Genomic DNA, 54,930 nt, shown 5'->3' with positions numbered 1-54,930 from the left:
CGCGCAGCGCCCGCGCCCGCAACGGCGTGCCCGAGGGGGCCGCCGTACGGGACGAGACCGGTCGCACGTACGTGGCGGGGACCGTGGAGCTGGAGTCGCTCAAGCTGAGCGCCCTGCGGACCGCGGTCGCGATGGCGGTGGCGAGCGGCGCCCAGTCCCTGGAGGCGGCGGCCGTCGTGTCGAGCGCCGCGTCCGCGTCGGACGAGGACCGCGCGGCGGTACGGGACCTCGGCGGCCCGGAGACCCCGGTTCTGCTGGCCGGCCCGGACGGACAGCTGCGCGTGGCGGTCACGGCGGGCTGAGCGCACGCGCTCGCCCCTCGGGCGAGCGGCGGGAACGGGACATCGAGGGCCCGGCGTACGCGCGCCGGGCCCTTGCGCTTCAGCGGGTTTGTGTCCTTGTGAAGGATCACCGCATCTTCTCTTGCCTTCCCATGCGGTCTGCGTCTCAATGAACACCGGTCCGCCCGACGGACCGTCAGATCTCCACCATTCACGCAGTGTCCGCACCCCTGCGTTCGCCATCGGAAGGGGTTCGAACTCGCCATGAGAAGCAGAAGCACCTTAGGTACCGTCGCGGTCATCGCCGGAGGACTCGCCGCCGCCTCGCTCGCCTTCGCGCCGACGGCCGCCGCCGTCTCGCCGGGCTCGGCCACGGCGACGTACGACTGCGGATCGTGGGGCGGCGGCAGCGCCACCCTCGTCGCGACGCAGAGCGGCACCGCCGCCACCATCACCCTCACCTCGTCCGTGACGACCCCGATCCCGGTCGGCGCCAACCAGATCAACGCCACGCTGACGCTGGCCAAGGCCGGCGGCGGCACACGGGTCTTCAGCGGCAAGAAGAACCCGGCGCTCCCCGTGGGGCCGGTGACCATCGGACCCCTCAGCGGGACCGTGGCCTCGGGCGACAGCCTCAACTCGTACTTCGCGGGTGTCGCCCTCAAGATGGTGATCTTCGGGGTCACGGTGAACTGCGACGCGCTGACCTCGCAGTCGCCGGGCCCGTTCGTCTTCAGCTGAGCCTCCGTACCCACCGGACCGGTGTCGCCCTGGGCGGCACCGGTCTCCGTCGTGTTCCGGCACCTGGAAGGCGCTGCTGACCTGGGGAAACGACCTCAGGCCGGGGATCTTGACATGATCTGATGGGTCATCAGTCGATGTCTTTCGCTTGCATTGACTTCTCTCCGCCCGCAGCCGTCAATGGCGCCCACTCATCCCTCAGGAGGGGGCACACCCATGGCACTCACCCGATCCCGGGCGGCGGCCCGAAGACGGCGCTGGACAGCCGTCCTCGGCGCCACCGCCCTCGCGGTCGCAGGAGGCGCGTTCGCGGCCCCGGCCGGCGCGACGACCACCTCCCAGCCGGTGGAATTCCAGACCCGCTGCGTCCCGCCGCCGATCGCCGGCATCCCGCCCATCACGGGCGCGACCACCGCGGAGATCACCGTCGACAAGGCCAGCCCCAAGGTCGGAGAGACGGTCACGGTGACGTACACGATCACCAAGCCCGCCGCGTCCAACCCGGTCGACCTCGCGCTGCCGGCCGACATCATGACGCCCAGCGGCAAGGTCGTCCTCGGCGGCGCCCAGAGCGGCGCGGTCACCGTCAACGGCCCCAAGAAGAACCCGCCGGTCCCCGGCAAGGGCTCCTTCCCCGCCTTCTCGATGACCGGCACCTTCACCGTCACCCAGGCCGGGTCGATCACCCTCTCGCCCGGCGACTACAACATCCACACCAGCTACCTCATGGAGCTGGACACCCCCTGTACGGTGCTCAACCCGCCCGCCCCGGTCTCCGAGACGGTCGTCGCGAGCCCCGTGACCAGCCCCAACACCCGAGCGCTGGCCCTCGATACCGCGTCCGGCGACCCGGGCGTCCGGGTGACCGTCAACGGCTCCAAGTTCACCCCGCTCACCGAGGTCACCGTCGTCGGCCGGGCCGGCGCGGCGGAGACCGCGGACAAGATGACCGTCACGACCGACAGCGAGGGCTCCTTCGCCGCGCGCCTGAAGGTCAACGACGTGGCGACCACCGGGATCGTGGCCTACGAGGGCGCGGCCTGGGACCCCGAGAAGGGCGCAGGACCCGCCGCGTACAAGGTCGTCGTACCGGCGCCGCCGAACAGCCAGACCATCACCGCGGCCGTCACCGCCGGTGAGCTGTCCATGACCCAGGCCGGGGACGCCGTCGAGCTGTCGTCCGTCGACTTCGGTCAGGGCGGCGCGGCGACCGGCGACCTCAGGACGGTGACGGTGAAGGACTTCCGCGGCGGCCCCGCGGGCTGGTCCCTCACCGGCAAGGTCACCGACTTCACCGGCCCCGGCGGCTCCATCGGCGCCGGCAGCCTCAGCTGGACCCCGGCCTGCACCGCCAAGGCCGGCAGCCCCAGCGCCTGCGCGGCCGGCTCGTCCGGTCCGGTCGGCAGCGGCGGCGCGACCCTCGCCTCCACGCCGAACGGCGCCCTCACGGGCGGCGAGTTCACGATCGACGCGGGGCTCTCCCTCGACGTCCCGGCCTTCACGGCGCCGGGCTCGTACGCGGGCGTGCTGACGCTCACCCTGTCCTGACCACCGTGCGGGCCGGGCGCGCACCCGGCCGGCCCGCTCCGCACCCCGGGGGTTTCCGACTCGTGCGCACCCTGTACGTCCTCCTCCTGAGCGTCCTGCTCCTCCTGCTGGGCCCCGCACCGCACGCGCGGGCCGCCGAGAACGGCGAGTGGGCCGTCTACCCGGCCGCCGCCCGGCTGGGCAGCCGCCCCTACTTCTTCCTCACCGCCGATCCGGGCGCCACGCTCACCGACCGGGTCACCGTCGCCAACAAGACGGCCGCCCCGCTGACCTTCCGGCTCTACGGCGCCGACGCCTACAACACCGACCGGGACGGCGGCTTCGCCGTCCGCACCCAGCGGGAGAAGCAGACCGGCGCCGGCGCCTGGATCAAGCCCGAGCGGACCCGGATCACCGTCCCGCCCGGGTCCGCCGTCACCGTCCGGTACACGCTGACCGTCCCCGCCGACGCCGACCCCGGCGACCACCCCGGGGCGCTCGTCGCGCTCGACGAGCGGATCAGCCCCGGCGGGAAGGGCAACGTCGCCGTCGGCGTCCAGCGCGCCGTCGCCGCCCGTCTCTACCTGCGGGTCAACGGGCCGACCGTGCCCGCCCTCGGCGTCGAGGACGTCACCGTCGACCAGGACCGGCCGCTGGTCCCCGGCGCCGGCACGAGCAGCGCGGTCGTCTCGTACACGCTGCACAACCGGGGCAACGTCACCCTCAACCCCAAGGTCGCCCTCAGGGCGCAGGGCCTCTTCGGACGCACCCTCCTCGACCGCGACCTCGCCGAGGTGCCGTCCGAGCTGCTGCCCCGGCAGAAGATCCGGCTCACCGAGCGGTGGACCGGCTCCCCGCAGCTCGACTGGGGTGACATCACCCTCACCGCGACCGCGAAGGACGTCAGGGAGACCGGCACCGTCTCCTTCCTCGCCCTGCCCTGGCTCGCCGCCGCGACCCTGCTCGCCGGGGGCGCCGCGGGCCTCTTCGGGCTGCGGATCCGGCGGCACAGGGCGGCCCGCGCGGAGCCGAGTGCGCACGTGAGTACGTGAGGCGGCCGCTCATCGGGGACAATGGCCCCCATGAGCGCTCGCAACCAAGAAACCGAAGCCGTCCACCGGGCCGGCTTCGCCTGCTTCGTCGGCCGCCCCAACGCGGGCAAGTCCACCCTCACGAACGCTCTGGTCGGCCAGAAGGTGGCCATCACCTCGAACCGGCCGCAGACCACCCGGCACACCGTCCGCGGCATCGTGCACCGCCCCGAGGCGCAGCTGATCCTGGTGGACACCCCCGGCCTCCACAAGCCGCGCACCCTCCTCGGCGAGCGGCTCAACGACGTCGTGCGCACGACCTGGGCCGAGGTCGACGTGATCGGCTTCTGTCTGCCCGCCGACCAGAAGCTCGGCCCCGGCGACAAGTTCATCGCCAAGGAACTCGCCGGGATCAAGAAGACCCCCAAGGTCGCGATCATCACCAAGACCGACCTGGTCGACTCCAAGACCCTCGCCGAGCAGCTGATCGCCGTCGACCAGCTCGGCAAGGAGCTGGGCTTCGAGTGGGCGCAGATCGTGCCGGTCTCGGCCGTCGGCAACAAGCAGGTCCAGCTCGTCGCCGACCTGCTGATCCCGCTGCTCCCCGAGTCCCCGCCGCTCTACCCGGAGGGCGACCTCACGGACGAGCCGGAGCAGGTCATGGTCGCGGAGCTGATCCGCGAGGCCGCGCTCGAAGGCGTACGGGACGAGCTGCCGCACTCGATCGCGGTGGTCGTCGAGGAGATGATCCCCCGCGAGAACCGCCCGGCGGACCGGCCGCTGCTCGACATCCACGCCAACGTCTACATCGAGCGTCCCAGCCAGAAGGGCATCATCATCGGCCCGAAGGGCAGCCGCCTCAAGGAGGTCGGCATGAAGTCCCGCAAGCACATCGAGGCCCTCCTCGGCACCCCGGTCTTCCTGGACCTCCACGTCAAGGTCGCGAAGGACTGGCAGCGCGACCCGAAGCAGCTGCGCAAGCTGGGGTTCTAGCCCCGGCGACGTGGCTCGTGGCCCCGGAAGCGGGCTTCCAGGGGCCTTTCCCCTACGCGCCTTCCTTGAGGACCCTCGTCACGAGGGTCCTCTGCGCGTCGGTGAGGCGCGGGTCGTGGCAGCGGACCGTGCGCGCGCCGACGGTGATCTCGTACGAGAACCCGTCCGGCACGCCCCGGCGCTCGTCGTCGCCGTCCGCGAGGACGGCGGTGGTCAGGGACTCCCACTCGGGGCCCGAGACCTCCACCTCCGCCGACCGCTCGATGCCCGCGAAACCGCCCGTGCGCCGCACTCGAATCCGCATGGGACCTGTGTACCAGCCGGATCAGTCGGTCGGTACGCCCACGGCCGACCAGGCCTTCAGGACGGCCTGGATCTCCTCCCCGTCGCCGTACCGCGCCCGGGCCGCCGCCACCGTGGCCGCGGCGAACTCGGAGAACCGGGCCTCGGGGGTGAGGGTCCCGCCGGTCATCACGTCGTACCAGATCTGTCCGGCCCGCTCCCAGGAGTTGCCGCCCAGCTCGGTCGCCGCCAGGTAGAAGGCGTGGTTGGGGATGCCGGAGTTGATGTGGACGCCGCCGTTGTCGCGGCCGGTGCGGACGTAGTCGTCCATGTGACCGGGCTGCGGGTCCTTGCCGAGGATGTCGTCGTCGTACGCGGTGCCCGGGGCCTTCATGGAGCGCAGTGCCGTCCCCTCCACGTTCGGGTGGAAGAGGCCCTCGCCGATGAGCCAGTCGGCGGTGTCGGCGGACTGGCCGAGCGCGTACTGCTTCACGAGGGAGCCGAAGACGTCGGAGACGGACTCGTTGAGGGCGCCGGACTGGCTGAAGTACTCCAGGTTCGCCGAGTACTGGGTGAAGCCGTGGGCGAGCTCGTGGCCGATGACGTCCACGGGGAGGGTGAAGTCGAGGAAGATCTCGTCGTCGCCGTCGCCGAACACCATCTGCTCGCCGTTCCAGAAGGCGTTGCCGTACTTCTCGTCGTAGTGGACGGAGGCGAGCAGCGGGAGCCCGGCGCCGTCGATGGAGTCGTGCCCGAAGGCGTCGAGGAAGAGGTCGAAGGTGGCGCCCAGGCCGGCGTACGCCCGGTTCACGGTGGCGTCCCCGGTCGCCGCGTCGCCCTCGCCGCGGACCTTCGCCCCCGGCAGGTCGGTGCCGCGCTCGCAGTCGTAGATCGTGCGGTGCGGCCTGCCGGCCTCGGCGGGGGCGAGCGTGGGCGCGGTGCCGGGCAGCGGCAGGATCCGGAACGTACGGGCCGAGGCGTCCGCGATGAGCGTGCGGCGCGCGGCCGCGGCGACGGCCGGGTTCGAGGAGTGCGCCAGGTGCTCCAGGAGGTGCGGGGGGACGATCGAGCAGAAGACAGGCGTCTGGGGAGTCATGCTCGCAATGTGGCACTGCGTGAGCTCTCTGTCACGGGCTGAGACGAGGATTGGCGAAATGGAGTGATGCGTCACTGTTCGCCCTTGACGCGAGTGCCGTCCCGCATACTGATACAGGACGTCCGTCTCCGACGTCCCTGGGCTAGGCTGCGGCACATCATGCGTTTCGGGCTGCTTCTCCTTAGCTGCCGCGGCGAGGGCCTGTAGTCGTAGGCCGACCCCCTCCCCGCGGGACCTGGTGTTGCGTTCGACAGTCGGCCGTCCTTCTTGCTGGACCCGAGGAGCCCAACGCACATGACCCAGTCCCCGTTCGTCAGCCGCCCCACGCCGATCACCAACGCGACGCAGCTGCAGAAGCCGTCCGGGATGCCGATCCACAAGTACGGCCGGTACGAGCAGGTACGGATCCCCGACCGCACCTGGCCCGAGCAGCGGATCACCAAGGCCCCGCGCTGGCTGTCCACCGACCTGCGCGACGGCAACCAGGCCCTGATCGACCCGATGTCCCCGGCCCGCAAGCGCGAGATGTTCGACCTGCTCGTGCGCATGGGCTACAAGGAGATCGAGGTCGGCTTCCCGTCCTCCGGCGAGACCGACTTCGCGTTCGTGCGCTCCATCATCGAAGAGGGCGCGATCCCGGACGACGTCACCATCTCCGTACTGACCCAGGCCCGCGAGGACCTGATCGAGCGGACCGTGGAGTCCCTGGTCGGCGCGAAGCGCGCCACCGTCCACCTGTACAACGCCACCGCGCCCACCTTCCGCCGGGTCGTCTTCCGCGGCTCGAAGGAGCAGATCAAGCAGATCGCCGTGGACGGCACCCGCCTGGTCATGGAGTACGCGGAGAAGCTGCTCGACGAGCGCACGATCTTCGGCTACCAGTACAGCCCCGAGATCTTCACCGACACCGAGCTGGACTTCGCCCTGGAGGTCTGCGAGGCGGTCTGCGACGTCTGGCAGCCGGGCCCGGGCCGCGAGATCATCCTGAACCTGCCCGCCACCGTGGAGCGTTCGACGCCGTCCACGCACGCGGACCGCTTCGAGTGGATGTCCCGGAACCTGACCCGCCGCGAGCACATCTGCGTCTCGGTCCACCCGCACAACGACCGCGGTACGGCCGTGGCGGCCGCCGAGCTGGCGATCATGGCCGGCGCCGACCGCATCGAGGGCTGCCTGTTCGGCCAGGGCGAGCGCACCGGCAACGTCGACCTGGTGACCCTGGGCATGAACCTGTTCAGCCAGGGCGTCGACCCGCAGATCGACTTCTCGCAGATCGACGAGATCCGTCGCACCTCCGAGTACTGCAACCAGATGGAGGTCCACCCGCGCCACCCCTACGCGGGCGACCTGGTCTACACCGCCTTCTCCGGCTCCCACCAGGACGCCATCAAGAAGGGCTTCGACGCCATGGAGGCCGACGCGGCCGCCCAGGGCAAGACCGTCGACGACATCGAGTGGGCGGTGCCGTACCTGCCGATCGACCCGAAGGACGTCGGCCGCTCCTACGAGGCCGTCATCCGGGTCAACTCGCAGTCCGGCAAGGGCGGCATCGCGTACGTCCTGAAGAACGACCACAAGCTGGACCTGCCCCGCCGGATGCAGATCGAGTTCTCGAAGATCATCCAGCAGAAGACGGACACCGAGGGCGGCGAGGTCACGCCGGCCGCGATCTGGTCCGTCTTCCAGGACGAGTACCTGCCCAACCCGGACAACGCCGGTGCTCGCTGGGGGCGCATCCAGCTGCGCTCCGGCCAGACCACCTCCGACACGGACGGCACGGACACGCTGACCGTCGAGGCGGTCGTCGACGGCGTCGAGACCGTCCTGTCCGGCTCCGGCAACGGCCCGATCTCCGCCTTCTTCGCGGCCCTGCAGGCGATCGGCGTGGACGCCCGCCTGCTGGACTACCAGGAGCACACCATGAGCGAGGGCGCCTCCGCGCAGGCAGCCTCGTACATCGAGTGCGCCATCGACGGTCAGGTCCTGTGGGGCATCGGCATCGACGCCAACACGACCCGCGCCTCCCTGAAGGCGGTCATCTCGGCGGTCAACCGCTCCGCCCGCTGACCCGGTCCTCAGGAGACGGCCCCCGCACCCTCCCGAGGGGGCGGGGGCCGTCACGTTTCCGGTCGGGGTCATGTTTCCGGGGGCCGGTGCCACCCCGGAGGGTGATCTCGCGACGACCGCTTCGGCCATCGAATCCGGGGCGATCGGCCCGGCGGAGGCGGCAGGCCGGGCCGGCGGAGGCTTTCTGGCCTTCGCAAAGCACCGTCGCCGCCCTCCGCGGGCGGTGACGTGTCTCGGCCAACTCCGCGGTGAAGTCCTGACGGGGTGCTGACGCCACATCAAGGATGTGGCTAACATCACGCCAACGCCGGCAGTGCAGCCGGGCCGTCGAGGAGGTGCGTGTGCGGTCTGCCCGGAATTCACGTGGTGGGAAAGTGGGCGTCTGCGGAATCCGCACCTCCTGGAACACGGTCGGGGACGGCGAGTTCTTCTGCGAGGAGTGCGGGGGCGACCGCAACTACCGGCGCCGCACCGGCCGCCGCAGGTTCGCCGTCCTGGGGGTCCCGGTCCTGCCCCGGGGCTGTACGGGCCCCGTCGTCGAGTGCGCGGCCTGTCACACGCACTTCGGTACGGAGGTGCTCGACCACCCCACGACCACCCGCTTCTCCGCGATGCTGCGGGACGCCGTGCACACCGTCGCCCTCGCCGTGCTCGCCGCCGGCGGCACCGACTCGCGGGCCGTCCTCGACCGGGCCGTGAGCGCCGTCAGGTCCGCCGGCTTCGCCGAGTGCACCGCCGTCCAGCTCGTCGACCTCGTCGAGGCCCTGGAGGCCGACACCGGGCGCTTCATGCCCGAGGTGAACCCCGAGGGCGCGCTCCTCGCGATCGAGCTGCACGAGGCCCTGGAGCCGCTCACCCCGCACCTCGCGCCCTCCGGCCGGGAGTCGATCCTGCTCCAGGCCGCCGGGATCGCCCTCGCCGACGGGGTCTACAGCCCGTCCGAGCGAGAGGTCCTGGGGACGGTCGGCAACGCGCTGGCGCTCGCCCCGGACGACGTCGTGCGGCTGCTCGCCTCGGCCCGGACGGTCTCGTAGCGGCGGACGCCCGTCACGGTCCCGGACGCGCGGCTATCGAGGACGCACTCTCGTCGGCAGTCCCTTGGTTCCGGTGGTGACCGCTCCCTCGAAGCTCGTGCCGGTGAGGTTCGCGCCCGTCAGGCCGGCGCCCGACAGATCGGCGCCGTCGAGGACGGCCTCCGACAGGTCCACCTCGCGCAGGTCCGCTCCCCTCAGATCGGCCGACGTCAGGTTCGCCTCGCTCAGCCGCGCGCAGCCGACCGTCTCCGCCTCCTCCTGCTCCGGCGCCCGGATGAAGTGCTCGCGGTCGCAGAGGTGAGCCTTCCGCAGATCGGCGTGGAAGAGGGAGGGCGGCGACGGCCGCCAGTCCCGGCAGGCTGAGCAGGATCGGTGTGAGCCGCGAGGAGGGGGCCGTGGCGCCGCCGCCCGCCCCGGTCGCCCGGCGGCGTGCCGCCAGACGGCGCCGGGCCGCCCGCCGTCGCCGACTCCGGTGGATCCGTTCGGGGAACGTGGACCGGTTCACCCGGCCATTGCCCCACGCCGGAGCGTGTGGGCCCGCGGTGCCACACCGCCGTTCCCCCATTTCGAGGGTGCTACGGCGCGATGTTCTGGTTCAGCCGGAACACGTTGTCGGGGTCGTACCGGCGCTTGACCGTCCTCAGCCGGTCGTAGTTCTGGCGGTAGTTGACCCGGACCCGGTCCTGGTCGTCGGTGTCCATGAAGTTGACGTAGCCGCCCTCCTGGGTGTGCGGGCGCAGGGCCGTGTCGTAGGCCCGGGTCCAGGAGATGTTGCGGTCCGAGTCCGCCGGGTCGGTCCAGGTGCCGCCGAAGGAGTGCGAGAAGACGGCGTCCCGGTACGCGAACGCGGTCTCCTCCGGGCCCACCCGGTGGCAGGCGCCGTCGATCGGGAAGATCGCCGTGTCCGATTCGAGGGACGGCATCGTCGCGCCGTACTCGGTGTGCACCGCGATCGCGCCGTCCGACAGCTCGCGGCTGAAGTTGCCCTTCCAGTAGTGGTGGAGCCCGGCCGGCAGCTGCTCGTCGAAGAGGGTGTTGATCACCGGGTACGGCATCCGCTCCATGAACCGGCCGATCACCGGTCCGAGTCCGTCCAGGCGGGCGAGGACCTTCTCGTCCTCCGCCTCCGGGCCGCTGAAGCAGGTGAACGCGGCGCAGATCGGCCGGCCGTGCCAGCGCTCCGGGAGGAACGGTTCCTCCGGGCCGAGCGCCAGGACCAGGATCGAGTTCAGCTCCTCCGGGGAGTCCGCGATCAGCTCGCGCCAGGCGCGTGCCACGTCCCCGTCGAGCGGGTAGCAGCTCAGACCGCCGAAGACGTCCGCGACCGGGTGCAGCCGGTACGCGAGGGAGACGGCGACGCCGAAGTTGCCGCCGCCGCCCCGCAGCGCCCAGAACAGGTCCGGGTTCCGCTCGGCGTCGCAGGACACCAGGGTGCCTTCGGCGGTCACCACGTCCGCCGCGATCAGGTTGTCGCAGCTCAGGCCGTAGCGGCGGGCCAGATGGCCCATGCCGCCGCCGAGCGTGAGACCGCCGACGCCGGTCGAGGAGACCACCCCGCCGGTGGTCGCGAGCCCGAAGGCATGGGTGGCGTGGTTGAAGTCGCCCCAGGTGGCACCGCCCTCGGCCCGTGCCGTACGGGCCTCCGGGTCGACCCGGACGCCCCGCATCCGGGACAGGTCGACGACGAGGCCGTCGTCCACGGTGCCGAAGCCGGCGACCGAGTGGGAGCCGCCGCGCACGGCCAGCGGGAGCCCGTGCTCCCGGGCGTGGAGCACCGCCGCGATCACGTCGCCGGCGTCCACGGCGTGGACGACGACGGCCGGGCGGCGGTCGTGCTGGGCGTTGTAGACCCGGCGGGCCTCGTCGTACGACGGGTCGCCGCGGGTCACGACGGTGCCGCGTACGGCACCGCGGAGCGTGTCGGCAGTGGTCTGGGAGTAGGTCGTGGTGGTCATGTCTCCGGTGTAGCCCGGCGGGCTACGTCCCCGCATCGCCCGGACCGCCCATGCGCGGACACCGGTCCGCATGGGCCGTTCAGACCAGGTCGTGCGCGTACGCGTAGGCCGTGGCGGAGGCGCGGGAGCCGACGCCCAGCTTGGCGAAGATGTTGTTCAGGTGCCGGGCGACGGTGTGCTCGCTGATCACCAGCGCCCGGGCGATGTCCTTGTTCGTGCCGCCCGAGGCGACCAGCCGCAGCACCTCCGCCTCCCGTGCGGTGAGCCCTCCGGGGAGCCGCCGCCGTGACCCGCCGCTGAGCAGGGCGGCGGCGCGCCGGGCGTCCGGTACGGCCCCGAGCCGCTCGAAGACCGCCCGCGCGGTGCCGAGCTCCAGACGGGCCGCCTCCTCGTCGCCCGCGGCCCGGCAGGCGGCCGCGAGCAGCATCCGTACCTGCGCGGCCTCGTACGGCACCCGAAGCTCCAGCCAGCCGGCGAGCGCCCGGCGCAGCGGGAGCAGCGCCGGGCGCTTCTCGGCGAGGGCCACCGAGCCGAGGGCCGTGTCGGCCAGGGCACGCAGCAGGGGTACGTCTCCGTCGGCGGCGCCCGCGAGGGCGTCGAGGTCCGCCGCGGCCTTCGCCGCTCCGGGGACGTCACGGACGGCGAGCGCCACCTCCGCGCGGGCGGCGAGCAGCCGGGACCGGCCCAGGACGTCGTGGTCGGGGTCGCTCCGGCAGGCGAGGGCCAGGTCGACGCCCGCCACGGCCGCCTCGGCCCGGCCCTGCGCGAGGCGCAGCAGCGCGAGGCCCGGCTGCGGGATCCGGCCCAGCTCGTGGGCGTGGCCGTACGACACGGCGGCCGCTTCGAGGCGGCCCTGGCGCCGCTGGACGTCCCCGGCGGCGTAGTACGCGGCGGCGGCCGACTCCAGGCAGTCCACCGGCACCTCGCGGCAGGCCTGCCGGGCCTCGGCCTCGGCGAGCGCCCAGGCCCCGAGGAGGTCGAGGACCTCGACCCGGTGGGCCCGGCAGACGCCCCGGAAGGGGTTCTCGCCGGAGGGGACGGTCACGGGGAGCGGGGCCGTGGGCGTGGGGGAGTCCTCCGGGGCCGTGGCCCCGGCGGCGTCCTCGTCCGGCGGGCGGCCCGTCCACGGCGGGGCGCACCACTCCATCGCCGCGTTCGTCCACTCCACCGCCCGCGCGAAGTCCGCGGCCTCCATGCACTGGGTCAGGGCCAGGCAGTACAGCCAGCCCGTGACCATGCCGCTCAGTTCGCCGGCCGACACCGCGCACATCGCGTCGTCGAGGAGGGCGAGGCCCTCGGTCCTGCGGCCTGCCGCGAGGAGCACGCGGGACTCGGCCTGGCGGCTGAGGGCGAGGAGGTCGGGGCTGCCGCAGGCGAGGGCCAGGGCGGTCATGCGGCGGGTCGCGGCGAGCGCGGTCTCGTGGTCGCCGTGCGCCGACGCCTCCTCGGCGGCCGTCATCTCCAGGAAGCACTGCTCCGGGCAGTCCGGCAGGTCCTCCAGGTGGTGCCGGGCCCGGTGGAGCCAGCCGGCGGCCGCCGCGGGCCGCCCGAGGCCGGCGTACTCGTAGTACAGCCACCAGGAGGCGAGCCCGGCGCCCCGGTGGTCATCGGCGGCGAGATAGGCGGCGTGCGCCCGGAGCCGGGCGGTCACGGACTCGTCGACGTGCCCGGACCACCAGGCGGCGTCGGCGAGCACGGAGAGGTCGTCGGCGGTCAGACCGCGCGAGGGGTGCCGGTCGTGGGCGTGGAGCAGCTGGTACGCCTCGGCCCAGGACTCACGGGCGGCGGCGCCCCTGGCGCGTTCGACCGGGTCGGTCGTGGTGGGTACGGACATGGCTCTCGCCCCTTCCCGGTCCTTTCAGGGTAGGCCGGGGAAGGGGCGAGAGCCTGCGAGGTCCTACTCGATCGCGCCGCTCGCGCGCAGCATGTCCTCGCGCTCGACGATCTTGATGCGCTCGCGGCCCTGCGGCTCGCCGAGCGCCTTCTCGGCGGCGTCCAGGGCGTACCAGCCCTCCCACGTGGTGTACGTGAGGCCCTTGCCCTCGAGGAAGGACACGACGGCGTCGGCCTCCGGGGTGGCGGGGGTGAGCAGCCGGCCGTTCGCGAAGTCGTCCAGGAGGTTCGCCACGGTCTCGTTGGCGTCGCCCTTGGTGTGGCCGATGAGGCCGACGGGGCCGCGGCGGATCCAGCCGGTGCAGTACGTGGAGGCCATGGGCTCGCCGGTCTCCTCGACGACCCGGCCGCCCTCGTCCGGGACGGTGCCGCTGACGGCGTCCCAGGGGAGCTTGGGCAGCTCGTCGGAGAGGTAGCCGACGGCGCGGTAGACGGCCTGGACGTCCCAGTCCGTGGTCTGCCCGGTGCCCTTCACGTTGCCCGTGCCGTCCAGCTCGGTGCGCTCGGTGCGCAGGCCGACGACCTGGCCGTCCTCGCCGAGGATCTCGACGGGCGACTCGAAGAAGTGCAGGAAGAGCTTGTGCGGGCGGTCGCCGACGTCGCGGATCGCCCAGTTCTCCAGGGTCTTGGCGACCATGTCGGTCTGCTTGTTCTTGCGCCGCTCGGCGATCGAGCCGTCGTCGTAGTCGATGTCCTCGGGGTTGACGATGACCTCGATGGTGGGGGAGTGGTCCAGCTCGCGCAGCTCCATGGGGCTGAACTTGGCCTGGGCCGGGCCACGGCGCCCGAAGACGTGGATCTCGACGGCCTTGTTGGCCTTGAGCCCGTCGTAGACGTTCGCCGGGATCTCGGTCGGCAGCAGCTCGTCGCCGGTCTTGGCGAGGATGCGCGCGATGTCGAGGGCCACGTTGCCGACGCCGAGGACGGCGACCTTCTCCGCGTCCAGCGGCCAGGTGCGCGGGACGTCCGGGTGGCCGTCGTACCAGGAGGCGAAGTCGGCCGCGCCGTACGAGCCGTCGAGCTCGACGCCCGGGATGTTCAGCGGGCGGTCGGCCATGGCGCCGGTCGAGAAGATCACGGCGTCGTAGAAGGCGCGCAGGTCGTCGAGGTGGATGTCGGTGCCGTAGTCGATGTTGCCGAAGAGGCGGACCTGTGGCTTGTCGAGGACCTGGTGGAGGGCGTTGACGATGCCCTTGATGCGCGGGTGGTCGGGGGCGACGCCGTAGCGGATGAGGCCGAAGGGGGCGGGCATCCGCTCGAAGAGGTCGATGGACACACCCGGCTCGGCGGCGGCGTCGGACTTCAGCAGCGCATCGGCGGCGTAGATTCCGGCGGGGCCGGCGCCGACGATCGCGACCCGGAGGGGGCGGGGCATGACTGGGTTCCCTTCGCAAGCGACGTGGCGGCGAAGCCGCCGACACTTAGGTCACCCTAAATAATGCGGGACGCGGACCGGTACCCGCCCCCGGTCTATGGGCACATAAGGCGAACTTATGACTTCCATAAGTGAACACGTCGATCTCAGAAGCCGCCGACGCCGAGGAGCCCGATGACCACGCCGGCGACCGCCCCGGCGGCGCCGACCAGGCCGATGAGGAGGCCGCTTCCCGTCAGGGCGAGGTCCAGCGCTCGCGCGGCCCGGCTCCGGAGGACGACCACGTGTCCGGGGTCCTGCGGATCGTAGGCGACGTCGATGGTCCACGTGTCGGCGAACTTCCGCACGGTGCGGTGCAGCCCCTCGGGGTCCGCGTAGACGTAGACGGACTGCTCGCCCGGGGCCCGCTCGGCGGCGACGGTGACGCCGTGCCTGCGCAGCCGGCGCTCCTCGCGTGAGGGGTACGAGGTCGCCCAGCCGAGCACGAGGAAGAACAGCCCGAGGAAGCCGCTCGGAATGACGATGATGATCGCGGCGGCGTGTCCGGTGGCGATCACCAGCACGCACAGGGCGACGATCGCGAGGGTGCCGTAGAGCGCCCCCCGCTTGACCACGCGGAGGACCCGCCCGACGGACGGGTCGCCCAGGCGGTTGCTCGACAGGTACCCGGAGCCGTCGACCGCTTCCGGCCGCTCCGGCAGGACCGCGTTGACCGCGTCGGCGAACGCCGTGGCGGCGGCCTCGTCCACGTCCGCGAACCGCTGGACGTGCGGCGTCGCACCGGCCGGTGCGGTCAGCTCGACGGCGACGGTCCGCCCCTCGGCGCGGACCCGCGCCACGGCCTTCAGCGGGATGTGCAGCTCCTCGCGGGCGCGGCGCAGCAGCAGCGCCTGGCCCTCGACGCGCAGACCGGTGCCGTCAGGTCCTCTGAGGGCGGGAATGGGGGACGTGATCGACATGGCGTGATCGTAGAGGCGGGCTGACCGCGGGTGAAGGGCCTGTCCACGGTGCGTGCGCGCATCCACCGCACGAGGTGCCCACCGCTCGGTCAGCGGCGGAGCGTCTCGGTGACCAGCCAGCCGATCCCGAACAGCCCGCCGCCGGCGAGTCCGCAGCCGACGAGGGCCATGAGCGTCATCATGCCGCGCACGTACAGGCCCTCCGTGTGGATGGCCGAGGATTCGAGGGTGACCGGGCCACCGGCGACGACGCCCTTCAGCGCGAACGAGGGGAGGGTCGTCATCTCTTGACGCCGGCGAGGAACGCGGTCCAGGCGGCGGTGGGGAGGAGGAGGGCGGGGCCCGTGGGGTTCTTGCTGTCCCGGACGGGGACGACGCCGGTGACACCGTCGAGGACTTCGAGGCAGTTGCCGCCGTCGCCGTCGCTGTACGAGCTCTTGCGCCACGCGGCGTCCGCGAAGTCGTAGGTGACCTCGACGCAGTCGCCGCCGTCTCCGTTGCTGTAGGAGCTCTTGAACCAGTGGGCGTGGGTCAGGTCGTACTGGCGCATCGTCTGTGGTCCTCCGCCGCCGACTCGATCAGTGCGAGGGACGCCTCCGGCGACAGCGTGGCGACCCTGAGCAGATCGTAGGCGCGCTGTGCCTGCTTCACCACCGCCGGATCGTCGAGCAACGTCCCCGAAAATCCGGTCTCCGCATAGGCCGTTGGGGGCTGGTCCTCGAACTCCATGAGCTTGAGCGAGCCGGTCATGAAAGCGTGCGCGCCGACCGAGCGAGGCAGGACGGTCACCAGCGCTCGCCGCTCCCGGGCCAGTGCCGTGATGTGGTCGAGCGTCGCGGCCATCACGGACGGGCCACCCACGGGAGTGAGCAGCGCGTTCTCGTGCAGGACGACCCAATACTCCGGCCTTGTAGGGCCCCTGAGGACAGCGGCCCTGTCGATGCGTGCCGTGACCCTCTCCTCGATGAACTCCTCCGTGGCGAACGGGTGCGTCGCCACTGTCACCGCCCGCGCGTACGCGCCCGTCTGCATCAGCCCCGGCACCACCGTCGGCGCGAACTCGCAGATCTTCGTCGCCACCGCCTCCAGATCCGCCACCGCGTGGAAATAGGAGGCGTACGGCGACTTGTTGATGAGCTTGCGAACCGTGCGTTCGAAAATACCGCCGGTTTGTAGGATCTCGTCGATTCGCTGCGCCACGTCCAACTGCGGCTTTCGAATTCCCTGCTCGAACAGGCCGATGTACGCCCCCGAAACGAACACCCGTCCGCCCAGTTCTTCCTGGGTAAGGCCCGCAGCCTCCCTGCGCTCCTTGAGTACCTCCCCGAAGAACACCCACGCGTCCTGCTGCTTGCCTCTGGCCATGGATTAACTCCCCAACCCTACGCCGCAGTTGTACGACCTGCGCATCTGCCGATTCTACGGATCCACCCCCACCCTGGTGAGGCGAAGCAGGAAATGGATTCGGAAAGGCATACGTTGGTGAAGGAAGACATCATGAAGACGACCACGGGGGCCATCGACATCGCACAAGAGGCAGTGACGGAATTGCGCGAGGCGCTCGCGAGGGCCGGAATCCGGCTTCCCTCGCTCGGGCTCGACGTCGTCACCCTCGCCGCCGATCCCCCGAGGCCGCTCGTCGAATTGGGATGCTGCACGGTGGAAACGGCACGGCTCCTCGCCGCCGCCGTCCTGCCGGGGGAGGAGAACCGGTCATGACACTGCCCATCGGGTCGTACGTCGTCGAGATCCGCACCGGGCGGGTCGGGAGGGTCATGGGGCACGTGGGGCCCTATGTCCAGGTCCGGCCGCTCGGTGGCGGACGGGAATGGGACGTGGAGCCCGACGGGGTACGGGAGGCCACCTCGGCCGAGCGGCTGAGCGCGGCCACGGCGCACGTGAACGCGCGGAGCCGTGGCGAGGTGCCCTGACTCCGCGCGCGGGCCGGGGTGAAGACGGCGACGGCCCGCGCTCACCGTCGGGGTCAGTCGGCCCGCCGGCGGACCTGCTTCACCTCGCGCGTGATCGCCCAGGCGTCGGCGACCGGCCCCAGGTGGCCGAGCTTGTCGGGGTTGAGGACGGCGCGGATGGTCTGGATCTGTCCGTCGAGGACGTCGAGAACGATGGCCTGGAGGATCCTGCCGTCGCGGTCGCGGTAGATCGCGCCGGGCTGGCCGTTGACCTCCCGCGGCTCGCACGTGACATCGATCTCGTACAGCGTGGGGAAGGCGGAGCAGAGGAGCCGGGCCACGTTGTCCGCACCCACGATGGTCCTGGCGAAGTTGGGGGCCTTGCCGCCACCGTCGCCGACGAGTTGGACGTCCGCGGCCAGGAGGTTCTGCAGTCCGCCCAGGTCGCCGTCCTTGAGCGCGTCGAAGAAGCGGGTCGCCAGTTCCTGTCGTTCCTCGCGGTCGGCCGCGAACCGGGGTTGTCCGGCGTGCATGTGCCGCCGGGCCCGTACGAGCAGCTGCCGGCAGGCCGCCTCCGAGCGCCCCACGGCCTCGGCGACGTCCTGGAAGTCGAAGGCGAAGACCTCCCGCAGCAGGAAGACCGCGCGCTCCAGGGGGCTGAGCCGTTCGAGGAGCAGCAGCGCTGCCATGGAGACCGAGTCGGCCAGTTCCACCGAGCGCGCCGGGTCCTGGTACGGATCGCTGAGGAGGGGCTCGGGGAACCAGGGGCCGACGTACTCCTCCCGCCGGACCCGCGCGGAGCGCAGGACGTCGATGGAGAGGCGGGTGACGGTGGTCGACAGGAAGGCCTTGGCCGACGTGGGGAGGGTCGGCGAGCCGTCGTATCGCAGCCATGTCTCCTGGACCGCGTCCTCGGCCTCGCCGACGCTGCCCAGGATCCGGTAGGCGATCGAGAACAGCAGCGGGCGCAGCTCCTCGAACTCCTCGACCTTGCTCATGCCGACTTCCTCTCCCCGTTCCCCGTCCGCCCGTGCGGTGCACGGCTTCGTGATCATGCAGGGGGGTGGCGGGCCGGGACAACCGTCACCCCGGCCCGGGTCCCTGCCCCCGCCCTGCGCGCTCCGTCAGTGGAACCGGCCGGGGACGTAGTCGCCCGCCGGCTGCCGGGTGATGGCGTTCAGGCGGTTCGCCAGGTTCATGAACGCGATGTGGAGCACGAGAGCGGTGAGCTGTTCCTCGTCGTAGTGCAGGGCGGCGCGCTCCCAGACCTCGTCGCTGACCCCGCCGGCCGCGTCGGCGGTCCGGGTGCCCTCCTCGGCCAGTTCCAGCGCGGCGCGCTCGGCCTCGGTGTAGACCGTGGCCTCCCGCCACGCCGCCACCAGGTTGAGCCGCACCGGGGTCTCGCCGGCGTGCGCCGCCTCCTTGGTGTGCATGTCGATGCAGACGGCGCAGCCGTTGATCTGGCTCACGCGAAGCGCGACCAGCTCCTGGGTCGCCGCCGGGACCGTCGACTCCTTGACCGACTTGCCCGCCGCCATGAGGTGCTTGAAGGCCTTGCCGGCGGTCGGGCTGGTGAAGAGGTTCAGTCGCGCGTCCATGGGGTGCTCCTCGGTGGTCGTGATCGTCCGTCGCCGGCTACAACCCCTGAGACGAGGTAGCCCGGCCCCCTGTGACACGGGTGAATGTGACCTGCGTCTCTCCGGCGGACGGGCCGTGCGGGTCTGTCCGCCCCGGGGCCGGGCGCCCCCGCCGTACGCGAGAATGGGCCCATGAGTCTGTTCCGCGACGACGGCATCGTGCTGCGCACCCAGAAGCTGGGTGAAGCGGACCGCATCATCACGCTCCTCACCCGCGGTCACGGGCGCGTACGCGCCGTGGCGCGCGGGGTACGGCGGACGAAGTCCAAGTTCGGCGCGCGGCTCGAACCGTTCTCGCACGTGGACGTGCAGTTCTTCGCCCGGGGGAGCGAGCTGGTCGGGCGCGGCCTGCCGCTCTGCACGCAGAGCGAGACGATCGCCGCGTACGGCAGCGGCATCGTCACGGACTACGCCCGCTACACCGCCGGCACCGCCATGCTGGAGACGGCTGAACGGTTCACCGACCACGAGGGCGAGCCCGCCGTGCAGCAGTACCTGCTGCTGGTGGGCGGGCTGCGGACCCTCTCCCGGGGCGAGCACGCCCCCCATCTCATCCTCGACGCGTTCCTCCTCCGCTCGCTCGCCGTGAACGGCTACGCGCCGAGCTTCGAGGACTGCGCCAAATGCGGTATCCACGGCCCCAACCGGTTCTTCTCGGTCGCGGCGGGCGGTGTCATATGCGGCGACTGCCGGGTGCCCGGAAGCGTCGTACCCTCTCCGGAGGCCATCGGCCTGCTCAGCGCGCTGCTCACCGGCGACTGGGCGACGGCGGACGCGTGCGAGCCGCGTCACGTCAGGGAGGGCAGCGGACTCGTGTCCGCCTATCTGCACTGGCATCTGGAGCGCGGCCTGCGCTCCCTGCGGTACGTAGAGAAAAGCTAGGTAGGAGAGACCACGTCATGGCCATCGCACGACTGCTCGGTCGCCAGCGCCGGGAGTACAGCACCCCCGAGCCGCACCCGTCCGGCGCCCGTCCGCCGAAGCTCCAGTCCGAGCTGATCCCGGAGCACGTCGCGATCGTCATGGACGGCAACGGCCGCTGGGCCAAGGAGCGCGGCCTGCCCCGCACCGAGGGCCACAAGGTCGGCGCCGAGCAGGTCCTCGACGTGCTCCAGGGCGCGATCGAGATGGGCGTGGGGTCGATCTCGCTGTACGCCTTCTCCACCGAGAACTGGAAGCGCTCCCCCGAGGAGGTGCGCTTCCTGATGAACTTCAACCGCGACTTCATCCGCAAGTCCCGCGACCAGCTCGACTCGCTCGGCGTCCGCGTGCGGTGGGTCGGCCGGATGCCCAAGCTGTGGAAGTCGGTCGCCAAGGAGCTCCAGGTCGCGCAGGAGCAGACCAAGGACAACACCAGGCTCACGCTGTACTTCTGCATGAACTACGGCGGTCGCGCGGAGCTCACGGACGCGGCGCAGGCGCTGGCCGAGGACGTGAGGGCCGGCCGGCTCGACCCGGCGAAGATCACCGAGAAGACCATCCAGAAGTACCTCTACTACCCGGACATGCCGGACGTGGACCTGTTCCTGCGCCCCAGCGGCGAGCAGCGCACCTCCAACTACCTGATCTGGCAGAGCGCGTACGCCGAGATGGTCTTCCAGGACGTGCTGTGGCCCGACTTCGACCGCCGCGACCTGTGGCGGGCCTGCGTCGAGTACGCCCAGCGCGACCGCCGTTTCGGCGGCGTCGACCCGGCCGACATGGCCGTGCTCGACAAGGGCTGAGCCGCGTGTGACCGAAGCGGCTGTTCGTCGTGCGGGAGCCGGGCCCGTCCGCCCGGGTGCGACCTGACACGAGAAGGCCCGTACCTCCGGGGTACGGGCCTTCTCGTATGTCAGGTCACTGCTCGTGCGTCACTTCCCGGCGCAGTCCGCGCAGGTTCCGAAGATCTCCACCGTGTGCGCCACGTTCACGAAGCCGTGCTCCGAGGCGATCGTCTCGGCCCACTGCTCCACCATCGGGCCCTCCACCTCCACGGCCTTGCCGCAGACGCGGCACACCAGGTGGTGGTGGTGGTCGCCGGTCGAGCAGCGGCGGTACACCGTCTCGCCCTCGCTCGTGCGCAGCGCGTCGACCTCGCCCGCGTCCGCCAGGGACTGGAGGGTGCGGTAGACGGTGGTGAGGCCGACCGAGTCGCCGCGGTGCTTGAGCATGTCGTGCAGCTCCTGAGCGCTGCGGAACTCGTCCACCTCGTTCAGCGCCGCGGAGACGGCGGCACGCTGTCTGGTCGAGCGGCCTCGTACGGGGGGTCCTGCCGTCACCACGGGGGCCTCCTTGAATGCTTGTCTGCCCCCGCCATTCTGCCAGCCCCCCACGGCCCTGAGTCCGGGCCGGATCAGACCTTCACGTCGTCCGAGGGACGCCGGGTCGCCGGAACCGGTGCGTCACAGCTCTCCGCGCCCGCCTCGGCCGCCCGTGCCCGCCGTTTGGCGAGCGGCGTGGCGAGCAGGGTGAGCAGGACGAAGACGCCGATCGCGTACAGGACGATCGTCGCGCCGGGCGGCACGTCCTGGTAGTACGAGGTGACCGTGCCGGCCAGGGTGACCGTGATGCCCGTCACCACGGCGAGGACGAACGTCGCGCGGAAGGACTTCGACAGCTGCTGGGCCGCCGCGACCGGCACCACCATGAGCGCGCTGACCAGCAGCAGGCCGACGACCCGCATGGCGACCGTGACGGTCACCGCGGCCGTGACGGCGATCAGCAGGTTCAGGGCGCGCACCGGGAGGCCGGTGACCCGCGCGAACTCCTCGTCCTGGCTGACCGCGAAGAGCTGCCGGCGCAGACCGACCGTGACCAGGACGACGAAGGCGGCCAGGATGCCGATCGCGGTGATGTCCTCCTCGGAGACCGTGGAGAGCGAGCCGAAGAGGTAGGAGCTCAGGTTGGCGTTGGAGCCGGTCGGCGAGAGGTTGATCAGCAGGACTCCGCCGGCCATGCCGCCGTAGAAGAGCAGCGCGAGCGCGAGGTCGCCGCGGGTCTTGCCGTACGCCCGGATCAGTTCCATGCCGACCGAGCCGACGACGGCGACCAGGGTCGCCATCCAGACCGGGCTGGAGTTCAGGAGGAAGCCGAGGCCGACGCCGGTCATGGCGACATGGCCGATGCCGTCGCCCATCAGCGCCTGGCGGCGCTGGACCAGGTAGATGCCCACGGCGGGCGCGGTGATGCCGACGAGCACGGCCGCGAGGAGCGCGCGCTGCATGAAGGCGAGATCGAGCATTTCCATGATCAGGTCAGCTTCCTCAGGTCAGCAGACCCGTACGGAGCGGCTCCCCGGCCGCGTGCGGATGGACGTGGTCGTGGCCCGGCAGCGCGTGCTGGCCGAGGGCCTCCGGCGGCGGGCCGTCGTGGACGACACAGCCGTCGCGGAGCACGACCGCGCGGTCGATCAGCGGCTCCAGGGGGCCCAGCTCGTGCAGGACGAGGAGGACGGAGGTGCCGCCGGCGACCTGCTCGCGCAGGGTCGAGGCGAGGATCTCCTGGCTCGCGAGGTCGACGCCGGCCATCGGCTCGTCCATGATCAGGAGTTCGGGCTCTGAGGCGAGCGCGCGGGCGATCAGGACCCGCTGGTGCTGGCCGCCGGAGAGCGCGGAGACGGAGTCCTTGGCGCGGTCGGCGAGCCCGACGAGCTCGATGGCCCGCTCGACGGCGGCCTTGTCGGCCTTGGTCAGCCAGCCGAACCTGCGGCGGGAGAGCCGGCCGGAGGAGACGACCTCGCGGATGGTGGCGGGGACGCCGCTCGCGGCGGTGGTCCGCTGCGGTACGTAGCCGACGCGCGCCCAGTCGCGGAAGCGCTTCCGGTCCGTGCCGAACAGCTCGATCGTGCCGCCGGTCAGTGGCACCTGGCCGATGACGGAGCGGACCGCGGTGGACTTGCCGGAGCCGTTGGCGCCGAGCAGCGCGACGACCTCACCGCGGCGGACGGTGAGGTCGACACCGCGGAGGACGGGCCGGGCGCCGAGAGCCGCGGTGGCTCCGCGGACGGAGATGACGGGTTCCCGTTCCGGTGTCGGGGCGGCCATGGCTCGTACCTCCTGCTGTGCGGTGATCACTTCGCGCCGAGGGCCTTCTGCAGCGCGGCGAGGTTGGAGCGCATGACCTCGATGTAGTCATCGCCCTTGGACGTGTCCGTGATTCCCTCCAGCGGGTCGAGCACGTCGGTCTTCAGACCGGTGTCGCCGGCGAGGGTCTTGGCGGTCTTGTCGCTCGCGAGGGTCTCGAAGAAGACCGTGGTGACCTTGTCCTTCTTCGCGACGTCCTGGAGTTCCTTGATCCGGGCGGGGCTCGGCTCGGACTCGGGGTCGATGCCGGAGATGCCCTCCTGGTCCAGGCCGTAGCGCTCGGCGAGGTAGCCGAAGGCGGAGTGGGTGGTGATGAAGGTCTTCGTGGTGGTGTTCTTCAGGCCGTTCGCGAAGTCGGTGTTCAGGTCGCCGAGCTTCTTGACGAGAGCGTCGGTGTTCTTCCTGTAGTCGGCGGCGTTCGACGGGTCGGCCTTCTCCAGGGCGGCGCCGACACCCTTGGCGACCTCGGCGTACTTCACGGGGTCGAGCCAGATGTGCGGGTCGTTGCCGGCTTCGGAGCCGTGGTCGTGACCGGCTTCCTCCGCCGCGTGCTCGCCCTCGGCGTGCTCCCCTTCGGCGTGGTCGTGGCCTTCGTGGCCGACCCCGGTGCCGTGGGCCTCGAGCTTCGTGAGGGTGGCGGCGTCGACGGTGTTCTTCACGCCGGCCTGGGCGATCGCGTCGTCGACGGCGGGCTGGATGCCCTTGAGGTAGAGGACGACGTCGGCCTCGCCGAGCTGGCCGATCTGCTTCGGCTTGAGCTCCAGGTCGTGCGGCTCGACGCCGGGTTTGGTGAGCGTGTCGACGGCGACGTGGCCGCCGCCTATCTGCTCGGCCAGGTACTGCATGGGGTAGAACGACGCCACCACGTCGAGCTTGCCGTCGCCGCTCTTGCCGGCCGCGTCGGAGCTTCCGCCGCAGGCGGACAGGGTGACGATGCCGAGCGTGACGGCTGCGGCGGCGGCGGTGCTGGATATGAGGCGGCGACGTACGTTCATGACACTCATTTTCAACAAAACTGGAAACGATTGTCAATTGTCGTACGTGTGGCCCCGCCCACGCGACCCCTCGCGCGGTCCCCCCACCGAACCGATTTGATACGGGGGGTGCGGGCGCCGGTAACCTGTGGCATTCGCACTTCGTCGTCGTAATGAAGAGAGCACCGTGGCCGCCGACAGAATCGACACCATCGTCAGCCTGAGCAAGCGCCGTGGCTTCGTCTACCCGTGCAGCGAGATCTACGGTGGCCAGCGCGCCGCCTGGGACTACGGACCGCTGGGTGTCGAACTCAAGGAGAACATCAAGCGTCAGTGGTGGCGTTACATGGTCACCGCGCGCGAGGACGTCGTCGGTATCGACTCGTCGGTCATCCTGGCCACCGAGGTCTGGGAGGCCTCCGGTCACGTCGCCACCTTCACCGACCCGCTGACCGAGTGCACCTCCTGCCACAAGCGCTTCCGCGCCGACCACCTGGAGGAGGCGTACGAGGAGAAGCACGGCCGCCTCCCCGAGAACGGCCTCACCGATCTCAACTGCCCCAACTGCGGCAACAAGGGCACCTTCACCGAGCCCAAGAACTTCTCCGGCCTGCTCTCCACCCACCTCGGCCCGACCCAGGACTCCGGCTCCGTCGCCTACCTGCGTCCCGAGACCGCCCAGGGCATCTTCACCAACTTCGCCCAGGTGAAGACCACCGCGCGCAAGAAGCCCCCGTTCGGCATCGCGCAGATGGGCAAGTCCTTCCGGAACGAGATCACTCCGGGCAACTTCATCTTCCGGACCCGCGAGTTCGAGCAGATGGAGATGGAGTTCTTCGTCAAGCCGGGCGAGGACGAGCAGTGGCAGGAGTACTGGATGGAGCAGCGCTGGAACTGGTACACCGGTCTCGGCCTGCGCGAGGAGAACATGCGCTGGTTCGAGCACCCGCAGGAGAAGCTCTCCCACTACTCCAAGCGCACCGCCGACATCGAGTACCGCTTCTCCTTCGGTGGCAGCGAGTGGGGTGAGCTGGAGGGCGTCGCCAACCGCACGGACTACGACCTGACCGCGCACTCCAAGGCCTCCGGCGCCAACCTGTCCTACCTGGACCAGGAGTCCGGTGAGACGTACACGCCGTTCGTCATCGAGCCCGCCGCCGGTGTCGGCCGCACCATGCTCGCCTTCCTGCTCGACGCGTACAACGAGGACGAGGCCCCGAACGCCAAGGGCGTCATGGAGAAGCGCGTCGTGCTGCGCCTCGACCACCGCCTGGCCCCGGTCAAGGCCGCCGTCCTGCCGCTGTCCCGCAACCCGCAGCTCTCCCCGAAGGCCAAGGGCCTCGCGGCGGACCTGCGCCAGAACTGGAACATCGACTTCGACGACGCCGGCGCCATCGGCCGCCGCTACCGTCGCCAGGACGAGATCGGCACCCCGTTCTGTGTGACCGTCGACTTCGACACCCTCGACGACAACGCGGTGACCGTGCGCGAGCGCGACACCATGAAGCAGGAGCGCGTCTCCCTCGACCAGATCCAGAGCTACCTGGGCAGCCGCCTGCTCGGCTGCTGATCTCACGCTCCAGCGGGAAGCCCCCGGTTCCGTATCGGAACCGGGGGCTTCCCCGTGGTCGGGGTCAGGCCGCCTGGGCGGCCGCCGCCCCGGCCTCCGCCTGCCGTCTCGCTCCCTCGGCCGCGCGGCGCTTCCCGAACCAGGCCGTCCACACGCCCAGGACGCCGAGGACCCCGTAGATCATGACCGGGCTCAGTGTGACCATGGTCTTCGTCGGCAGCGCGTAGGCGAGGGCGACGCGGAGCAGCGCCTCGGCGACGTAGGCCACGCCCCACACCAGCGTCATGGTGCGCATGGTGGAGCGGAAGCCCTCGTACTGCCACATGCCGTTCCACCAGGCGGTGCTCGCCGGGGTGCCGTCGGTGGCGAACTTGCGCCCGAAGTAGAACATCAGCGGGCGGGGTGCGAGCAGGGTGGCCAGGCAGAGCAGCCCGAACAGGCCCGTGACGCCGGAGTCCTTGACCAGCAGCGCGCGGGCGGTGTGCGCGCCGATCAGCGAGACCAGGGCCGTGATCACCAGGAACACCAGGGTGACGACGGCGAACTCGTCGATCTTGCGGCGCCAGGCGACCATGATCGCGCTGTCCAGGACCGGCCAGGCGCTGCCGGCGAGCAGGGCGGCGAACTCGGACCAGCCGTGGTCCTCGGTCAGGATGTCGTACGTGAGGATCGGCGCGACGACGTTGAGCCCGATGGTCAGGACCCAGCCGATCGCGGAGGCGGCGCCCGAGCGGGCGGGCGGCTTTTCGGGTGCGGACATGGTTCCCCCTGGGAGCGTTGCGGTCGCGGTGCGGGGGAACGCTAGTCATGTACCGGACAGGGAAGGGGAAAGTCCAGGCCAAATGATCTTCAAAAGGGCGTGATGCTCAGACCCGCAGCGCCCGCTGCACCAGGGAGACGACCGCCGTGAACGCGTCCTCGACGCCCGGCGCGGACCAGTCGGCGGCGTGCGCGGGGTTGTGGAAGCGGTCCGTGGCGTCGAAGACCGCGCGGGCCGTCGTCCCGAAGTCCCGCTCCGGCGCGGTGAACAGCCCCTCGCCGTGACCGGCCTCCAGAATGCGGGCGATCTGCTCCACCAGGTGCTCCTCGTGCCGGTCGACCACCGCGCTGTTCTCGCCGATCAGGACCTGGAACGTGGCCATCAGCTCCGGATCGCCGCCGGCCTTGCGCCGCTTCAGGGCGAACAGGGCCGTGAGCCAGCCGGTCAGCCGCTCGTCCGCGGGCTCCTCGCCCTCGACGTGCGGCCGCAGCGCGACGATCGTCCGCTCCAGCCACCGCTCGGTCACCGCCTCGCGCAGCGCCGCCTTGGTGCGGAAGTGGCGGTAGACGCTGCCGTGGCTGACGCCGAGGACCCGGGCCACGTCCACGACGGTGGCCTTCGCCGGTCCGTAGCGCCGCAGCACCTCCTCGGTGGCTTCGAGGATGCGCTCGGCGGTCAGGGTCTCGGTCGCGGCCATGGAAGGACAGTACCTGTCAGTGCTCGCTGTCCAGATGCGCCATCTGCGCCGCCGGGTAGCGGTCGCCGGCCGCCGCGCCCGCCGGGACGGCCTCCTCGATCGCCGCCAGGTCGGCGGCGTCGAGCGTGACGTCCAGGGCGCCGAGCGCCTCCGCGAGCCGGTCCCGGCGCCGGGCGCCGACCAGCGGGACGATGTCCGCGCCCTGTCGCTCGGCCTGGGCGAGGACCCAGGCGATCGCGGTCTGCGCGACGGTCACGCCCTTGGCCTCGGCGAGCGCCCGCAGCCGGTCCACGAGGTCCAGGTTCCGCCGGAGGTTGTCGCCCTGGAAGCGCGGGCTCATGCCCCGGAAGTCGTTCGCCGCGAGCTCGCGGTCCCGGGTGAAGTGGCCGCTGATCAGTCCGCGCGACAGCACGCCGTACGCCGTGATGCCGATGCCCAGCTCGCGGGCGGTGGGCAGGATCTTCTCCTCGATCGACCGGGAGATCAGCGAGTACTCGATCTGGAGGTCCGCGATCGGGGCCACGGCCGCCGCCCGGCGCAGGGTGTCCGCGCCGACCTCGGAGAGCCCGATGTGCCGGACGTGCCCGGCCTCGACCAGCTCGGCGATGGCGCCGACGGTCTCCTCGATCGGCACGTCCGGGTCGACGCGGGCGATGCGGTAGACGTCGATGTGGTCGGTGCCGAGGCGCTGGAGCGAGTAGGCCGCGAAGTTCTTCACGGCGGCGGGCCGCCCGTCGTACCCGGTGAAGCCGCCCTCGACCGTGCGCAGGGCACCGAACTTCACGCTGGTCAGCGCCTGTTCGCGGGCGGCCGCGGGGGCCGTGCGCAGCGCCTCGTTGATCAGCAGCTCGTTGTGCCCCATCCCGTAGAAGTCGCCGGTGTCGAGCAGGGTCACCCCCGCGTCCAGGGCGGCGTGGATGGTCGCGATCGACTCGGTGCGGTCGCTCTCGCCGTACAGCGCGGACATGCCCATGCAGCCGAGGCCGAGAGCGGAGACCTCGGGCCCGGTGGTGCCGAGGGGGCGGGTGGGGACGGGGCGCCGGGTGGTGGTCATGGCTGTCTCCTCGGATTCGGAAGCCGGTGGATCGGTGTGACACAACAACCATGACATGACCGATGACAGATTTCAATATCTGTCATCCCTTCGGGCGGTGCGGGGAAATCCGGGTGCCTTCGCCCAGGGCCGGCGGTAGCGTCACCGGCATGTCCTCGTTCTTCCAGATCTACGAGTGAGCGCCGTCTCCGGCAGCCCGAGTCAGACCACCGACCACCTCACCGACGGGAGAACACCGTGGCGAAGAGCCGCAACAACCTCCTCGGCGTCGGGGGACAGCGCAAGAAGCTGTCCCGCGCCGACCGGCACGGCAACGGCCAGAGCCGCACGGCGGCCCAGCGCTCCGCCGACGACCGCAAGCAGGACCTCCTGAAGAAGATGCGCGAGCGCACCCTGGGAGCCGACGCCGCCGAGACCGCGACGGACGCCACCGGCGCCGACACGGCCGGCACCACTACCGGCACCGGTACCGGCCAGGAGTAGTCACACCGCATGACGAAGGGCCCGGGGCGGCTTCACGCCCCGGGCCCTTTCGCGGTCCCGGCCAGCTGGAGCACCCCGACCTCTGGCTCGGACCGGCCGCCGGACCGCGCCTCGGCACGTACGTACCCCTCGACGAGGAGTCCCGGGGCGCGGCACGAACGCCTCCTGGACTGGCCGTACGGGAGGAGGCGCGGGCGGCCGGGGAAGCGCGGGCAGCCCGGGCGGGCCGCGAGGCCCACGCCGCCGGTGACGCGCGGGCGGCCCGGAAGGCGCAGGCCCTCACCGCCGCCCGAGCGGCAGGTCCGTCCCGTCCGCCGGCTGCGCCCCGTCGTCCGTCTCCAGGCACCGTGCCGTCCGCTCCGCCGTGCGGCGGGCCCACTTCCCGCTGGTCAGGGCACCGACCACGAGGACGGCGAGGCCGCAGGCCGTCACCACCCAGTACCCCGGCCGCGCCGCCGTCACGAAGTCCTCCGGCGACATTCCCGCGCCCACTCCCGTCGCGAGCACCGTCCCGACGACCGCCACCCCGAGCGTCTGCCCCACCTGGCGGCTCGTCGAGGCCACCGCCGCCGCCACCCCGGCCTGCGCCCGGGGCATCCCGGAGACGGCCGTGTTGGTGATCGGCGCGTTCACCAGGCCGAAGCCGATGCCGAAGGCCACGTACCCGGTGAAGAGCAGCGGATCGCGGGTCTCCGCCTGGAAGGCCGCGAAGAGGAGGGCCCCCGCCGCCATCGCCGTGCCCGCGAGCAGCAGGGGGAGACGGGGTCCACGCGCGCCCGTGAGCCGGCCCGACAGCGGGGCGAAGACGAAGGTCATGCCCGCCATCGGCAGCACGTAGAGGCCGGCGTCCAGCGGGGAGAGTCCGCGCACCTCCTGGAGGTACAGGGTGTTCAGGAACAGGAAGCCGGCGAAGCCCGAGAAGGCGCAGATCGCGACGACGGTGGCGCCGCTGAACGGCGCGCTGCGGAAGAACCTCAGGTCGATCAGGGGTTCGCGACGCCTCGGCTCGTACAGGAGGACCCCGCCGAGCGCCACGGCCGCGATGCCGGCGAAGAGCGGGTCGGTCTCGATGATCGCGTACGTGAGGGAGCCGAGGAGCGTGGCCACCAGGAGCTGACCGACCGGGTCCGGGCGCCGGGGCCGGGGCGCGCGGGACTCGGGGACGTACCGCAGGGTGAGGAGCAGGGCGACGAGGGCCACCGGCAGGTTGACCCAGAAGATCGCCCGCCAGCCGACCGACTCGACGAGCACGCCGCCGACCAGCGGGCCCAGGGCCAGCGAGATGCCGACCACGGCGCCCCAGACGCCGATGGCACGCGCGCGTGCGGCGGGTTCGGTGAAGGTGTTGGTGATGATCGACATGGCGACCGGGTTGAGCATCGAGCCGCCCACCGCCTGCACCGCCCGGAAGGCGATCAGCGCCTCCAGGTTCGGGGCGAGGGAGCAGAGCAGCGAGCCGAGCGCGAAGACGACGAGGCCGGTCACGAAGACCTTGCGGCGGCCGATCCGGTCGGCGGTGGAGCCGGCCAGCATCAGCAGCGAGGCCAGGACCAGGGTGTACGCGTCGATGACCCACTGCAGGCCGGAGACGGAGGCGTCGAGGTCGTGCCGCAGGTCGGGCAGGGCGACGTTGAGCGCGGTGTTGTCCAGGCTGACGATCAGCAGGCTCATGCAGCAGATCGCCAGGACGACGAGCTGTCGGCGCTTGGGGAGCTGCGCGCGTGTGAGCTCTGGCATGTTCGGATAGTACGGCTAACTAATGACCGGCGCAGTGCGCGACAATGGGCCAATGACCGCGTTCTCCCCCCTTGCCATCGGGCCGCACATCGTGCAGCCGCCGGTGGTGCTCGCCCCGATGGCCGGCATCACCAACGCCCCCTTCCGCACCCTCTGTCGCGAGTTCAGCGGCGGCAAGGGGCTGTTCGTCAGCGAGATGATCACGACGCGCGCCCTGGTCGAGCGCAACGAGAAGACGATGCAGCTCATCCGCTTCGACGCGACCGAGCAGCCGCGCTCGATCCAGCTGTACGGGGTGGACCCGGTGACGGTCGGCAAGGCCGTCCGGATGATCGTCGACGAGGATCTCGCCGACCACATCGACCTGAACTTCGGCTGCCCCGTCCCCAAGGTGACCCGGAAGGGCGGCGGCTCGGCCCTGCCCTACAAGCGGCCGCTGCTGCGCGCCATCCTCAACGAGGCCGTGACCAACGCGGGCGACCTGCCGGTCACCATGAAGATGCGCAAGGGCATCGACGACGACCACATCACGTATCTGGACGCGGGCCGGATCGCGGTGGAGGAGGGCGTCACGGCGATCGCCCTGCACGGGCGGACGGCGGCGCAGCACTACGGCGGTACGGCGGACTGGGACGCGATCGCGCGGCTCAAGGAGCACGTGCCGGAGATCCCGGTCCTCGGCAACGGCGACATCTGGTCCGCCGACGACGCCCTGCGGATGATGCGGGAGACGGGCTGCGACGGCGTGGTCGTCGGCCGTGGCTGCCTGGGGCGGCCGTGGCTCTTCGCCGACCTGGTGGCCGGCTTCGAGGGCACGGGCGCCTACGCGGCGCCGGGGCTGCGGGTGGTCGCGGACGCGATGGTGCGGCACGCGCGGCTGCTCGGGGAGTGGCTCGGCGACGAGGCACGCGGTGTCATCGACTTCCGCAAGCACGTGGCCTGGTACCTGAAGGGCTTCTCGGTGGGCTCCGAGATGCGCAAGAAGCTGGCGATCACCTCGTCCCTCGACGAGCTGAGCGCTCAGTTGAGCGAGCTGGACCTTGATCAGTCGTGGCCGGTGGGTGCCGACGGTCCTCGGGGTCGTACGTCCGGAAACAACCGAGTTGTCCTGCCTGACGGCTGGTTGAAGGACCCGTACGACTGCTCCGGCGTGAGTGAGGATGCCGAGCTGGACACGTCCGGCGGCTGAGATTCGGCCTCGATTCGGCCTTTCCGGGGGAGTGATCCTCGCCACCCTTGAGGGGGGTGGTGCTCAGATGAGCAGGTTACGAACGGCTGCATCGCCTGAAGGGTGGCACGGGGTGCCACCCTTTTTGCGTTCAAGACTTGAACGCAAGTGCTCGGATGTGCGCTCACGTGAGCGGCTTCTCTCTGGTTTGGGTCATGACGCCTTCGGGGCCTGAAAGCGGAAGCTACTTCTCGGTTACTTTCGAAGTGCTGGCGGACGGGTGGTTAAGGCCACGTGACCGCTAGGCGTACCTCCCCAGAAGCCTTCGATCTGGGTATGTTCCTCGCCGTCAGGGCAGCCAACCGAGTCATCGAGGAGTCGGGACCCGTGTCGGAAAACAATGATCAGAAGTTCGTGTACGACTTCACCGAGGGCAACAGGGACCTGAAGGACCTGCTCGGTGGCAAGGGCGCGAACCTGGCCGAGATGACCAACCTCGGTCTGCCGGTCCCTCCCGGGTTCACGATCACCACCGAGGCGTGCAAGGTCTACCTCGAGAGTGGCTCGGAGCCGGTCGAGCTCCGCGACGAGGTGAGCGCCCACCTCGACGCCCTTGAGCAGCAGATGGGCAAGAAGCTCGGCCAGGCCGACGACCCGCTGCTGGTCTCCGTGCGCTCCGGGGCGAAGTTCTCCATGCCGGGCATGATGGACACCGTGCTCAACATCGGCCTCTCCGACGCGTCCGTCGTCGGGCTCGCCGACCAGGCCGACAACGAGCGCTTCGCATGGGACTCGTACCGCCGCCTGATCCAGATGTTCGGCAAGACCGTCCTCGGCGTCGAGGGCGAACTCTTCGAGGACGCGCTGGACGAGGCGAAGGCCGCGAAGAAGGTCGCCAGCGACACCGACCTCGACGCCGCCGACCTGAAGAAGGTCGTCGACCACTTCAAGAAGATCGTGAAGGCCGAGACCGGCCGCGACTTCCCCCAGGACCCGCGTGAGCAGATGGACCTCGCCATCGAGGCCGTCTTCAACTCCTGGAACACCGACCGCGCGAAGCTGTACCGCCGCCAGGAGCGCATCCCGGGCGACCTCGGCACCGCCGTCAACGTCTGCTCGATGGTCTTCGGCAACCTCGGCCCGGACTCCGGCACCGGTGTCGCCTTCACCCGCGACCCCGCCTCCGGCCACGAGGGCGTCTACGGCGACTACCTGCAGAACGCGCAGGGCGAGGACGTCGTCGCCGGTATCCGCAACACCGTGCCGCTGGCCGATCTCGAGTCGATCGACAAGACGTCGTACGACCAGCTCATGGACATCATGAACACGCTGGAGACCCACTACAAGGATCTCTGCGACATCGAGTTCACCATCGAGCGCGGCCAGCTCTGGATGCTCCAGACCCGTGTCGGCAAGCGCACCGCCGGTGCCGCCTTCCGCATCGCCACGCAGCTCGTGGACCAGGGCCTGATCGACGAGGCCGAGGCGCTCCAGCGCGTCACCGGTGCGCAGCTCGCCCAGCTGATGTTCCCCAAGTTCGACGAGGACGCGAAGGTCGACCAGATCGGGCGCGGCATCGCCGCCTCCCCGGGCGCTGCCGTCGGCAAGGCCGTCTTCGACTCGTACACCGCCGTCAAGTGGTCCCGCTCGGGCGAGAAGGTCATCCTGATCCGCCGCGAGACCAACCCGGACGACCTGGACGGCATGATCGCCGCCGAGGGCATCCTCACCTCCCGCGGCGGCAAGACCTCGCACGCCGCCGTCGTCGCCCGCGGCATGGGCAAGACCTGTGTCTGCGGCGCCGAGGAGCTCGAGGTCGACACCAAGCGCCGCCGGATGACCACGGCCGACGGCCAGGTCGTCGAGGAGGGCGACGTCGTCTCCATCGACGGCTCCACCGGCAAGGTCTACCTCGGTGAGGTACCCGTCGTACCGTCCCCGGTCGTCGAGTACTTCGAGGGCCGCATGCACGCCGGCGCCGACGACGCCGACGAGCTGGTCCAGGCCGTCCACCGGATCATGGCCTACGCCGACCGCGTCCGCCGGCTGCGCGTCCGCGCCAACGCCGACAACGCCGAGGACGCCAACCGCGCCCGCCGCTTCGGCGCCCAGGGCATCGGCCTCTGCCGCACCGAGCACATGTTCCTCGGCGAGCGCCGCCAGTTCGTCGAGCGGCTGATCCTGGCCGACACCGACACCGAGCGCGACGACGCCCTGGAAGCCCTCCTGCCGCTGCAGAAGACCGACTTCGTCGAGCTCTTCGAGGCCATGGACGGGCTGCCCGTCACGGTCCGGCTGCTCGACCCGCCGCTGCACGAGTTCCTTCCCGACATCACCGAGCTGTCGGTGCGCGTCGCCCTCGCCGAGTCCCGCAAGGAGCCGCACGAGAACGACCTGCGCCTCCTCCAGGCCGTCCACCGGCTGCACGAGCAGAACCCGATGCTGGGTCTGCGCGGTGTCCGCCTCGGCCTGGTCATCCCCGGCCTGTTCACCATGCAGGTCCGCGCGATCGCCGAGGCCGCGGCCCAGCGGATCGACGCCAAGGGCGACCCGCGCGTCGAGATCATGATCCCGCTCGTCGGCACCGTGCAGGAGCTGGAGATCGTCCGCGAGGAGGCCGAGCAGGTCATCGCCGAGGTCCAGGCCCGCACCGGCGTCGAGCTCAAGCTCGCGCTCGGCACCATGATCGAGCTGCCGCGCGCCGCCGTGACCGCCGGTCAGATCGCCGAGGCCGCGGAGTTCTTCTCCTTCGGCACCAACGACCTGACGCAGACCGTCTGGGGCTTCTCCCGCGACGACGTGGAGGCCTCGTTCTTCACCGCGTACCTGGAGAAGGGCATCTTCGGCGTCAGCCCCTTCGAGACCATCGACAAGGACGGTGTCGGCGCGCTCGTGCGCAGCGCCGTCGAGGCCGGCCGCGCCACCCGCCCCGACATCAAGCTCGGTGTCTGCGGCGAGCACGGCGGCGACCCGGAGTCGGTCCACTTCTTCCACGAGGTCGGCCTGGACTACGTCTCCTGCTCGCCCTTCCGGATCCCGGTGGCGCGTCTGGAGGCCGGCCGCGCGGCGGCCGAGTCGAAGGGCAGCGACAGCCGCTGAGTCCTGCTGAACGGGGGGTCAGGAGCGGCGGTCGGGCCCTCCTGAACCCCCGTTCAGCAGCGGGAATCACCGAACCACTCCGGTACGACCGGGGGCGCCGCCGGTCAGCTCACCACCCTCACCGGCGGGCGGCGGCCCCGGAATCACGGCGACGGGACGGACACCTTTGTGCGGAGGTGTCCGTCCCGTCGTTTGTTTGTTGAGCGGATGTGAGGAGGTGTTCAATTGCGCCTGATTGAATTATTGGCCATTGAACTTCCTCGTTCCTCCGCAAAGGATCCACCGCAAAGAATGGAGCGGGCGCGACCCCCGGATCCCCACCCGGAGGCCGCGCCCTTTACCGATGCCGGGCAGGTGAGCCGCAACCTCGCCGACCGCCGCCGGACGGGCAAAGCCCCCCACGGTCTTCACCACGCCACCTCGGTCCTGAAGGTTTCCTGCCCGACCCGTACAGCTTTTCGGTTCCGCCCCCATTGCCGCGATGCTTTTCAACTGTGGCTGAAACACCCTGGTAACGTGCAGTGATGCTGTGCATACTCGTCGTCGGGGGTGGTTGCGAGTGCACAGGTGGGGACGTCATGCTGCGGATTCATTTCACCGGAAACGACCTGGCGGGGGTGCGGACCGCCGCCCGGCCCGATGTTCTGTGGGAAACGATTCTCAGTTTTCACCGTTTAAGGGACCGGCGCGGCCCCGTCGTCTTCGGAGAATGGCGCTCCGAAACCCGGATGCGGCTCGGCGGTGAGACCCGGCTCCTCGCCGCGCTCGTTCCGAGCCGCGGCTATTTTCCCGACTTCCTGACGCCCGCCGAGGGCGTCCACGGGCTCGACGAGGGCCTGGAGGCGATCCGCGCGACCGACTCCGGCCGGCTGCGGAGCGAACTCTCGCTGCTCGCCGCGCACCGCTCCGGCGGGCGGACCGTGCCCCATTCGCTGCGGGCCCTCGCCGACGGCGGCGCGGAGCCCTTCGACCGGCTCGTGGGGGCGCTGCGGAGCTATCACCGGGCCGCCGTGGAGCCGTACTGGCCGCACATCAGGGCCCGCGTCGAGGCCGACCGGGCCCGGCGCGGCCGCGCGCTCCTGGACGGCGGCGCCGACGAACTCCTCGCCTCGCTGCCGCCGATGCTGCGCTGGCGCGCGCCCGTCCTGGAGGCCGACTACCCGGTCGACCGGGACGTGCACCTCGACGGGCGGGGGCTGCTGCTCCAGCCCTCGTACTTCTGCCGGGGGACCCCCGTGGTGCTGCGCGACCCCGCGCTGCCGCCGGTCCTCGTCTACCCCGTCACCCACGGCGAGGCGCCGACCGTGCGCGCGCCGGGCGGCTCCTCGCTCGCCAAGCTGGTCGGGCAGACCCGCTCGGCGGTGCTGCACGCCATCGGCGACGGCGGTACGACGAGCGAACTCGCCCGCCGGGCCGGGGTGTCGCTTGCCTCGGCCAGCCAGCACGCGGGCGTGCTGCGCGAGGCGGGGCTGATCGCGACCCTGCGGCACGGGAACGCGGTCCTGCACACCCTGACGCCGTTGGGCGCCGCCCTGCTCGGCGGCACCCAACGGACGGTGGATCTGCGGTGCTACGCGCGGAACGGGCCTCCCGTCACCTCGTAGGGATCGCTGGGCGGCAGGGGCCCGTCACCGCCCGGACGTCAGGCGTGGGAGGGGCTCGTCACCGCCCCGGCGTCAGGCGCGGAACGGCCCCGTCACCTCGTACGTGATGCCGGCGGAGGAGCTGCCGCTGGTGCCGCGCTGGCTGGAGAAGTACAGCCGCTTGCCGTCGGGGGAGAAGGCGGGGCCGGTGATCTCCGAGGACGACTGGCCGTTGATCCGCAGGAACGGGGCGACGACGTCGTCCGGGGTGATGACGCAGATCTCCATGGTGCCGCCGTCCTCGGCGATGAACAGGTCGCCGGAGGAGGAGCCGGTGACGTTGTCGACACCGGTGAGCGGGGCGGCGCCGCTCGGCACGAGCGAGTCGTCGTACGCCAGCTCGTAGGTGTTGCTGGTGAGGTTGAGCTGCCAGAGGCGGTTGTCGCCCTTGGTGGTGAACCAGACGGTGTCGTTGGCGTAGTGGCAGCCCTCGCCGCCGTTGAACTTCTTCGCGCCCGAGACCTGGCTGCGGGTCACGGTCGGGGAGCCGTCCGGGTCCGGCACGTTCTGCCAGGTGAAGGAGCCGGAGGCGGCGGAGCCCGCGACCATCACCTGGAGGGTGCCGGCGGACAGGTCGCCCCAGGTGGTGGGGATGAAGCGGTAGAAGCAGCCGCTCGTCTCGTCCTCGGTCAGGTAGACGACCTTGCGGACCGGGTCGGCGGCGGCGGCCTCGTGCTTGAACCGGCCCATGGCGGCGCGGCGGACGGCGGCGTTCACCCCGTACGGGTCGGTCTCGTAGACGTACCCGAGGCTGACCTCCTCACAGGACAGCCAGGTGTTCCACGGGGTCTTGCCGCCCGCGCAGTTCTGCCGGGTGCCGGACAGGATGCGGTACGCGCCGGTGATCGAGCCGCCGGAGTCGAACTTCACCGCGCTCGCGCCGCCGCTCGGGTTGATCTCCGAGTTGGACACGTAGATCCAGCCGGTGCCGTCGGCGAAGCAGGCGCCGCCGTCGGGGGCGCTGTGCCAGGTGTACGAGGTGCCGGGCACGGTCTGGCCCGACCTCGCGATGACCCGGCTGGTGAAACCGGCGGGCAGCAGGATGCCGTTGGCGTCCGCCGCGCCGAGGGCGCCGTAGGGGCCGGCGCCGGGCTGCGCGGGGGCCGCGTAGGCGGCGCCGTGCATCAGGGTGCCGCCGAAGGCCGCCGCCGACGTACCGATGACCGCTCCGCGCAGAAAACTGCGTCGCTCCACGTCTCACTCCTGAGAAGGGTGGTGAACCGCCCCGTCAGTCCGGTCGGCGACGGGGTCGCGCGCTTCCGGAAACTAGGAGTACGGAATTGACTGTGCATCAACAAGCGGTGAAGGGGAAGAGGCGGGAACAGGGCGGGCCCCCGCCGGGCGGGGCGGGCGGGGGACGGGACCTTCGGCTCTACGGGGGGTCCCGCGCAGGGGGGACACTGGGGGCATGCGCGCCACCCGGGACATCAGCGGCCGAGACGACCTCGACGTCGTGCTGCGGCGCTTCTACCGCGCCGCCTTCGCCGATCCGCTCATCGGGCCGTTCTTCACCGAGGTCGCCGGGACCGACCTCGAGGTGCACCTGCCGCGCATCACCGACTTCTGGGAGCGCGCCCTCCTCCGTACCGCCGGCTACGCGCGGGACGCCTTCGCGCCGCACGCCGCACTCCACTCCGCCCGGCCCCTCACCGCCGCCCACTTCGGACGCTGGGTGCAGCTCTGGCGCGCCACCGTCGACGGCCTCCACACCGGCCCGCTGGCCGAGCGGGCCAAGGCGCAGGGCGAGCGGATCGCCCTCGCGATGCTGCGGCGGCTCGCCGGGCCAGGGGCCGGTACGGAGGGCACGGGCGGCGGATTCGTCCCGCTGGCGGCCCTTGAGCTGCGCTCCGCCGCCTGAGCGAGAAAGTTCTCGGGAGAGCGATGAGTTACGGGCGGGACGCCCGTCCTACCTCTTGAAAGCGCCGGAGCGACCGAAGCGACCGGAGCGACCGCAAGGGAAGAGAGCGCATCATGGCCCCGCAGATGATCTTCGTGAACCTGCCCGTCAAGAGTGTCGACGCCGGCAGGGCCTTCTTCGAGAAGCTCGGCTTCTCCCACAACCCGCAGTTCAGCGACGAGACGACCGCCTGTGTGGTCTTCAGCGACACGATCTTCGCGATGCTCCTCGAAGAGGAGAAGTTCCGGTCCTTCATGGCCCCCGGCAAGGAGGTCTCCGACGCCACCAAGGCCACCGAGGTCCTGGTCACCCTGAGCGCCGAGAGCCGTGAGAAGTGCGACGAGCTCGCCGACGCCGCCCTCGCCGCCGGGGGCACCCCCGCGAAGGAGCCGATGGACATGGGCTTCATGTACGGCCGCTCCTTCACGGACCTGGACGGCCACCACTGGGAGGTCTTCTGGATGGACCCGGCGGCCGCCCAGGGCTGAGCCCCGCGCGTCAGGCGGAGACGCCGCCGTCGATCACCAGGTCCGTGCCGACGGCGGAGCCCGCCGCGTCCGACGCGAGGTACAGCACGGCCGCCGCCACCTCGGCGGCGGAGGAGATCCGGCCCAGCGGGGACTCCTGCTTCATCCGGACCTCCCGATCGGCCTCCGTCTCGCCGGGCCGCAGCGACATCGCGGACTCCGAGGCGCCGGGGCTCACCGCGTTGATCCGGACCCCGTCGGCGATGTGGTCCAGGGCCGCGGCCCTGGTCAGCGCCGACACGGCGGCCTTCGAGACCTGGTAGCCGAAGACTCCGGGGATCCGGACGTGCGGGCCCAGGTTCGACGCGATGTTCACGATCGCCCCGCCGCCGTGCGCCCGCATGTGCGCCACCTCGGCCTGCAGGGCGTGCAGGACTCCCGTGACGTTGATGTCGAGAAGCGTCCGCCAGTCGTCGAGGGGGAAGTCGGCGGCGCTGTGGCCGCCCCGAAAGACCCCCGCGTTGTTCACGGCCACGTCGAGACCGCCGTAGACCTCGACCGTGCGCCGGACCAGCTCCCGTACGGACCCGGCGTCGGCCACATCGGCCGTGACGGCGGCGGCGGTGCCGCCGGCGGCCTCGATCAGAGCGACCGTCCCCTCCAGGGACTCGACGGTACGGCCGGCGACGACGACCTTCGCGCCCTCGGCGGCGAAGGCGAGCGCGATGGCCCGGCCGAGACCGGAACCGGCCCCGGTGACGAGGGCGACGCGGTCGGTGAAGCGTGCGTTCATATGAGTCGGCTCCCGTGTGAGTACGTGCTACTTGACGCGGATCGTGAGGACGGCGAGTGCGGTGAAGAGGGCGGCGGCGGCCGCCAGGGACACCGCGTCGCCGCCGAGGGTGAGCAGGGCGGCGAAGACCACGGTCGGCCCGAGTTCCATCGCCGTGTTCAGGACGCCGCCCGCGAGGCCCGCCCGGTGCGCGGGGACGCCCTCGGTGGTCAGGACGGCGGCGGCGGAGAAGGACAGGGCGCCGCCGGCCGGCAGCAGGAGCAGGCCGGGGAGCAGCCCGTAGGCGTACGGCACCGAGGCGTCGAAGCCGGTCGCGGCGAGCAGTCCGAGTCCGGCCGCCGCCGTCCCGAGCCCGGTCGCGGTCACGCGCCCCGGGCCGTACCGCCCGATCAGCGGGCCCGCCAGCCGCCCCGAGCCCAGCAGGGCGACCGCGAAGGGCACGAAGGCGGCGGAGGCCCGCAGCTCGTCCCAGCCGCGCTGCTGCTGGAAGGAGAGGGAGAGCAGGATGAAGACGGTGGCCATGCCGGTCGCCGTGAGGCCGATCGCCGCCAGGCCCAGGACCCGGCGCCCGTCGCGCAGGAAGTCCGGGGGCAGCAGCGGGTCGGCGGTGCGCCGTTCGACGGCCCCGAAGGCGGTCAGCAGGACCAGCCCGGCCAGGAGGGGGACGAGGACCGGGGCGGAGCCCCACGCGTGGGCGTCGGTGAGGACGAGCCCGAGGCTGGCGAGGGTGATCCCGGCGGTGGCGAGCAGGGCGCCGGGCAGGTCGAGGGACCGGCTCCTCGGTGCGGGGCCGCCTCCGGGCGCGGTCCCCGGCAGGACGCGCGGCGCCAGGAGCAGGGCCACGACGGTCACCGTCACCGGGACCGCGAACGTGCCGCGCCAGGACGTGGCCGCCGAGATCACCCCCGAGAGCAGGTTCCCGGCGGTCGCGCCCAGCACGGACAGGCCGCCCCAGGTGGCCATCGCCCTGCCGTACGCGGCCGGTTCCGGGAACAGGGAGCGGAGCGCCGCCATCGCCGCCGGGGCGACGAGCGCGGCGCCGACGCCCTGCCCGAACCGGGCGGCGAGCAGCGCCTCGTACCCGGGGGCGAGCGGCGCGAGGGCGGAGGCGGCGCCGAAGACCAGCAGTCCCGCGGTGAGGATCCGGCGCCCGCCGAAGCGGTCGGCGAGCCGCCCGCCGAAGAGGAGCAGCCCTGCGAAGGTCAGGCCGTACGCGGCACTCAGCAGGATCAACTGGGCGCGTTCCAGCCGGAATTCGGTGCCGATGCGGGGGAGGGGGACGGCGAGGGAGGCGAGCGTGAAGATGAGGGTCATCTGCACGACGGCGAGGAGGGCGAAGCCTGCGCGGGTGCGGGGCCCGCGGGCGCGGCGGCCGGGTGGGTGGTCTTCGGGTGGGTGGTCTCCGGGGGTGAGGCCGCCAGGGGCGCGGGCTCCAGGAGTGCGGGCTCCGGCGGTGAGGGCTCCTGCGTCTGTACGGCCGCCGGGTGTGCGGCTCTCCGCTGTGCCGCTCCCCGCCGTGCGGCTCCCGCCGCCGGTGCCCCCGGCGGATTCCCGCGCCGTCGTCGATGACATACCCATCCCCCTTTACTTGACCGTACGTTCCAAAATGAGCCCCGAAGAAAGGGCGCCCCCCGTGGGCGCCCTTTCCTCGGTGCGGCTGCCTCAGTCCAGCAGCCCCAACGCCTGTTCCGCCGCGTCCCGGACCCTGGCCGGGTCGCTCGACGCCTTGCCGACCACCCGGATCCCCTGGAGCAGGACCAGGAGCATGCGCGCCAGGGCGCGCGGGTCCCGGCCGGCCGGCAGTTCGCCCCCGGCGCGGGCCCGGGTGAGCGCCGCGTGCAGGAGCGTCTCGATCTGCTCCCAGCTGAGCTCGACCCGGCGGGCCACCGCCGTGTCGTGCGGCCCCAGTTCCGCGGCCGAGTTGGTGACGAAACAGCCGTTCAGCCGCTCGTCCTCGGCCGATGCCTCGGCGGCGAAGCGGCGGACGAGCGCGCGGACGGCCGGCAGGGCTGGGCCCGGCGCGGACAACTCCTCGACGATCCGCGGGTCGCGGGTCTCCAGGTAGCGGTCCATCGCCTTCAGGTACAGCGCGTGCTTGTTCCCGAAGGTCGCGTAGATGCTGGCCCGGCCCACGCCGAGGTGCTCCACGAGGTCCGACATCGTCGTCGCCTCGTAGCCGCGCGCCCAGAACAGGCCGAGGGCGGCCTGGAGCGCGGCGTCGGGGTCGAATTCCTTTGTCCTGGCCACAAGGAGACCGTACGACTATCTGGAACGATCGGTCAAGTTACTTTGCTCGCACCGGATACACCGCCACCGCGACCTCCTCGTCGTCCAGACACCGCCCCGTCTCCAGGTCGAAGCGCTGCTTCAGGAGCGGCGAGGCCACGAACGGCCGCCCCTCCGCCGAACCGACGAGCCCGCGGGAGAGCACCTGCGCCCCCGTGAACGGGTCGCGGTTGTCGATCGCGTACGTCTGCCCCGAGCGGTCCCGGAAGACCGCGACCTGCCGGCCGTCCGGCAGCAGCGCGGCCACGCCCCGGCCCGGGGTCAGCCGGGTCTCCTCGCAGACCGTCACCCACGAGCCGGGGTCGGGGGAGATCTCGAGCGTCGTCGTGGTGGGAGTCGTGAGCGTCGTGAGGGTCGTCATCGGGAGGAAGCCCCTTCCAGCGTGCTGTTCGTCCTGCCGAGGGTCAGGATCGTGAGGTCCGGCTTGATCTGGTCGCGCTCCGGGACGAAGCGGACCGAGGGGTCCGGTGCCTCCGGGGCGTTCACGAAGGAGACGAAGCGCCGCAGCCGCTCCGGGTCGTCCAGGGTCTGCGCCCACTCGTCCCGGTAGTCGGCGACGTGCGCCGCCATCAGCGCCTCCAGCTCGCCGCAGAGCCCGAGCGAGTCGTGCACCACCACGTCCTTGAGGTGGTCGAGCCCGCCCTCCAGCCGCTCCAGCCAGGTCGACGTCCGCTCCAGGCGGTCCGCCGTCCGGATGTAGAACATCAGGAACCGGTCGATCAGCCGCACCAGTTCGGCGTCGGAGAGGTCCTGGGCGAGCAGGTCCGCGTGGCGCGGCGTCGCGCCGCCGTTCCCGCCGACGTACAGGTTCCAGCCGTTGGCCGTCGCGATGATCCCGAAGTCCTTCGACTGCGCCTCGGCGCACTCGCGGGCGCAGCCGGAGACCGCCGACTTGAGCTTGTGCGGGGCGCGCAGGCCCCGGTAGCGCAGCTCCAGCCGGATCGCCATCCGCACCGAGTCCTGGACGCCGTACCGGCACCAGGTCTGCCCCACGCAGGACTTGATCGTGCGCAGCGCCTTTCCGTACGCGTGCCCCGACTCGAAGCCCGCGTCCACCAGCCGGGTCCAGATCGACGGGAGCTGGTCCACCCGGGCGCCGAAGAGGTCGATCCGCTGGCCGCCGGTGATCTTCGTGTACAGGCCGAAGTCGCGGGCCACCTCGCCGATCACGATCAGCTTGTCCGGGGTGATCTCACCGCCGGGGATGCGCGGCACCACCGAATACGAGCCGTTGCGCTGCATGTTGGCGAGGAAGTGGTCGTTGGTGTCCTGGAGGGAGGCCTGCTCGCCGTCCAGGATGTAGCCGTTGTTGAGGGAGGCGAGGATCGAACCGACGGTCGGCTTGCAGACCTCGCAGCCCTCCCCGCCGCGGGCCTCCGCCCGCCCGTGCGAGTCGAGCAGTGCGGCGAAGGAGGTCACCCGCAGGGTGCGGGCGATCTCGTACAGCTCGCTCCGGGTGTACGAGAAGCAGCCGCACAGGCCCTTCTCGGCCGGCGCCGGCAGCAGCTTCTCGATGACCTTCACGCAACTGCCGCACCCCGTACCGGCCTTGGTGCACTTCTTCACCTCGGCGAGCGAGGAGCACGCGCCGATCGCGTGCTTCGTCACGTTGTGGCAGGAGCAGATCACCGCGTCGTCCGGCAGCGCCGAGGGCCCCAGGGCCACCGGTGCTCCCGCGCCCGCCGGAAGGACCAGCTGCTCGGGGGAGACCGGAGGCACGGTGCCCGTGAGCGGGCGGAGCAGGCCGTACTGCTCGGCGTCGCCGACCAGGACACCGCCCAGGAGGACGCCGTCACCGCTCACCACCAGCTTCTTGTAGACACCCGAGCGGGAGTCGGAGTACACGACGTCGAGGCAGCCCTCGGCCGTGCCGTGCGCGTCGCCGAAGGACGCGACGTCCACGCCGAGCAGCTTCAGCTTCGTCGACATGTCGGCGCCGGTGAAGCCGTCGCCCTCGCCCGCCTCCTCCGCCAGGGTCGCGGCCACCGTCTGCGCCATCTCGTAGCCCGGCGCCACCAGGCCGTACACCCGCCCGTCCGAGGCGAGCGCGCACTCGCCGATCGCGAAGACCGCCGGGTCGGAGGTACGGCACCGCTCGTCGACCGCGATGCCGCCGCGCTCCCCGACGGTCAGTCCGCAGTCACGGGCCAGCTGGTCCCGGGGCCGTACACCGGCCGAGAACACGACCATGTCCGTGGCCAGTTCGGAGCCGTCCGACAGCTTCATGCCCGTGACCGAGCCGTCCGCCGTCACGACCTCCTGCGTCCCCGTCCCCGTGTGGACGGTCAGACCCATCCGCTCGATCGTCCGCAGCAGCGCGGCGCCGCCGCCCTCGTCGACCTGCACCGGCATCAGCCGCGGCGCGAACTCCACGACGTGGGTGTCGAGTCCGAGGCCCTTGAGCGCGCCGGCCGCCTCCAGGCCGAGCAGACCGCCGCCGACGACCGCGCCGGTCGTCGCCGTCTTCGCGTACTCCTCGATGGCGAGGAGGTCCTCGATCGTCCGGTACACGAAACAGCCGCGGGCGTCCTTGCCGGGGACGGGGGGCACGAAGGGGTACGAGCCGGTGGCGAGGACGAGCGCGTCGTACCCGAAGACCCTGCCGGAGCGGGCGGTGACCGTACGGGCCTCCCGGTCCACCGACTCCGCCGCGTCGCCCACGTACAGCTCGATGCCGTGCCGCTCCATGAAGCCCGCCTCGACCATCGACAGGTCGTCCGGGGTCTTCCCGGAGAAGTACGAGGTCAGCTGGACGCGGTCGTAGGCGGGGCGGGGCTCCTCGCAGAGGACGACGACCCTGGCCCGCTCGGTGACACCGCGGTCGGCGAGCGACTCCAGGAACCGCTGGCCGACCATTCCGTGGCCGACCAGGACGATGGTGGGGGTGGTCATGAGGAGCCTCCGTCGTGGGTGAGCAGGTGCAGCAGGGGGGCCTCGTCGGGCAGGGCCTCGTCGCCCTCCCAGGTCCGGGCGAGCGTGCCGACGGCGGCCAGATCGCCGAGGAGGACGCCACCGACGAGGCGGTCTCCGCGGACGACGACCTTGCGGTAGGCGCGGCGGGTGGCGTCGGTGAGCTGGACGACGTCGTCGCCGGGTCGCGGGGTGGCGTCGCCGAACGCGGCGAGGTCGAAGGGCTGGGCGCCGGCGAGGGTGAGGCGGGTGAGGGCGCGGCTGCCGGTGTACCCGGCCGCGGGCGCGTCCGCAGCCGGGACGGCGACGGCGGGGGGCGACGTGTCGGGCGTGGTCGCGCGGCGGTGGGTGGGTGTCGCCGCGCGGGGCGGGTCCGTCAAGGCGGGGGTCTTCGTCCGGAGGATGGTCGTCAGGGCGTCCGCCTGGTCCAGGGCCGGGCCCGCCAGGCCGTACACCCGGCCCCCGTGCTCCGCGCAGTCGCCGATCGCGTGGATGTACGGGTCCGACGTCCGGAGTTCGTCGTCGACCACGATGCCCGTCGCCACCGCCAGCCCCGCCTCGCGTGCCAGGGCCACCCGAGGGCGGACCCCGCACGCCAGGACCACGACCTGCGCGTCGAGGACGAAGCCGTCGGCCAGTTCGACCGCCGTCACCTCGCCGTCCCGCTGTCGCAGACCGCTCACCCGGCACTCGGTGTGCACCTCGACCCCGAGGGACTCGACGTGCTCGCGCAGCAAGTCCGATGCGGTGGCGTCCAGCTGGCGCTCCATCAGGCGCTCGCCCTGCTGGGTGAGCACCACCTCCGCGCCCAGCGCGGCCAGCGCCCGCGCCGCCGAGACCCCGAGGAGCCCGCCGCCGATGACCACCGCCCGCGCCCCGGGCCGTACCCGGTCACGCAGCGCCAGGCAGTCGTCGAGGGTACGGAAGGCGTGGACGCCCTCCGGCGGTGCCGCCCCGCCCGGGCCGCGCAGTCCGCGCAGCGGAGGGAGCACCGGGTTGGAGCCGGTGGCCAGGACCAGGCGGTCGTAGCCGACGAGCGAACCGTCCGCGCACTCCACCGTCCGCGCCGCCCGGTCGATCCGCACCGCCCGCACCCCGAGCCGTGCCGGCTCGCGGGTTCCGGGCAGGGCGATCACCTCGGGGGCGTACCGCCCGGCGAGGACGTCGGCGAGCAGCACCCTGTTGTACGGGGCGTGCGGCTCCTCGCCGAGGAGGGTGACGGGCAGGCGCTGGGCGAGCCGGGCGCCCGCCGTTCCGCCCCCGACCACCACGATCCGTGTACTCATACCGGGAAGCGTGCGCGGCCGGTGTTACCCGACGGCATCCCGGCTGTTTCCCGTACGGAACGCTGATCTCCGTCCCCCGCCCCGTCCGCTGTGAGGCCGGGCGGGGCGGACCGTCAGGGTTAACCGGTGGTCAGGCTCGGCTCAAGCCAGGCTTAAGGATCGCGGGGAGGGAGCTGAGCTGCGGATTCCCGTATACGGGCGGACCTACTGTGCCGGTTGTGACCACCGAGGCCAGCCATCCTCTCTACGTACCCCTCCGACCCCCGAGCGCCGAACCGGCCCCCGCGCCGCCGGCACCTGCCCCGCCCCTCGCCGCCCTGCGGCTCGCCCCCGAGCGCCTGCGGACCGCGATCCTGGGCGGCGCCGGGGCCGTCGCCCTGCTCTGGGGTGTCCAGGCCCGGCCCTCCGCCCGCCTCGACGCCTTCTTCGCGTCCGGCGCGCACCTCACCGGTCTGCTCGCCGGGTACGGCGTCCTCGTCCTGCTGCTGCTCATGGCCCGCGTCCCGGCCGTCGAGCACGGCGTGGGCGCCGACCGCCTCGCCCGCTGGCACGCCCTCGGCGGCCGGTACGTCCTCGGCCTGATCGGCGCGCACGCGCTCCTCGCGCTCTGCGGCTACGCCGTGCACACCCGTACCGACCTCGTCACCGCCACCGGGGGCCTCCTGGGGTACGGGGCGATCGCCGCCGCCACCGCCGGCACCCTCCTCTTCGTCGCCGTCGGGGTCACCTCCGCCCGGGCCGTACGGCGCCGGGTCGGCCACGAGGTGTGGCGGGCCGTCCACCTCGGCGGGCTGCTCGCCGCCGCCCTCGGCTTCGTCCACCAGCTCGCCGGACCCGACATCGCCGACAGCCTCCTCGTCCGCTGGCTCTGGTCGATGGCCCACGGCACCGTCGCCGTCCTCCTCCTCTGGTACCGGCTCGTCGTCCCGGTCCGCGCCGCCCTCCGCCACGAGCTGCGGGTCGTCGAGGTCCGCGACGAGGGACCGGGCGTCGTCTCGGTGCTCGTCCGGGGCAGGGGAGTGGCCCGACTGTGCGCCGAGCCCGGCCAGTTCTTCCGCTGGCGCTTCCTGCGGCGCGGGCTCTGGGCGACCGCCCTGCCCTTCTCCCTCTCCGCACCCGTCCGTGACGACACCCTGCGGATCACCGTGAAGGCGCTCGGCGACCACACCCGCCGCATCCGCCGGCTCCGCCCCGGGGTCCGGGTCCTCGCCTCCGGCCCGTTCGGCGCCCTCACCGCCCACCGCCGCACCCGCCGCAAGGTGCTGCTGCTCGCCGGAGGCGTCGGCATCACCCCCCTGCGCGCCCTGTTCGAGACGCTGCCCGGCGGGCCCGGCGACGTGACCCTGCTCTACCGGGCCTCGGACGCCGACGGGCTCGTCCTGCGCGAGGAGCTGGAGGCCATCGCCCACGAACGGCAGGCCGCCCTCCACTTCCTCCTCGGCCGCTCCGACGACTCCTTCGACCCCCTCGCGCCGCGGGCCCTGCGCCATCTGGTGCCGGACCTCGCCGCCCACGACGTCTACCTCTGCGGGCCGCCCGCCATGGCCCGCGCCGCCACCGCCAACCTGATCCGGGCCGGAGTGCCGGCCTCCCGCATCCACAGCGAGGACTTCGACCATGCCTAGACACGGCGCTCCCCGCGGCCCCCGCGTCCCCCGCATCCCGCGCGTCCACTCCGTCGAGCAGGCCCGGCGCCTGCTCGCCGCCGCCCTCCTCGGCGCCGGCGCGCTCGCGGGGACCCTCCTCACGGCCTCCGTCTCCCCGGCCGCGCCGCCGGCTCCGGACCGCGGTCCGGGCGCCGCAAGCTCAGACGTAGCTCAACTCTCCAGAGATTGATGGACGGGGCAACGATCGCGTCCCTAGGCTCACGGGCATGCCCGAGATCTCGCTGACCACCCTCGTCCTGCTGTGCCTCGCCGCGCTCGTGGCGGGCTGGATCGACGCGGTGGTCGGCGGCGGCGGGCTGCTCCTGCTGCCCGCCCTGCTGCTCGGGCTGCCGAACGTCCAGGCCGCGCACATCCTCGGCACCAACAAGGCCGTCGCGATCGTCGGCACCACCGGGGCCGCGATCACCTACGTCCGCAAGGCGCCCGTGCGGGTCTGGACGGCGGTCCGCATCGGGCTCGCCGCCCTCGCGGGCTCCATGGCGGGCGCCTTCTTCGCGGCGGGCATCAGCAGCGACGTCCTGCGCCCGGTGATCATGGTCGTCCTGCTCGCGGTGGCGGCCTTCGTGATGCTGCGGCCGTCGTTCGGCGCGAAGGCCGAGGGGGAGGAGCGGGCGCCGCTGACCCGGGCCCGGATCGTCACCGCGATCGTGGTGGTCGGCGGCGGGATCGGCTTCTACGACGGCCTGTTCGGCCCCGGCACCGGCACCTTCCTGGTGCTCGCGCTGACCGCCGTCCTCCATCTCGACCTGGTGACCGCCTCGGCGACCGCGAAGATCGTCAACGTCTGCACCAACGCGGGCGCGCTCGCGATGTTCGCGTACCAGGGCAGCGTGTACTGGAAGCTCGCCGCCGTCATGGCGGTCTTCAACCTGATCGGCGGGACGGTCGGGGCGCGGATGGCGCTCAGCAAGGGCGCCGAGTTCGTGCGCGGGGTGCTGCTCGTGGTGGTGCTGTCGCTGGTCGCGAAGCTCGCCTTCGACCAGTGGGCCTGACGCCCACCGGGACGACGTGCCGGGACGGGACCGTCCATCCGAACGGCGACCCGACGGGCCCGGCGGGCCATCCGACGGACCCCGCGGGCCATCCGACGGACCCGGCCATCCGGCGGGCCATCCGGCCGGCCACCGGACCCGCCAGCGGCCCCGCTACCGCACCCCGATGAGATGGCCGAAGGCGACCACGTTCCCCTGGTAGCCGTTCTTCTTCGAGAAGCCGCCGCCGCAGGTGATCACCCGGATCTCCGCGCGGTTCGCCTCGTCGTACACCTTCCGGTCAGGGAAGTCCTTGTTCCCGTAGACCTCGACCGCGTCGACCGTGAACACCGCGGTCCGCCCGTCCTGCCGGTCCACCTCGATCCGGTGGCCCTTCTTCAGGGCGCCGAGCGTGTAGAAGACGGCGGGTCCCTCGGCGTTGTCGACATGGCCCGCGACGATCGCCGTGCCCTTGGCGCCGGGCGCGGTGCCGCCCTCGTACCAGCCGGCCATGTTCCGGTCCTCGGCGGGCGGTACGTCGAGCGAACCGTTCGCGGCCAGGCCGAGCCGCATCATCGGGGTGTCCACATCGGTCTCGGGGATGCGCAGCCGGACCGGCGCCGAGGGCGGCAGCGGGTCGGCGGCGGCGTCGGTGTGCACGCTCGGCCCGGCGGCGAAGGCCTGCGCGGCCGACGGCACGGGTGGGGTGATCTGCTCAGAGCCGTTCTGGACGAGCCAGAGCCCGACGCAGGCGGCGACGGCTATGCCCCAGCCCTTGCTCCTGTTGCCCACCTGGGCTCCCTGGGGTGTGGCCCTGCCCCCGCCGGGCTGTGATCGGGCGCTCGGCGGGGGCAGGACAGGCGGATGGTCTCAGTGGCCCTGCGCGCCGCTCGCCCGGCGGCGCAGGAGCCAGACCCCGCCCACGGCAGCTGCGGCCAGCACCGCCGCGCCTGCCGTGACCTGGGCGGTGTCGGGGCCGACGCTGCCCCCGACACCGGTCTGGACGTGGCCGCTGGGACGGCGGTGCTTGACGGTCAGGTCGCCCCGGGCCGTCTTGCCGTTGTCGCAGGCCACGCTGATGCCGTACGTGCCGGCCTTGGCGTGCTCCGGTACGTGGAACTGGCCGACCACGACCTCCTTGTGCGTGCTCGGGCTCAGCTGGAACTCGCCCGCGCCGAGCGAGTTCGCGTCCCCGACACCGCGTCCGTGCTTCCCGCAGGCGAGCGTGTTCACGGTGACGGTCGTGCCGGGTTCGGCATCGGAGGGGAAGATCTCGAGCCACTCGGAGTCACCGGCGAAAGCCGAGGGGACGGCGAGGGCTCCGATCGCGGCGACCGTCAGCGCGGTACCGGTGAACAGGCGGACAATGGTGCGCATGGGGGGCCTCCGGGGCGCGCGAGCGGTCGAGCGGGGCGGTCCTCCCGGGAGGGACTTCCCGGAACGGCCTTCTGAGACCGAGATAAGAGCCGCCGCGCGCGCCGCGCCTCCTGATGAGGCATCAGGATTGGGCCGTCCGATACGGTGTGTCGCCTGGATTTCATGCGTCTGCGCAGGTCAGGGCGGGTTTCTTTGTGTCAGCTGACGCCCCGTGCCGAACGGGTGACCAGCTGCCGCCCGGCGGGCGGGGCCGCATCGCCCTCCAGCACCCGCCGGACGGCCGTAAGACCCCCGCGGACGTCCGTAAGGCCCCCGCCGGAGTCCGTTAGACCGCCGCGGACGTCCGTAAGACCCCACCAGGCCCGGACAGACCCGCGCCAGCCCCCCCCGCCCAGCCCCCCCGTCAGACCCCCGACAGCCCGGTGATCGCCGCCAGGGCCCACTCCTGCGCGCCCACCGTCGCGCCGGCCGCGATGCCGGTGGCCACCGGGGCGAGCGCGCCCCGGAGCGTGGTGAGCGCCCGGCGCACCCTGCCCTCCTCGACCGGCTCCTCCTGGCTGATCACCGCCAGGACCTCCTCGGCCGCCTCCCGGGTGTCCCGCCGGTCCTGCTCCCCGAGGCCGGCCCCGGGGAGCTGCCGGAGGAGCTCGCCGATCCGGTCGGCGAGTGCCTCGTACCCCGGTGCGACCGGGCCGGGCGTGCCGTTGTTCTGCTGGTTCTGGGTGGCGGTCTCGTTGTCCCAGGCGAACTGGCCCTGCGAGACGGTGCCGTTGAACACCGGTCCGTTGTAGTGGTTCACCTGGGGTGCGGCGTTCTCCGGTGCCTCGTTCTCGTCCGGTCGGTCGTTCATGAGCGGGAACCGTCCTCTTCCGTCCTCTGCTGGTGCTGGCTGACGTTCTCGTTGCCCCAGGCCACCTGGATGTCCCGGACCGGCCCGTTGAAGACCGGCCCGTTGAAGATGTTGATGATCTGCTGCGGTGGCACGGCCGGCTTCTCCGCGTGCAGGGAGACCTTGAGCGAGGTCCGCAGCCGGACCGTCTCGATCCGGCCGTTGCCGATGACGGCCGCTCCGCGGGTGCCGTTCACCGCGCAGTCCACCAGCTGCCCGCCGGCCTCCGCGTCGAAACTCGCGCCGGCGGTCGCGCAGTCGGTGAACTCACTGCGTGCGATGTCGAGGTACGCGGAGCCCGTTCCGTAGACGCCGTGCGTCCCGGAGCCGTTCACGGTGAGGTTCCGTGCGATGAGCCGTCCGCTGCCGAGGGCTCCGGCCCCGGCGCCGCTCACCGCCGTGACGACGCTGTCGGTCACGCGCAGTTGGGCCTCGTCGGAGACGCCGAAGCCGAGGATGCCGTGCTCCGCCGTCACGTTCCTGAGGGTGACGCGGGACTGGCCGCCGATGGCGACGGCGGCCATCTCGCAGTCGCGGAACGCCGTGTCCGTGACCTCGGCGGTGGTGCCGCCGTTGCCCCGGGCCTCCAGGCCGGACTGGCAGCGGTCCACCCGTAGGTGCTCGAACGTGGCCCCGGAGTCGTCGAAGACCCGCAGCGCGGTGTTCGTCAGGTCCTCGACCGCGATGCCGGCGAAGCGGCCCCGGGCGCTCTCGGTGACCGCGATCCCGACGTTGCCGCCGGAGATGCGGCCCCCGTGCACCTCCGGCGCGCCGCCCTTGGTGGCGAACACCGCGATGTTGCCGGAGCCGAGCACCTGGCAGTCCTCGAACCGCCCCCTGGCGTCCGTCTGGACGTTGATGCCGGTGTCGTGGCAGTCGGCGAGGACGCAGCCCCGTACCAGCGGATCGGCGCCGCTCGCCGCGCCGATGCCGTGCCGGGCTCCGGCGACCCTCGTCCGGTCGACGGAGCCCCGGGACTGCTCGGTGAACATGATTCCCTCGCCGTGCACGGCGGTGATCACGCAGTCCGCCACGACGAGCCGGGCCCGGGCGTCCGCCGTGAGGGCCGCCTGCCCGGTGCCGGTCAGCTCGCAGCCGACGACCTCGGCGTGCGCGTCGCTGACCCGCAGCCCGTGGATCCTGCTGCCCTCGATCAGGCTGCCCAGGACCGAGACGTGCGCGCCCTCGATCACGGCGATCGCGTTGTCGGCGGCGTCGGTGAACCGGCAGCGCTCGACCAGCCCCGCGCCGCCGGTGAAGAGCGTCCGGCCGTGGGCGACCACGCTGTCCCGCAGGGTGACGGTGGTGTGCGGCCGGGCGTGCAGGGCGACGCCGCCGTGGGCGCGGATCTCCGTGTGGTCGAGTGTCAACGCGCCCGCGTGGCAGGCGACGACGTCCGTCTCGCGGCCGACCAGGGTGAGGCCGTGCACCCGGACCGATCCGGCGGCGTCGAGGACGGGGCTGCGGGGCCGGCCGACGACGACGGAGCCGGGGCCCTCGGCCGCGACCAGCTGCACGTCGCCCCGGACGGTGAGGGCCTCCTCGTACCGGCCGGGCGCGATCTCGATCAGGGCCGCCCGGCCCCGTGCGGCCGCCGCCCGGAGCGCTGACGTGATGTCGGGGTGGGCGCGCCGCCCGCCGCGCGGCGAGACGACGTATCTCGCGACCATTCCGATGACTCCCCCGATTCGATCCAGAGCCGTTCTACAACTCGTCCCACTCCACCGAGTCGTATGCCGAGTACACCCGCTCCATCAGCTCCTCGTCCACCGCGAACGTCACCTCGTCGATCGCCGTCACGGCCGCGATGGAACGGGAGTTGGTGACGAGCGCGGCCCGGTAGCCGGAGAGGTCGGCCAGGGTGACCGGGCGGCGCACCGACGGAACGCGGGGCTCCAGGAGGGCCATGGTGATGCCTTCGAGGCAGGGCGCCGACGGCCAGACCAGGGAACTTCCGTCCCAGAAGGCGATGTTGGTGACGGCTCCCTCGGCGATCTCGCCGTACGGGGAGATCAGCACGGCCTCGTCGTATCCGGCGCGCCGGGCCGCCTCGCGGTGGTAGCTCTGGCCGAAGCCGCCGAGGTGCTTGAGGTGCGGCGCGGGGCGCCAGTACTCGGCGGTCGTCAGGCGCTGCGGGGCGCCGAGGCCGTCCGGGGCGGGTGCGGCGACGGTCACCACGACGCGGACGTCCGGGTACACGTACACCCGTGCCGAGGCGTTCCGCCGCCCGGAGGCCTCCAGGGCGCCGGTGATCAGGGAGCGGACCCGCTTGCCGTCCAGCTCCCGGTCGAAGAGCTCGCGGGTCGCGCGGTCGAGGCGGGCGAGGTGCAGGTCGAGGCCCTTCACGCGCCCGTCCCGCACCTGCATCGCCGTGAAGTGGCCGAAGCCGGACATGAGGGCGGCGAGCAGCCCGGGGTCGGTGGCCGCGGGGACGCCGTCGATCTCGATGTACGGGGGCGGAGTCGTCATGCACTCACCGTACGTCCGGGGAAACGGCCTTGGGAAAGAGCCGGAGAACGTCGCTTGACCTCAACCAAACTTGAGGTACCACGATCATCCGCATGGACATCACGAACGCCTCCACGGCCACCGTTCCCCCCGCCCCCTCCGCGTCTCCCGCCCCCGCGGAGAGCGCCTCCGCCCCCGCCCCGCTCACCCTCGCCCTCGTCGTCGCCAGCGACCGCGAAGGCCGCTTCGCCCCCGTCGTCACCGACTGGTTCCGCTCCCGGCTCGCCGAGCGCGAGGACTTCACCGTCACCGTCGTCGACCTCGCCGAGACCGACCTCCCCACCTCCCTCTCGTACGACCCCTCCCCGGCCGTCCGCGCCGAACTCGCCAAGGTCACGCCGGTGCTGGAGGAGGCCGACGCGTACGTCGTCATCACCCCCGAGTACAACCACTCCTTCCCCGCCTCCCTCAAGAACCTGATCGACCGGCACTACACCGAATGGCAGGCCAAGCCCGTCGGCTTCGTCTCCTACGGCGGCATCTCCGGCGGCCTGCGGGCCGTCGAGCAGCTCCGGCAGGTCTACGCCGAGATGCACGCGGTCACCGTCCGCGACACCGTCTCCCTCCACCACGCCCACGCGCTGTTCGACGAGGACGGACGGCACAAGGACCCCGCCGCCGCGGAGGGCGCCGCCAAGACGCTCCTCGACCAGCTCGGCTGGTGGGGACGCGCCCTCAAGGACGCCAAGTCCGTCCGCCCGTACGGCATGTGAGGGATCGTCATGCTGCTGCGACTCCTCGCGCCCCGCCTCAGGCCGTACCGGACCCTCCTCGTCCTCCTCGTCGCCCTCCAGCTCGCCCAGTCCCTCGCCTCCCTCGCCCTGCCCGCCCTCAACGCCGGCGTCATCGACCAGGGCGTCCTGCGCGGCGACACCGACCGCGTCCTCAGCGGCGGCGCCGCGATGGTCGCCGTCACCCTCCTCCAGGCGGTGGCCGCCGCCGCAGCCACCTACACCGGCGCCCGGGTCGCCATGGGCGTCGCCCGCGACCTGCGCTCCGAAGTCTTCCGCCGCGTCCAGGAGTTCTCCGCCCGGGAGCGGGGCGGATTCGGCGCCGCCTCCCTGATCACCCGGACGACCAACGACGTCCAGCAGATCCAGACGTTCACCGTCCTCGTCCTGACCATGCTGGTCGCCGCGCCGCTCCTCTGCTTCGGCGGCATCGCCATGGCCCTGCGCCAGGACGTGCCGCTCGCCCTGGTGCTGCTGCTCTTCGTGCCGGTGATGACCGGCGCCGTCGGCGCCGTCGTCCTGCGGATGCGGCCGCTCTTCAAGGGCATGCAGGAGCGCATCGACCGCGCCAACCGGGTGCTGCGCGAGCAGATCACCGGCGTCCGGGTGGTCCGCGCCTTCGTCCGCGACCGGCACGAGAGGGAACGGTTCGCCGCCGCCAACGACGAACTCCTCTCCGTCGGCCTCCGAGCCGGCCGGCTCCAGGCCATGATGTTCCCGACGGTGCTGATCATCTGGCAGCTGACCACCGTCGCCCTCGTGTACGTCGGCGCCCACCGCATCGACTCCGGTGCCCTCCAGCCGGGCGGCCTCGTCGCCTTCCTCGGCTATCTGCTCCAGACCTCGATGTCCGTGATGATGGTCCTCTTCCTCCTCATGCACATGCCCCGGGCCGAGGCGGGCGCCGTCCGTGTCCGCGAGGTGCTCGACACCCGATCGTCCGTCGTCCCGCCGGCCTTCCCGGTCCGCACCTCGGAGGTCCGGGGGCATCTGGAGGTCCGCGGCGCGGACTTCCGCTACCCGGGTGCCGAGGAGTCGGTCCTCAAGGACGTCGGGATCGAAGCCCGGCCGGGCGAGACGACCGCGATCATCGGCTCCACCGGCAGCGGCAAGTCGAC

Annotated in this window: 55 protein-coding genes (1 of these 55 only partly in view); 23 read left to right on the top strand and 32 right to left on the bottom strand. The window is 71.9% G+C overall.

Annotated features, from left to right (window positions below):
* The 5 genes from ACIP84_RS19325 to era form a co-directional block, all read left to right on the top strand.
* Positions 1-302: the 3' portion of a cytidine deaminase gene (locus ACIP84_RS19325; protein ID WP_073914334.1), read on the top strand. The gene continues 61 nt to the left of window position 1, outside the view; only the last 302 of its 363 coding nucleotides appear in the window; its start codon lies beyond the left edge, outside the window; its stop codon occupies positions 300-302.
* Between the two features lie 243 nt (positions 303-545).
* The gene (locus ACIP84_RS19320; protein ID WP_355960755.1) at positions 546-1,022 is read left to right on the top strand and encodes a hypothetical protein; all 477 of its coding nucleotides are present in this window, start codon (positions 546-548) and stop codon (positions 1,020-1,022) included.
* Between the two features lie 216 nt (positions 1,023-1,238).
* A complete protein-coding gene (locus ACIP84_RS19315) occupies positions 1,239-2,570 on the top strand; it encodes a beta-xylosidase (RefSeq protein ID WP_401798910.1) in 1,332 nt (443 codons plus the stop codon).
* A gap of 62 nt (positions 2,571-2,632) precedes the next feature.
* Positions 2,633-3,601 (top strand): WxL protein peptidoglycan domain-containing protein, encoded by a 969-nt coding sequence (locus ACIP84_RS19310; RefSeq protein WP_355960749.1) that lies wholly within the window; start codon positions 2,633-2,635, stop codon positions 3,599-3,601.
* 21 nt (positions 3,602-3,622) lie between these two features.
* On the top strand, positions 3,623-4,573 hold the full coding sequence (gene era, locus ACIP84_RS19305) for a GTPase Era (protein WP_374115426.1): 951 nt from the start codon (positions 3,623-3,625) through the stop codon (positions 4,571-4,573).
* 52 nt (positions 4,574-4,625) lie between these two features.
* On the opposite strand, the gene ACIP84_RS19300 is transcribed toward era, so the two are convergent.
* Both ACIP84_RS19300 and ACIP84_RS19295 read right to left on the bottom strand, forming a co-directional pair.
* Positions 4,626-4,877, bottom strand: coding sequence for a protealysin inhibitor emfourin (locus ACIP84_RS19300; RefSeq protein WP_401798907.1), 252 nt, complete (start codon positions 4,875-4,877; stop codon positions 4,626-4,628).
* 21 nt (positions 4,878-4,898) lie between these two features.
* On the bottom strand, positions 4,899-5,951 hold the full coding sequence (locus ACIP84_RS19295; protein WP_401798905.1) for a M4 family metallopeptidase: 1,053 nt from the start codon (positions 5,949-5,951) through the stop codon (positions 4,899-4,901).
* A gap of 294 nt (positions 5,952-6,245) precedes the next feature.
* Between ACIP84_RS19295 and leuA the strand changes: the two genes are divergently transcribed.
* Positions 6,246-8,018, top strand: a complete 1,773-nt coding sequence (gene leuA / locus ACIP84_RS19290; RefSeq protein WP_355960739.1) for a 2-isopropylmalate synthase — start codon at positions 6,246-6,248, stop codon at positions 8,016-8,018.
* Between the two features lie 341 nt (positions 8,019-8,359).
* Positions 8,360-9,052, top strand: coding sequence for a TerB family tellurite resistance protein (locus ACIP84_RS19285; protein WP_401798902.1), 693 nt, complete (start codon positions 8,360-8,362; stop codon positions 9,050-9,052).
* Positions 9,053-9,085: 33 nt separating this feature from the next.
* On the opposite strand, the gene ACIP84_RS19280 is transcribed toward ACIP84_RS19285, so the two are convergent.
* The 8 genes from ACIP84_RS19280 to ACIP84_RS19245 form a co-directional block, all read right to left on the bottom strand.
* Complete coding sequence (locus ACIP84_RS19280; protein WP_401799379.1) at positions 9,086-9,280, bottom strand: pentapeptide repeat-containing protein; 195 nt, start codon at positions 9,278-9,280, stop codon at positions 9,086-9,088.
* 347 nt (positions 9,281-9,627) lie between these two features.
* On the bottom strand, positions 9,628-11,007 hold the full coding sequence (locus ACIP84_RS19275; protein ID WP_355960732.1) for an FAD-binding oxidoreductase: 1,380 nt from the start codon (positions 11,005-11,007) through the stop codon (positions 9,628-9,630).
* Positions 11,008-11,086: 79 nt separating this feature from the next.
* On the bottom strand, positions 11,087-12,841 hold the full coding sequence (locus ACIP84_RS19270) for a LuxR C-terminal-related transcriptional regulator (protein ID WP_401798900.1): 1,755 nt from the start codon (positions 12,839-12,841) through the stop codon (positions 11,087-11,089).
* Positions 12,842-12,904: 63 nt separating this feature from the next.
* Entirely contained in the window at positions 12,905-14,275 is a 1,371-nt protein-coding gene (locus tag ACIP84_RS19265; protein ID WP_355960727.1) for an FAD-dependent oxidoreductase, read from the bottom strand.
* A gap of 146 nt (positions 14,276-14,421) precedes the next feature.
* Positions 14,422-15,234: a hypothetical protein gene (locus ACIP84_RS19260; RefSeq protein ID WP_401798898.1), complete on the bottom strand. Its 813-nt coding sequence runs from the start codon at positions 15,232-15,234 to the stop codon at positions 14,422-14,424.
* A gap of 89 nt (positions 15,235-15,323) precedes the next feature.
* On the bottom strand, positions 15,324-15,518 hold the full coding sequence (locus tag ACIP84_RS19255; RefSeq protein WP_401798896.1) for a hypothetical protein: 195 nt from the start codon (positions 15,516-15,518) through the stop codon (positions 15,324-15,326).
* Positions 15,515-15,784, bottom strand: coding sequence for a DUF397 domain-containing protein (locus tag ACIP84_RS19250; protein WP_401798894.1), 270 nt, complete (start codon positions 15,782-15,784; stop codon positions 15,515-15,517). Before ACIP84_RS19250 ends, ACIP84_RS19255 begins: the two co-directional genes overlap by 4 nt.
* A complete protein-coding gene (locus tag ACIP84_RS19245; RefSeq protein ID WP_401798892.1) occupies positions 15,766-16,599 on the bottom strand; it encodes a Scr1 family TA system antitoxin-like transcriptional regulator in 834 nt (277 codons plus the stop codon). The genes ACIP84_RS19250 and ACIP84_RS19245 overlap by 19 nt, the downstream gene beginning before the upstream one ends.
* Before the next feature lie 132 nt (positions 16,600-16,731).
* Between ACIP84_RS19245 and ACIP84_RS19240 the strand changes: the two genes are divergently transcribed.
* Both ACIP84_RS19240 and ACIP84_RS19235 read left to right on the top strand, forming a co-directional pair.
* Positions 16,732-16,953, top strand: a complete 222-nt coding sequence (locus tag ACIP84_RS19240; protein WP_355960719.1) for a hypothetical protein — start codon at positions 16,732-16,734, stop codon at positions 16,951-16,953.
* Positions 16,950-17,165 (top strand): hypothetical protein, encoded by a 216-nt coding sequence (locus ACIP84_RS19235; RefSeq protein WP_073917859.1) that lies wholly within the window; start codon positions 16,950-16,952, stop codon positions 17,163-17,165. The genes ACIP84_RS19240 and ACIP84_RS19235 overlap by 4 nt, the downstream gene beginning before the upstream one ends.
* 53 nt (positions 17,166-17,218) lie before the next feature.
* On the opposite strand, the gene ACIP84_RS19230 is transcribed toward ACIP84_RS19235, so the two are convergent.
* Both ACIP84_RS19230 and ACIP84_RS19225 read right to left on the bottom strand, forming a co-directional pair.
* Positions 17,219-18,142: an RNA polymerase sigma-70 factor gene (locus ACIP84_RS19230; protein ID WP_355960717.1), complete on the bottom strand. Its 924-nt coding sequence runs from the start codon at positions 18,140-18,142 to the stop codon at positions 17,219-17,221.
* Between the two features lie 126 nt (positions 18,143-18,268).
* Positions 18,269-18,742, bottom strand: coding sequence for a carboxymuconolactone decarboxylase family protein (locus ACIP84_RS19225; RefSeq protein ID WP_266965792.1), 474 nt, complete (start codon positions 18,740-18,742; stop codon positions 18,269-18,271).
* A 171-nt stretch (positions 18,743-18,913) separates the two neighbouring features.
* Here ACIP84_RS19225 and recO point away from each other — a divergent pair, with 171 nt between their 5' ends.
* Together recO and ACIP84_RS19215 are read left to right on the top strand one after the other, a co-directional pair.
* Positions 18,914-19,663: a DNA repair protein RecO gene (gene recO / locus ACIP84_RS19220; RefSeq protein WP_030317440.1), complete on the top strand. Its 750-nt coding sequence runs from the start codon at positions 18,914-18,916 to the stop codon at positions 19,661-19,663.
* 17 nt (positions 19,664-19,680) lie between these two features.
* Positions 19,681-20,505 (top strand): isoprenyl transferase, encoded by an 825-nt coding sequence (locus ACIP84_RS19215; RefSeq protein WP_355960714.1) that lies wholly within the window; start codon positions 19,681-19,683, stop codon positions 20,503-20,505.
* 129 nt (positions 20,506-20,634) lie between these two features.
* Here ACIP84_RS19215 and ACIP84_RS19210 read toward each other — a convergent pair whose 3' ends face one another.
* The 4 genes from ACIP84_RS19210 to ACIP84_RS19195 form a co-directional block, all read right to left on the bottom strand.
* On the bottom strand, positions 20,635-21,045 hold the full coding sequence (locus tag ACIP84_RS19210; protein ID WP_266965788.1) for a Fur family transcriptional regulator: 411 nt from the start codon (positions 21,043-21,045) through the stop codon (positions 20,635-20,637).
* A gap of 71 nt (positions 21,046-21,116) precedes the next feature.
* Positions 21,117-22,010, bottom strand: coding sequence for a metal ABC transporter permease (locus tag ACIP84_RS19205; RefSeq protein ID WP_073917850.1), 894 nt, complete (start codon positions 22,008-22,010; stop codon positions 21,117-21,119).
* A 16-nt stretch (positions 22,011-22,026) separates the two neighbouring features.
* Positions 22,027-22,806 (bottom strand): metal ABC transporter ATP-binding protein, encoded by a 780-nt coding sequence (locus tag ACIP84_RS19200; protein WP_401798887.1) that lies wholly within the window; start codon positions 22,804-22,806, stop codon positions 22,027-22,029.
* Between the two features lie 26 nt (positions 22,807-22,832).
* A complete protein-coding gene (locus ACIP84_RS19195; RefSeq protein WP_401798885.1) occupies positions 22,833-23,840 on the bottom strand; it encodes a metal ABC transporter solute-binding protein, Zn/Mn family in 1,008 nt (335 codons plus the stop codon).
* Positions 23,841-24,006: 166 nt separating this feature from the next.
* Here ACIP84_RS19195 and ACIP84_RS19190 point away from each other — a divergent pair, with 166 nt between their 5' ends.
* A complete protein-coding gene (locus ACIP84_RS19190) occupies positions 24,007-25,389 on the top strand; it encodes a glycine--tRNA ligase (RefSeq protein WP_401798883.1) in 1,383 nt (460 codons plus the stop codon).
* A 64-nt stretch (positions 25,390-25,453) separates the two neighbouring features.
* Here the strand turns inward: ACIP84_RS19190 and ACIP84_RS19185 are convergent, their stop codons facing one another.
* The 3 genes from ACIP84_RS19185 to ACIP84_RS19175 form a co-directional block, all read right to left on the bottom strand.
* Positions 25,454-26,149 (bottom strand): VC0807 family protein, encoded by a 696-nt coding sequence (locus ACIP84_RS19185; protein WP_401798881.1) that lies wholly within the window; start codon positions 26,147-26,149, stop codon positions 25,454-25,456.
* Between the two features lie 106 nt (positions 26,150-26,255).
* Positions 26,256-26,846, bottom strand: coding sequence for a TetR/AcrR family transcriptional regulator (locus ACIP84_RS19180; RefSeq protein ID WP_401798879.1), 591 nt, complete (start codon positions 26,844-26,846; stop codon positions 26,256-26,258).
* Positions 26,847-26,862: 16 nt separating this feature from the next.
* Positions 26,863-27,900 carry an aldo/keto reductase gene (locus ACIP84_RS19175; RefSeq protein ID WP_401798877.1) on the bottom strand — a complete coding sequence of 346 codons (1,038 nt, stop codon included), beginning with the start codon at positions 27,898-27,900 and terminating at the stop codon, positions 26,863-26,865.
* 237 nt (positions 27,901-28,137) lie between these two features.
* Between ACIP84_RS19175 and ACIP84_RS19170 the strand changes: the two genes are divergently transcribed.
* Positions 28,138-28,383: a DUF6243 family protein gene (locus tag ACIP84_RS19170; protein WP_401798875.1), complete on the top strand. Its 246-nt coding sequence runs from the start codon at positions 28,138-28,140 to the stop codon at positions 28,381-28,383.
* 279 nt (positions 28,384-28,662) lie between these two features.
* Here the strand turns inward: ACIP84_RS19170 and ACIP84_RS19165 are convergent, their stop codons facing one another.
* A complete protein-coding gene (locus ACIP84_RS19165; RefSeq protein WP_355960695.1) occupies positions 28,663-30,120 on the bottom strand; it encodes an MFS transporter in 1,458 nt (485 codons plus the stop codon).
* Positions 30,121-30,172: 52 nt separating this feature from the next.
* On the opposite strand from ACIP84_RS19165, the gene dusB reads away from it, so the two are divergent.
* The 3 genes from dusB (at position 30,173) to ACIP84_RS19150 (ending at position 35,991) form a co-directional block, all read left to right on the top strand.
* Positions 30,173-31,309 (top strand): tRNA dihydrouridine synthase DusB, encoded by a 1,137-nt coding sequence (gene dusB, locus ACIP84_RS19160; RefSeq protein WP_355960692.1) that lies wholly within the window; start codon positions 30,173-30,175, stop codon positions 31,307-31,309.
* 366 nt (positions 31,310-31,675) lie between these two features.
* On the top strand, positions 31,676-34,387 hold the full coding sequence (ppdK, locus tag ACIP84_RS19155) for a pyruvate, phosphate dikinase (RefSeq protein WP_401798872.1): 2,712 nt from the start codon (positions 31,676-31,678) through the stop codon (positions 34,385-34,387).
* A gap of 578 nt (positions 34,388-34,965) precedes the next feature.
* Positions 34,966-35,991 (top strand): helix-turn-helix domain-containing protein, encoded by a 1,026-nt coding sequence (locus tag ACIP84_RS19150; RefSeq protein WP_355960688.1) that lies wholly within the window; start codon positions 34,966-34,968, stop codon positions 35,989-35,991.
* A gap of 72 nt (positions 35,992-36,063) precedes the next feature.
* On the opposite strand, the gene ACIP84_RS19145 is transcribed toward ACIP84_RS19150, so the two are convergent.
* Positions 36,064-37,224 carry a PhoX family protein gene (locus ACIP84_RS19145; protein ID WP_401798869.1) on the bottom strand — a complete coding sequence of 387 codons (1,161 nt, stop codon included), beginning with the start codon at positions 37,222-37,224 and terminating at the stop codon, positions 36,064-36,066.
* A gap of 214 nt (positions 37,225-37,438) precedes the next feature.
* Here ACIP84_RS19145 and ACIP84_RS19140 point away from each other — a divergent pair, with 214 nt between their 5' ends.
* Together ACIP84_RS19140 and ACIP84_RS19135 are read left to right on the top strand one after the other, a co-directional pair.
* Entirely contained in the window at positions 37,439-37,888 is a 450-nt protein-coding gene (locus ACIP84_RS19140) for a group III truncated hemoglobin (protein WP_355960683.1), read from the top strand.
* A 113-nt stretch (positions 37,889-38,001) separates the two neighbouring features.
* The gene (locus ACIP84_RS19135; protein ID WP_401798867.1) at positions 38,002-38,415 is read left to right on the top strand and encodes a VOC family protein; all 414 of its coding nucleotides are present in this window, start codon (positions 38,002-38,004) and stop codon (positions 38,413-38,415) included.
* Between the two features lie 10 nt (positions 38,416-38,425).
* Here the strand turns inward: ACIP84_RS19135 and ACIP84_RS19130 are convergent, their stop codons facing one another.
* The 6 genes from ACIP84_RS19130 to ACIP84_RS19105 form a co-directional block, all read right to left on the bottom strand.
* Entirely contained in the window at positions 38,426-39,187 is a 762-nt protein-coding gene (locus ACIP84_RS19130) for an SDR family NAD(P)-dependent oxidoreductase (protein ID WP_401798865.1), read from the bottom strand.
* Positions 39,188-39,214: 27 nt separating this feature from the next.
* Positions 39,215-40,501: an MFS transporter gene (locus tag ACIP84_RS19125; RefSeq protein ID WP_401799376.1), complete on the bottom strand. Its 1,287-nt coding sequence runs from the start codon at positions 40,499-40,501 to the stop codon at positions 39,215-39,217.
* A gap of 348 nt (positions 40,502-40,849) precedes the next feature.
* Positions 40,850-41,434, bottom strand: coding sequence for a TetR/AcrR family transcriptional regulator (locus ACIP84_RS19120; RefSeq protein WP_401798863.1), 585 nt, complete (start codon positions 41,432-41,434; stop codon positions 40,850-40,852).
* A 37-nt stretch (positions 41,435-41,471) separates the two neighbouring features.
* Positions 41,472-41,834: a nitrite reductase small subunit NirD gene (gene nirD, locus ACIP84_RS19115; RefSeq protein ID WP_401798862.1), complete on the bottom strand. Its 363-nt coding sequence runs from the start codon at positions 41,832-41,834 to the stop codon at positions 41,472-41,474.
* Positions 41,831-44,365, bottom strand: a complete 2,535-nt coding sequence (nirB, locus tag ACIP84_RS19110; RefSeq protein ID WP_401798860.1) for a nitrite reductase large subunit NirB — start codon at positions 44,363-44,365, stop codon at positions 41,831-41,833. Before nirB ends, nirD begins: the two co-directional genes overlap by 4 nt.
* Complete coding sequence (locus ACIP84_RS19105) at positions 44,362-45,669, bottom strand: NAD(P)/FAD-dependent oxidoreductase (RefSeq protein ID WP_401798858.1); 1,308 nt, start codon at positions 45,667-45,669, stop codon at positions 44,362-44,364. Before ACIP84_RS19105 ends, nirB begins: the two co-directional genes overlap by 4 nt.
* Before the next feature lie 209 nt (positions 45,670-45,878).
* Here ACIP84_RS19105 and ACIP84_RS19100 point away from each other — a divergent pair, with 209 nt between their 5' ends.
* Genes ACIP84_RS19100 through ACIP84_RS19090 form a run of 3 tightly spaced genes read left to right on the top strand, consistent with a single transcriptional unit; the run spans position 45,879 to position 48,328 of the window.
* Positions 45,879-47,294 (top strand): ferric reductase-like transmembrane domain-containing protein, encoded by a 1,416-nt coding sequence (locus ACIP84_RS19100; protein ID WP_401798856.1) that lies wholly within the window; start codon positions 45,879-45,881, stop codon positions 47,292-47,294.
* Positions 47,287-47,505, top strand: a complete 219-nt coding sequence (locus ACIP84_RS19095) for a hypothetical protein (RefSeq protein ID WP_401798854.1) — start codon at positions 47,287-47,289, stop codon at positions 47,503-47,505. Before ACIP84_RS19100 ends, ACIP84_RS19095 begins: the two co-directional genes overlap by 8 nt.
* Before the next feature lie 37 nt (positions 47,506-47,542).
* Complete coding sequence (locus tag ACIP84_RS19090; RefSeq protein WP_355960659.1) at positions 47,543-48,328, top strand: TSUP family transporter; 786 nt, start codon at positions 47,543-47,545, stop codon at positions 48,326-48,328.
* A gap of 153 nt (positions 48,329-48,481) precedes the next feature.
* Here ACIP84_RS19090 and ACIP84_RS19085 read toward each other — a convergent pair whose 3' ends face one another.
* From ACIP84_RS19085 to ACIP84_RS19065, 5 genes are all read right to left on the bottom strand, one after another.
* On the bottom strand, positions 48,482-49,099 hold the full coding sequence (locus tag ACIP84_RS19085; protein WP_355960657.1) for a class F sortase: 618 nt from the start codon (positions 49,097-49,099) through the stop codon (positions 48,482-48,484).
* Positions 49,100-49,177: 78 nt separating this feature from the next.
* Positions 49,178-49,684 carry a hypothetical protein gene (locus ACIP84_RS19080; RefSeq protein WP_030317385.1) on the bottom strand — a complete coding sequence of 169 codons (507 nt, stop codon included), beginning with the start codon at positions 49,682-49,684 and terminating at the stop codon, positions 49,178-49,180.
* Between the two features lie 403 nt (positions 49,685-50,087).
* A complete protein-coding gene (locus tag ACIP84_RS19075) occupies positions 50,088-50,534 on the bottom strand; it encodes a hypothetical protein (RefSeq protein WP_401798851.1) in 447 nt (148 codons plus the stop codon).
* On the bottom strand, positions 50,531-52,243 hold the full coding sequence (locus tag ACIP84_RS19070; RefSeq protein ID WP_401798849.1) for a right-handed parallel beta-helix repeat-containing protein: 1,713 nt from the start codon (positions 52,241-52,243) through the stop codon (positions 50,531-50,533). Before ACIP84_RS19070 ends, ACIP84_RS19075 begins: the two co-directional genes overlap by 4 nt.
* A 34-nt stretch (positions 52,244-52,277) precedes the next feature.
* Complete coding sequence (locus tag ACIP84_RS19065; RefSeq protein ID WP_401798847.1) at positions 52,278-53,042, bottom strand: aminotransferase class IV; 765 nt, start codon at positions 53,040-53,042, stop codon at positions 52,278-52,280.
* Between the two features lie 92 nt (positions 53,043-53,134).
* Here ACIP84_RS19065 and ACIP84_RS19060 point away from each other — a divergent pair, with 92 nt between their 5' ends.
* A complete protein-coding gene (locus tag ACIP84_RS19060; protein ID WP_401798846.1) occupies positions 53,135-53,794 on the top strand; it encodes an NADPH-dependent FMN reductase in 660 nt (219 codons plus the stop codon).
* A gap of 9 nt (positions 53,795-53,803) precedes the next feature.
* Positions 53,804-54,930 (top strand): ABC transporter ATP-binding protein (locus ACIP84_RS19055; protein WP_401798844.1); only part of this gene is annotated, 1,127 nt, incomplete at its 3' end.

The sequence above is a fragment of the Streptomyces sp. NPDC088707 genome (assembly GCF_044752725.1).
Lineage (GTDB): Bacteria > Actinomycetota > Actinomycetes > Streptomycetales > Streptomycetaceae > Streptomyces.
This window is presented reverse-complemented; position numbering and strand designations above follow the sequence as displayed.

Excerpts from the sequence above, each read along its gene's own strand:
- era (WP_374115426.1), top strand. The coding sequence starts at position 3,623 with ATGGCCCCCATGAGCGCTCGCAACCAAGAAACCGAAGCCGTCCACCGG.
- nirD (WP_401798862.1), bottom strand. The coding sequence starts at position 41,834 with ATGACGACCCTCACGACGCTCACGACTCCCACCACGACGACGCTCGAG.
- ACIP84_RS19270 (WP_401798900.1), bottom strand. The coding sequence starts at position 12,841 with ATGTCCGTACCCACCACGACCGACCCGGTCGAACGCGCCAGGGGCGCC.
- ACIP84_RS19065 (WP_401798847.1), bottom strand. The coding sequence starts at position 53,042 with ATGACGACTCCGCCCCCGTACATCGAGATCGACGGCGTCCCCGCGGCC.
- ACIP84_RS19180 (WP_401798879.1), bottom strand. The coding sequence starts at position 26,846 with ATGGCCGCGACCGAGACCCTGACCGCCGAGCGCATCCTCGAAGCCACC.
- ACIP84_RS19315 (WP_401798910.1), top strand. The coding sequence starts at position 1,239 with ATGGCACTCACCCGATCCCGGGCGGCGGCCCGAAGACGGCGCTGGACA.
- ACIP84_RS19075 (WP_401798851.1), bottom strand. The coding sequence starts at position 50,534 with ATGAACGACCGACCGGACGAGAACGAGGCACCGGAGAACGCCGCACCC.
- ACIP84_RS19135 (WP_401798867.1), top strand. The coding sequence starts at position 38,002 with ATGGCCCCGCAGATGATCTTCGTGAACCTGCCCGTCAAGAGTGTCGAC.
- ACIP84_RS19205 (WP_073917850.1), bottom strand. The coding sequence starts at position 22,010 with ATGGAAATGCTCGATCTCGCCTTCATGCAGCGCGCGCTCCTCGCGGCC.
- ACIP84_RS19200 (WP_401798887.1), bottom strand. The coding sequence starts at position 22,806 with ATGGCCGCCCCGACACCGGAACGGGAACCCGTCATCTCCGTCCGCGGA.
- ACIP84_RS19230 (WP_355960717.1), bottom strand. The coding sequence starts at position 18,142 with ATGAGCAAGGTCGAGGAGTTCGAGGAGCTGCGCCCGCTGCTGTTCTCG.
- ACIP84_RS19240 (WP_355960719.1), top strand. The coding sequence starts at position 16,732 with ATGAAGACGACCACGGGGGCCATCGACATCGCACAAGAGGCAGTGACG.
- ACIP84_RS19235 (WP_073917859.1), top strand. The coding sequence starts at position 16,950 with ATGACACTGCCCATCGGGTCGTACGTCGTCGAGATCCGCACCGGGCGG.
- ACIP84_RS19095 (WP_401798854.1), top strand. The coding sequence starts at position 47,287 with ATGCCTAGACACGGCGCTCCCCGCGGCCCCCGCGTCCCCCGCATCCCG.
- ACIP84_RS19250 (WP_401798894.1), bottom strand. The coding sequence starts at position 15,784 with ATGCGCCAGTACGACCTGACCCACGCCCACTGGTTCAAGAGCTCCTAC.
- nirB (WP_401798860.1), bottom strand. The coding sequence starts at position 44,365 with ATGACCACCCCCACCATCGTCCTGGTCGGCCACGGAATGGTCGGCCAG.
- ACIP84_RS19195 (WP_401798885.1), bottom strand. The coding sequence starts at position 23,840 with ATGAACGTACGTCGCCGCCTCATATCCAGCACCGCCGCCGCCGCAGCC.
- ACIP84_RS19130 (WP_401798865.1), bottom strand. The coding sequence starts at position 39,187 with ATGAACGCACGCTTCACCGACCGCGTCGCCCTCGTCACCGGGGCCGGT.
- ACIP84_RS19215 (WP_355960714.1), top strand. The coding sequence starts at position 19,681 with ATGGCCATCGCACGACTGCTCGGTCGCCAGCGCCGGGAGTACAGCACC.
- ACIP84_RS19140 (WP_355960683.1), top strand. The coding sequence starts at position 37,439 with ATGCGCGCCACCCGGGACATCAGCGGCCGAGACGACCTCGACGTCGTG.
- ACIP84_RS19070 (WP_401798849.1), bottom strand. The coding sequence starts at position 52,243 with ATGGTCGCGAGATACGTCGTCTCGCCGCGCGGCGGGCGGCGCGCCCAC.
- ACIP84_RS19255 (WP_401798896.1), bottom strand. The coding sequence starts at position 15,518 with ATGACGACCCTCCCCTCGTTCGCGCTGAAGGGCGTCGTCGCCGGTGGC.
- ACIP84_RS19275 (WP_355960732.1), bottom strand. The coding sequence starts at position 11,007 with ATGACCACCACGACCTACTCCCAGACCACTGCCGACACGCTCCGCGGT.
- ACIP84_RS19320 (WP_355960755.1), top strand. The coding sequence starts at position 546 with ATGAGAAGCAGAAGCACCTTAGGTACCGTCGCGGTCATCGCCGGAGGA.
- ACIP84_RS19090 (WP_355960659.1), top strand. The coding sequence starts at position 47,543 with ATGCCCGAGATCTCGCTGACCACCCTCGTCCTGCTGTGCCTCGCCGCG.
- recO (WP_030317440.1), top strand. The coding sequence starts at position 18,914 with ATGAGTCTGTTCCGCGACGACGGCATCGTGCTGCGCACCCAGAAGCTG.
- ACIP84_RS19150 (WP_355960688.1), top strand. The coding sequence starts at position 34,966 with ATGCTGCGGATTCATTTCACCGGAAACGACCTGGCGGGGGTGCGGACC.
- ACIP84_RS19060 (WP_401798846.1), top strand. The coding sequence starts at position 53,135 with ATGGACATCACGAACGCCTCCACGGCCACCGTTCCCCCCGCCCCCTCC.
- ACIP84_RS19125 (WP_401799376.1), bottom strand. The coding sequence starts at position 40,501 with ATGACCCTCATCTTCACGCTCGCCTCCCTCGCCGTCCCCCTCCCCCGC.
- ACIP84_RS19295 (WP_401798905.1), bottom strand. The coding sequence starts at position 5,951 with ATGACTCCCCAGACGCCTGTCTTCTGCTCGATCGTCCCCCCGCACCTC.
- ACIP84_RS19165 (WP_355960695.1), bottom strand. The coding sequence starts at position 30,120 with ATGCCAGAGCTCACACGCGCGCAGCTCCCCAAGCGCCGACAGCTCGTC.
- ACIP84_RS19225 (WP_266965792.1), bottom strand. The coding sequence starts at position 18,742 with ATGGACGCGCGACTGAACCTCTTCACCAGCCCGACCGCCGGCAAGGCC.
- ACIP84_RS19260 (WP_401798898.1), bottom strand. The coding sequence starts at position 15,234 with ATGTCGATCACGTCCCCCATTCCCGCCCTCAGAGGACCTGACGGCACC.
- ACIP84_RS19185 (WP_401798881.1), bottom strand. The coding sequence starts at position 26,149 with ATGTCCGCACCCGAAAAGCCGCCCGCCCGCTCGGGCGCCGCCTCCGCG.
- ACIP84_RS19080 (WP_030317385.1), bottom strand. The coding sequence starts at position 49,684 with ATGCGCACCATTGTCCGCCTGTTCACCGGTACCGCGCTGACGGTCGCC.
- ACIP84_RS19245 (WP_401798892.1), bottom strand. The coding sequence starts at position 16,599 with ATGGCCAGAGGCAAGCAGCAGGACGCGTGGGTGTTCTTCGGGGAGGTA.
- ACIP84_RS19105 (WP_401798858.1), bottom strand. The coding sequence starts at position 45,669 with ATGAGTACACGGATCGTGGTGGTCGGGGGCGGAACGGCGGGCGCCCGG.
- ACIP84_RS19175 (WP_401798877.1), bottom strand. The coding sequence starts at position 27,900 with ATGACCACCACCCGGCGCCCCGTCCCCACCCGCCCCCTCGGCACCACC.
- leuA (WP_355960739.1), top strand. The coding sequence starts at position 6,246 with ATGACCCAGTCCCCGTTCGTCAGCCGCCCCACGCCGATCACCAACGCG.
- ACIP84_RS19300 (WP_401798907.1), bottom strand. The coding sequence starts at position 4,877 with ATGCGGATTCGAGTGCGGCGCACGGGCGGTTTCGCGGGCATCGAGCGG.
- dusB (WP_355960692.1), top strand. The coding sequence starts at position 30,173 with ATGACCGCGTTCTCCCCCCTTGCCATCGGGCCGCACATCGTGCAGCCG.
- ACIP84_RS19265 (WP_355960727.1), bottom strand. The coding sequence starts at position 14,275 with ATGCCCCGCCCCCTCCGGGTCGCGATCGTCGGCGCCGGCCCCGCCGGA.